Source organism: Pseudomonas sp. FSL R10-2189 (genome assembly GCF_009600325.1).
GTDB classification, from domain to species: Bacteria; Pseudomonadota; Gammaproteobacteria; order Pseudomonadales; family Pseudomonadaceae; genus Aquipseudomonas; species Aquipseudomonas helleri.
In genome coordinates this window covers 111,928-160,448 of sequence record NZ_WIVZ01000008.1, presented here as the reverse complement: position 1 = coordinate 160,448, position 48,521 = coordinate 111,928, and the positions used below count along the sequence as shown (strand labels likewise).

Genomic DNA, 48,521 nt, shown 5'->3' with positions numbered 1-48,521 from the left:
TAACCAATTACATAGCCAGGTGCTTGCTGAAGTCAGGAGGGTTTAGAAATCAGCTACACCCTTAAATGCGAAGAGCCAGTAATTGTAGCCAGAGAATACAGCCTTAATTGCACTGACAAGTTCACTGAGTTCTTCTTGTTTACACACATATCCCGCTGCCCCCGATTGCATGCAGCGCATGGCAAACAACGCCGGTGACTGGGCCGTCAAGACCAGGGTTTTGAGGGTTGAGTTCATGGCGTTAAAGCGCGCCAGTACTTCCAGTCCGTCGAGTTTGGGGATGCTGATATCGAGAATGATCAGGTCAGGGACACATTCGCGAATCATTTGCATAGCATCTACGCCATTGTCGGTTTCACCGACTATTTCATAACCTTCATGTTCTAACAACATACGAATGGCCAAGCGGATTACTGGATGATCGTCGACAATAAAAATCGTGTTCATATTGAATTCCCATAAAGAGCTGCATAGAAAGCGCGCACCTTAGCTCAGATATATGGATTGAGACACGAAGCGATCAGCCTACAAACGTAGTATGGGAATATTCCTACATTAAATAAGGCGTGAACTCACGAATTGTTCGGGGAGTGGCGGCGGTTTAATATCGTGCTGAATCGTTTGATGGCTGTTTTGCCGTTAGTGTGTTTATAGAGTCTTATTAAAATTAGGATTATTCCTACATATACTTCTGTTTTTGTGTGGTGATTTTTTTTGCCCGGATTTAAATGCTCGATAACGTCATTTTTTCTGGGTTTTTAACTATGCAGTGTTTAAAAAATAAAAACGGTTACAACTTGTGTGTTCATCACCTTGTGGTCGTTCCTTCAGCAACGACCACAAGGTGCTGCCTCACTCAGGCAGGGCTGGAGCGGCCGGTCATCTCCTTGGCCATTTCGGTGGCATAGCTATCGGTCATGCCAGCAATAAAGTCGATGATGCGCATAAACGAGCGATGCAAGGGCCAGTTCGGGTCTGGGGCGTTGTGGCCGAGCAAATCGAGGATGCGACGGTTTTTGAACGATAAGGTTTTGTGTCCGTGTTGTTCCAGTGCCGCCCCACAAAAAGCGTTTAACAAGATTTCCAGCGTGGTGTAAGCGCCGATTTCATGCAGGGTTTTACGTTTGTCCTGGAAGATCTTTTTACGCGCCATGTTCTTGGCATCCAGCACGCAGCGCTTGGCCGTGCCATGCATGTGTTCCACCAGATCGCCGGGCAGCGTGCCCGCCAGCAAGGCGTCCTGCTGTTCGACAAAGGCGCGGGCGGCAGCATTGGTCAGGTGCTCAATGGCCTTGCCGCGCAAAATCGCCAGCTTGCGGCGTTCTGAGTCTTGCGGGCCAAGCTGGCGATAGGTCTCGGGCAAATCATCGCCCACCAGATTCAGCAGCAGGGACTCGACCTCGGCGTAATGCAGCAGGTCCATTTCCAGGCCGTCTTCAAGGTCAATCAAGGCATAGCAGATGTCGTCCGCGGCCTCCATCAGGTACACCAGCGGATGGCGTGCCCAGCGTTGCTCTTCGATTTGCGGCAGCCCTAATTTGTGGGCAATCCCTTCGAGCAAATGCAGCTCGCTTTGATAACAACCGAACTTGTGCTTCTTGTACCCCAGAGAGTCGGCATGCCGGGCGGTCCACGGGTATTTGAGGAACGTACCGAGGGTGGCATGGGTTAGCCGCGTGCCACCGTCGAACTGATGGTATTCAAGCTGTGTCAGCACCCTGAACCCTTGGGCGTTGCCTTCAAAGTTCAAGAAGTCATTGCGCTCGGCCTCACTCATGTCGTCCAGCCAGCCCTTGGCAGCAGCCTGCTGGAACCAATGGCGGATGGCATCTTCGCCGGAGTGGCCGAAGGGCGGGTTGCCGATGTCATGGGCCAGGCAGGCCGATTGCACCACCATGCCCAGGTCGGCGGGGTCGCACCATTCGGGCAGGGCGCTGCGAATGGTTTCGCCCACGCGCATTCCCAGCGAGCGGCCAACGCAACTGACCTCCAGCGAATGGGTAAGGCGGGTATGAATATGGTCGTTGCTGCTGACCGGGTGCACTTGGGTTTTGCGCCCAAGCCTTCGAAAGGCGCCGGAAAAAATAATCCGGTCGTGATCCTTGTGAAAGGGACTGCGCCCGAGCTCTTCGGCGCTGTAATGAGGTTTTCCGAGACGTTCGCGGTTAAGCAGGGTTTGCCAATCCAAGGCGCAGCGCTCCATCAAATGACTGATGCCGCAGCTTCTCGCTTCAGGCGGGTTGGTGCAAGGCTTGGCGCTTAAGTTAAGCAGCGAGCATGCTTGCGATCTTTTGATCATGAAAACCAAAAGACCGCGAGCTGTGCGTCAGGGCTTGCGCGAAGAACCCTGAATCACCAGTTTGATCAACGGCAACAGCCCGGTGGTCAGCCCGATTAAACGGGACACGCCACCGGAGCCTTTGCTTTTAGTGCCTTTGCCGGTCAAAAAGCCCAGCAGGGTCACCACCGCCACACCCCACAGCGGGGCGTGCTTGATCCCCAGGTGTTCTTTCCAGTTGCTGGTGACACCGCGCATTTTGTTTAACGGCTCCAGCAATTGTTGCGACTCATGACGAATCTCCTGGCGGTGCATTTCCATGCGCAGGCGAATCAGCATTTTGCGCATGTCACGACGCGAAGCGTTTTGCGGCATTTCAGGCAGGCTCATGGCAACAAACGCTCCCGGTCTTTGGCCAGCTCTTCGAGCGTGGCGTTGAAAGGAGAGGACTCATCAAACACGGCCGCTTTAAGGCGCAAACCACAGAACGCCGCCGCCAGGGTGTAAAAGACGCAGAGCCCGATAATGCCGGGCAGCCGATAACTGTCCCAGAGCACGATCAATACCAGCGCCGACAGGCCGAGCAGCAATAGCAACCCGAACACCAGTGCCAGCCCGGCGAACAGCAACAGGCTGACAGTCCGTGCTTTCTGTTCTTGCAGCTCAATGCCCAGCAACTCGACGTGGCTGTGCAGCAGACCCAGAAACGCGGCACCCAGGCGCCGCGGTGAGGAACGAGGGGAGCCGGATTCTTCGTCTGTCATATCAGCGCCGGGTGGCCAGCAGGCCAATCAAAAAGCCGACCCCGGCAGCAATGCCGACCGATTGCCACGGGTTGCTCTGTACATAGTCTTCGGCAGCGGTCACAGCGGCTTCACCGCGCTCCTGCAAGGACTCTTTGGTGTCTTCCAGTGAGGCACGCGCCTTGATCAGGCTCAGCTTGATCTTGTCGCGCAGTTCATCGGCCTGGTCACCGGCCAGCGCAGCACTGTGTTCCAGCAAGCGTTCTGCGTCGTTGACCAAGGTCTCGAGATCGGCTTTAAGGATTTCTTGAGCATTCTTTGCTGTTATGCGGGCCATGATTAACTCCGTGTGTGGCTTCTTGATGGTTCGAGTGTAGGCATTCGCTGAAGGTTCACTACTTTTCTTCACAACAGATCAATGCGCTGACCTGCTGTTGCCCTGGAGCACCCAGACTAGACGGCTTAACCCTGAGCGGAAGCAAACCTTACCTTAAATCATTCGTCGTCGCGGGGAAAACCCGGTGTGTCTAGTGGCTCGCTGCTCTCAAAACAACCTTCCAGCAAGTGATAGCGGTTATGCCGCACTTCATCAACGCGGTGGCGGACAGTTCTTTCGGGCAGCCCCAGCAATATCAGGGCGTGTGAGGCCAGCATCAAGCTGGATTCAAGCAATTCGGGCACCACTTCGGTGGCGCCGGCGGCCTTGAGCTCGGTAAGCCGGCTGTCGTCGCGGGTTCTGACCAGAATCGGCACTGCGATGGTGATGAGGCGGGCTTCTTTCAGTACGCTCATGGCTATTTCGGTGTTGTCCACGGCAATCACCAGCAAACGGGCACGATCAACGCCCACCGCCCGCAACAAATCGCCACGGCGGGCATCACCGTAATGCACAGTGCTTTCGGTTTTGTTGGCTTTCTGGATCTGATCCGGGTCGTAGTCCAGAGCGATAAAGTCCTGATTTTCACGGTGCAGGAAGCGCCCGATGGACTGACCGACCCGGCCAAAGCCGCAGATCACCACATGCCCCTGCAACTCGGCACTTTGCTCGGTGATTTTTTCCAGCTCGGCTTCTTCGTTCGAGGTGTGGTGCAAGCTGGCGGCGATGCGAGGGGCGGCGCGTAGCAACAGCGGGGTGAGCAACATGGAGCAGAACGTAGCGGCCAACAAGTAAGGGGCGTATTGCGACGGGATCAGCGCGTTGAGCTGCATTTGTGCCATCAGCGCGAAACAGAACTCACCGCCTTGGGCCAATGCCAGGCCGCTGCGCCAAGCGGTCTCGCCATCGCTGCCGCGCAGCTTGACCAGTATCGCCACAACTGTGCCTTTGATGAGCATCAGCGCCAGGGTGAGGCCAACAATCAAGAAGCCGTGGTGCAGGAACAATTGCAGGTCGATGAGCATGCCGATGCTGACGAAAAAAAGACCCAGCAGGATGTCGCGAAAAGGCCGTATGTCGGCCTCGATCTGGTGTCGGTAATGGCTTTCACCCAGCAACATGCCCGCCAGGAACGCGCCGAGCGCCGGGGACAACCCCAGCAAGTGGGTCAACCAGGCCGTGACTAGAACGATCACCAGGGCCAGCAGCACAAACAGTTCGGCAGAACGTGAGGCCGCCACCTCGTGAAACAGGCGCGGCAGTACGAAGCGGCTGGTGATCAGCAAGCCGACAAACAGAATGATGGTCTTGCCCAAGGTGATCGGCAGCGCCCAATACCAGGCCTGTTCGCTGCTGCCGGCAAACACCGGTACCAGCGTCAGCAGCAATACGGCCACCACATCCTGGAACAGCAACACGCCAATCGCGTTCTGGCCGTGGGGGCTGAAAATTTCCCCCAGGCTGGTCAGCTCTTTGCTGACTATGGCCGTGGAAGACAGGGCCAGGCCTGCGCCCAGCAAAAAGGCGCTGCTGGCTGACATGCCAAAGGCAAGCAGCAGGCCGCCCAGGACCACGGCGGTGCAGATCACTTGCAGGCTGCCGAGGCCAAAGACCACGCGGCGCAGCTTGAGCATTTTGGGCAGCGAGAACTCCAGCCCCAGCGAGAACAGCAAAAACACCACCCCCAACTCGGCGAGGTCTGGCAGGTCCGGGCTGTTATTGACCCAGTTCAGCGCCGTTGGGCCGATGAACAGGCCGACGCACAAATAACCCAGCACCGGCGGCAGTTTCAGGCGTCGAAACAGGGCAATGACCACCAGTGACGAGGCGAGGATGATTAACAAATTGGCAAACACTAAGCGCTTCCTTCACTCATTTTTCTAGCTGAGCACTCTGTATGGGCCACAAGAGCACGCCAGTACGTAGCGTAGTCGCAAGCAGCGGTGTAAAGCGATTGCTCTGATCAGCTTTGCTGCATAAGCGCTGTCGACAGGCGGGTCGACGTGCCCGGGCAAGGCTCCTAAACTGAATGCCCATCCCACACAGGTTAATGATCATGCTTCCCGAATGTCAGTTGTTCGGCACCTTGGGTTGCCATCTGTGCGAATTGGCTGAAGACGTCGTGATGCCGTTGGTGCTGGATAACGGCTTGCTGGTTGAGCTGATTGATATCGCCGACAGTGAAGAATCGGTTGAGGCCTACGGCTTGCGCATCCCCGTATTGCGTCGGGTCGACACTGGCGCTGAACTGGACTGGCCGTTTGACACTGAGCAGGTCGCCCACTTTCTGCTGTAGCTTGTGGCGCACTGTGCGCGATAATCGCGGGCTGCTTTTCTTGCCCAGAGTTTTTTATGTCGACCCAGCTTTTCAACGCCGCCGAGCATCAAGCCAGCACCTTGTACTTGCCACCGGGTCATTGGCGGACGGTACTCGACTGTTTGTGCGAGCACTTTCGGGCTATCAGCCGTGAGCAATGGCTGGATCGAATTGCCCGTGGCCGAGTACTGGACGCCCACGGCGTGCCGATCAGTCCGCAGTTGGCGTACAAAGAAGGCCTGCGCATTCATTACTTTCGCGAAGTGCCCAACGAAACGCCGATTCCGGTGCAAGAAACCATTTTGTATGCCGACGAGCATTTGGTGGTGGCCGACAAACCGCACTTTCTGCCCGTGACCCCGGCGGGCGAGTACGTCGAGCAAACCCTGCTGCGCCGTTTGATCCGCACGCTAGATAACCCCAATCTGGTGCCATTGCACCGGATCGACCGGCACACGGCGGGGTTGGTGCTGTTCTCTGCGAACCCGAGCAGCCGCTCGGCGTATCAGTCGTTATTCCCTACGCGCAACATTGAAAAACGCTACGAAGCCATTGCCCGGGCCTTGCCAGATCTGGCATTGCCGCGCGTGCACAAAAGCCGTCTGGTGGAGGGCGAACCGTTTTTCCGCATGCAAGAAGGGCCGGGCGCCAGTAATACCGAAACCCGTGTCGAAGTGTGCGAGAAAAACGGCGATCTGTGGCGTTACGCGCTGTACCCGGTCACGGGCAAAAAACACCAGTTGCGCGTGCACATGGCAGCGCTGGGAGCGGGGATCTGCAACGATCCGTTTTATCCCGAGGTCATCAAGGACGCCGTGGATGACTACGCCAAGCCCCTGAAGCTGCTGGCGCAGGGCCTGCGTTTTGCCGACCCGCTGACCGGCGAGGAGCGTTTTTTCGAGAGCCGGATCCACCTTGACTGGTAATTGAGCGTCGCGAAAATCCTGACGAAACCGGGCAGTCAGATTGGGTCTCAAGGGTCTTGATGAGAGCCGAAAAACAAGCCAAAGTCGCTGAAAATGCCAGGATTGTCGGACAAAATCAAACATGAAAAACTCTTCATAAACTGCCTCCTCGAAGATTGGTAGCTTCCTCAGCGCTGCCCACTCATTCGAGTCCTAATAATGAATAAAAAAATGCTCAAAAGCGCTTTGGCGCTATCTGTTGCTGTTGCCTCGACTCAACTGCTCGCCGGTGGTTTCTCCCTTAACGAACAAAGTGTCAGCGGGATGGGAACCGGTTTTGCCGGGCGCTCCTCTTCTGCCGACGATGCCAGCACCGTGTATGGCAACCCTGCCGGTATGTCCCGCCTCAAGCAAAACGAAGTCAGTGTTGGCGCCACTTACCTGGATGCCAAATCCACCATCAAGGACGCCAGCTCTACGCAGTTTGGCGCTGATAACCCGGGCACCAACAAAGGCGACATGGTACCCGGCATTGGCGTGCCGTTCGGCTACCTGGTCACCCCGATTGACGAGCATTGGGCCTTTGGTCTGGGCGTTTATGCTCCGTTCGGCCTGGTGACTGACTATGAGAGCAGCTTCCAGGGCAACGGTTTTGGCAGCAAAAGCAAAGTGCAAGTCATCACCACTCAGCCGACCGTCAGCTATGCCTTTAACGATAAAGTCTCGGTGGGTTTCGGGCCGACGTTTAACCGTCTCACCGGCGAGCTGGATTCCAAAGTGCCGGCGTTTGGACTGGGCAATGAAACCGTCAAGATCAAGGGCGACGACAACGCCATCGGCTTTAACGCCGGGCTGTTGGTGCAAGCGCTGGACAGTACCCGCTTCGGTGTGACGTATCACTCGCAAGTGGTTTACCACCTGAGTGGCCACACCAATGCCTCGGGCTTGCTCTCAGACCTGGTGGACGGTGGGCCGCAGCGTTACGGCGCCAAGCTGAATATCACCACGCCGTCGTCGGTAGACTTCTCGGTCACTCATCAACTCAACGATGACTGGACCCTCTATGCGGGCAGTACCTACACCCGCTGGAGCCAGTTGAAGAAAATTACGGTCAATAACTCCGGCGTGTCCGACGGTAGCAGCGAACTGGCTTCAATTACCGAGGTGCAGAACTGGCATGACACGTGGTCGCATGCCATCGGCGCGGCGTATCGGGTCAATAAGCAGTTGGTGTTGCGCACCGGTCTAACGCTGGACCAGACCCCCACCAACAATACCGACCGCTCGGTACGGATTCCTACGGGAGACCGGACAGTATTCAGCGTCGGTGCCGGTTGGACACCCGTGGATAACCTGACTTTCGACGTTGCCTATTCCTACCTCAAGGAACAGCCGATCAAGGTTCATGACAGCCAGCCCGCGCTGGGCCTGACCTACGACGCCAAGTATGAAAACAGCGCCAATGGCTTTGGTGGCTCGGTGACCTATCGCTTCTGATCGCGCAGTCTCAGCAACAGCCAGATTTTTTGCAGACGCGTTAAACAACAAAACCCGCACTTGGCGGGTTTTGTTGTTTAACGCATAAACCCGAAGGCTTACAGTTCTTTAACGGTACGAACCTGGTCTTTATTGATGCGGGTTTCTTTACCGTCCAATTGTTTGAACTGGTAAAAGCCCGACGACGAGTCGTACTTAGGGGCGTCGACTGTCTGGATTTCACGGCCATCATTGAGTGTGATCACGCTTGGCGAGGAGCAACCAGCAAGGGCGGCCAGGCCTGCAGTGAGCATAAGAGCGGCCAGAGTCCGATGAGTCATGTTTATCTCCAACAAATAGGGGTGCTGTTATTAATCACTGTCCTTGAGACGTATACATCGCTCTCAAGTTCCGTGGTTAGCCACAAGAACAGCGCGTTAGCTTATATCAGTAAGTCAGCAGTGTTGAAGTTGCTTAACCGTGAATCATTTTCGGGGCATTGTACGGGCTGTGCATTGAGCTGGAGCATGATTTTTCGCGGGCTGCGTTCGCCCGTGTGCCAGGCTGCTTCGAATGCCGGTGCCAATGCCGTCGGGATCACACAAAACAACGGCTCCCAGTGTTCGCCCTGACACACCATGTGCGGTGTGTCCGGCGCGAGGGCGGCGGCAGCGAGCAGCGTGCCGAGCAGCTCGCCATTGACCCTGGGCACATCGCACGGCAGCACCAGCAGGTGTGAATGCCGGGCCGCCGCCAGGCCCGCCCGAATGCCCGCCAGCGGCCCGTCAAAGTCATCATTGCCATCGCTCACCAACTGGTCGGCATAGGCGGCGTAGCGGTCGTGGTTGCGATTGCAGGAAATGATCAAGTCATCGGTCAGCGCGCGCGCCGCCTGCTGCACATAAGCAATCAGCGGCTGCCCGCGCCACGGCACCAGGCCTTTGTCCTGGCCACCCATACGCTGGCCCCGGCCCCCGGCCAGAAGCAAAATCGAACTCTGAAACGGCTGCATGAATGGGCTACGCTCCGTCTGGCGAATAAGGGCGTGATATAACACCCACCTGTTTTTCCTACAACCGGACCCCGTTTATGAAAGCCAAAGTTGATGCGCCTTTCGTTCCTTTGAACATTGCGGTGTTAACCGTCAGCGATACCCGGACCCTCGAAACCGACACGTCCGGGCAAGTCTTTGTCGATCGTTTGAGCGAGGCAGGGCACCATTTGGCGGCGCGGGTATTGCTCAAGGACGACCTGTATAAAATTCGCGCCCAGGTGGCGACCTGGATTGCCGATGATGAAGTGCAAGTGGTGTTGATCACCGGCGGCACCGGCTTTACTGCGCGTGATAGCACGCCAGAGGCGGTGAGTTGCCTGCTGGACAAGCAGGTCGATGGTTTTGGCGAATTGTTCCGCCAGATCTCCGTGGCCGATATCGGTACTTCGACCGTGCAATCACGCGCCTTGGCCGGTTTGGCCAATGGCACGCTGGTGTGCTGCCTGCCGGGTTCGACCAACGCAGTGCGTACCGGTTGGGACGGCATTTTGGCCGAGCAACTGGATGCCCGTCACCGCCCTTGCAACTTTGTCGCGCACTTGAAGCAGGCACCGGCCTGTGAAACCCGTGGGTAAGCCGGGGCGCACGGGCGAATTGATGCCCGTTGAAGTCGCACTGGCGCAATTGCTGGCGCTGGCCGAGGCAGCACCAATCCGTGACAGCGAGTCAGTGCTGTTGGCCGACAGTGACGGGCGAGTGCTGGCCGATGACCTGGTGGCAAGCCTTGATTTGCCGCCGTGGCCCAACAGCGCCATGGACGGTTACGCACTCAACCTGGCTGACTGGACGGGCGAACCGCTGCCTGTCAGCCAGCGGATTTTTGCCGGGCAAGCGCCTGAGCCTTTGACGCCGGGCACGTGCGCACGGATCTTCACCGGCGCGCCGGTTCCGCAGGGCGCCGATTGCGTCGAAATGCAGGAAAACGCTCAGGTCCAGGCCGATGAGCGGGTGTTGTTCACTGAGACGCTGACCGTGGGGCAGAACATTCGTCCTCAAGGGCAGGAAACCACCGTGGGCGAAACCGTGCTGACGGCAGGTACCCGGCTGGGACCGATCGAGCAGGGGTTAGCCGCGTCTCTGGGCTGCGCCACGCTCAAGGTAATTCGCCGGGTCAAAGTGGCCGTGTTGTCGACCGGTGACGAGCTGATTGAGCCGGGTCAGCCGTTGGGGCCGGGGCAGATCTACAACAGCAACCGCGTGGTGCTGTGCAGTTGGTTGAAGCGCATGGGGTGTGAGGTGGTCGACGCCGGAATTTTGCCCGACGACCTGCCTGCCACCCGGCAGCGTTTGGCGGCGCTGGGTGCGGTTGACCTGATCTTGTCCACGGGCGGTGTCTCGGTGGGGGAGGCGGACTTCCTCGGGATAGCCCTGCGTGAAGAGGGCGAACTGGCCCTGTGGAAACTGGCGATTAAACCCGGAAAACCCCTGACCTTTGGGCATTTTCGCGGTGTGCCGGTGATTGGCTTGCCGGGTAATCCGGCCTCGACCCTGGTGACCTTTGCATTGCTGGCCCGGCCTTACCTGTTGCGCCGTCAGGGCGTACAAGACGTTGCGCCGTTGAAGTTTCAAGTGCCAGCCGGGTTCGTCTGGGCCAAGCCGGGCAATCGTCGCGAATACCTGCGTGGCCGGCTGGATCAAGGCCGGGCAATCATTTACAAAAACCAGAGCTCAGGCGTTTTACGCAGCGCTGCTTGGGCCGATGGGCTGGTGGAAGTGCTTGAAGGCAGCACGCTGGCCGAAGGCGACGGGGTCGGCTTTATCCCGCTAAGCGAAGTGCTGGGCTAACCCCCTAACGCGCAGGAACTGCCGCAGCCTGCGGCAGCTCCTATCAAACATAAAATAAGTGATTGATTCTAAAGGCCCTGTAGGAGCGAGCTTGCTCGCGATCTTTTGATCTTGGTCTAAGAGCCCCTCACCCTAGCCACTCCCGAAGGAGAGGGAACCGATTGGGGGTTGCTGAAGATACTCGGAGGCCTGTTTGCTGCGCGACAGCGCGGCGTCGAAGACGTGGTGGCCCCTTTTATCAAACATAAAATAACTGATTGATCCTAAAGGCTCTGTAGGAGCGAGCTTGCCTCGCGATCTGTTGATCTTGATCTGGCTTTTGATCTAAGAGGCCCCGTTAAACCACGCTGGCCGAACGCAGGTGTTGCGCAGTGGGTAACCCGGCAGGACGCCGGGTTAGCCGCGACACGGCCAGGGATGGCCGATCGCAGCCTTCGTACCTCGTCAGCGACTACAGTGTCCTGTTTTACGCGCCTCCGCGCGGCGTCAAAGATCGGGCGGCAGCTCCGCGTTTATGGCGTTTCTGTGCGCCCATACACGTCATTGAAGCGCACGATGTCGTCTTCCCCTACATAGTCCCCGCATTGCACTTCGATCATCACCAACTCAACGTCGGTTGGGTTCACCAGGCGGTGCGCGCGGCCTGCTTTGATATAGGTCGATTCATTGCTGCCCAGCACAAACTGCTGGTCGCCATTGGTCACCTGTGCGATGCCGCTGACGACGATCCAGTGTTCGCTGCGGTGGCGGTGCATCTGCAATGACAAGGCGCCGTGCGGCTTGACCACGATGCGTTTGAGTTTGAACCCCGGGCCTTCTTCCAGCACGGTGTAGCTGCCCCAGGGCCGTGTCACGCTGCGGTGCAGGCGATACGTATCGTGGCCTTGTTGCTTGAGCGCCTGAGCGATGTATTTAACATCCTGGCTGCGGGTCGCATCGGCGATCAGCAGTGCATCGGCGGTGTCGATGATGATCAAATCCTTGAGGCCCACCCCGCCGACCAGCCGCGTAGGCGAGTCGATGTAACAACCCTGCACATCGTGCAGCACGGTGTGCCCGGTGCACTGGTTGCCATTGGCATCGGCGGGGCTCAATTCACGCACTGCCTGCCAACTGCCAATGTCACTCCAGCCGAGTTGGCAGGGCACGACGGCGACTTTTTTCGAGAGTTCCATCAACGCATAGTCAATGGAAATATCGGCCGCCTGAGCGAAGGTCTGGCTGTCGAGTTCGCGATGGCGTTGCTGCGGGCCTTCAAAAACCGGGCTGTGCTCAAGGCACTGGCTCACGGCCTGGAGGATCTGCGGCGCATGTTGCGCAAGCTCTTGCAGCAGGCTGTCGACGCGCATGCAGAACATTCCGCTGTTCCACAGGTGCAGGCCGTCCTCCAGGTACTGCTGGGCGGTGGCCGCATCCGGTTTTTCAATGAAGCGCGCCACGGCACACCCGTCGCCTTTTTCGATGTAGCCAAACCCCGTCTCGGCCCTGGTCGGCTGAATACCGAACGTCACCAGCCAGCCCTGATCGGCCAACTGCCGGGCGCTGTCGACGGCCTGCTGGAAGGCCGCGATGTCGCTGATCAGATGATCGGCCGGCAGCACCAGCAGGTGCGCATCTGCGCCGTAACGTTGGGCCACGTGCAGCGCGGCAGCGGCGATGGCGGGGGCGGTGTTGCGGCCGAAGGGCTCAAGGATGAAGTCCAGCGCGACGTCGTCCGCCGGGTGCTGGCGATAGTCGTCAAGCGTACGGAAATACACGTCGCGGTTGGTCACGGTCAGCAACTGGCTCACACCCGGCAAGCCGGTGGCGCGTTGAAAGGTCTTTTGCAGCAGGCTCTGGCCATCGGGCAGGCGCATGAAGGGCTTAGGCATGGCTTCACGCGACACCGGCCACAGTCGGGTGCCCGCGCCACCGGCGATGATGCAGGGAATGAGTGGGCTCATTCAGAACGCCTCCAGGGGCAATGGGCTGCGGTTGGGGGGGGAAGTCTGACGGGTTCTGGCGGTTTGATCGACCCGTTGACGGCCCTGAAAGGTTTTTTTGCAAATAAACCGCCTGAGTTGGGCCTTTCTTGATCGGTTGTTGTCCAACCCTACGGACTGACCAGGAGATGCGGCATGAGTGCAGGAAAGGCATTTTTGATTTTGCACGGCAAGCAAGCCATGAACGAAGACGTTCGGGCCGCTGTCGAGCAGCAACGTGCAGGCGGGCGCGAGCTGACGGTGCGCCTCACGTGGGAAGCCGGGGACGCGCAGCGTCTGGTGGGCGAAGCGCTTGAGGCCGGTTACGAGCAGTTGATTGCAGGTGGGGGTGACGGCACGTTGCGTGATGTGGCCGAAGCAATGGCACAGGCACAGACCACCGCCAGCCTGGTGCTGTTGCCGTTGGGCACGGCCAATGACTTTGCCCGTGCGGCGGGGGTGCCGCTGGAACCCGGCCCGGCCTTGGGGCTGCTGGACGTACCGGCCCGGCAGATCGATTTGGGTGAAGTTGGCGGGCAGTACTTTTTGAACATGGCCACAGGCGGCTTTGGCAGCCAGGTCACCGCCAATACCTCAGAAGACTTGAAAAAAGTCATCGGCGGCGCGGCCTACCTGTTTACCGGGCTCTCGCGTTTTACTGAGTTGCAAGCGGCCTATGCCGAGTTGCAAGGCCCCGATTTTCAGTGGCAAGGCCAGTTACTGGCGCTGGGCATTGGCAATGGCCGCCAGGCGGGCGGTGGGCACGAGTTGTGCCCGCAGGCATTGGCCGATGATGGCTTGCTGGACGTGAGTATCCTGCCCGCGCCACAAGAGGTGGTGGGTACGGTGAAAAACCTCATGGCGGGCGGCTGGGGGCTGGACAACCTGTTTGTCCGGGCGCGCCTGCCATGGGTAGAGATCAAGGCCGCGCAAGGGCTGGCGCTTAACCTCGATGGCGAGCCGCTAACGGGCGATAGCTTGCGCTTCAGCGCACACAAAGGTGCGCTGCGCGTGCATCTGCCGCAAAACTCGCCGCTGCTGAGTCCTTGATCGAGAAAGATGTCATGTGGCCACTATTTTTACGGCGTGAGAGCAGGGAAGGGTCAAGAATCGACGTGTCGTGTCGATAGCCTAGGACCTTTCGCACACACGCCCAGGAAATATCTATGGCCGGCATTCTCGACACGGTAGACCAGCGCACACAGTTGGTCGGTGAAAACCGACTGGAACTTCTGATGTTTCGCCTTGCAGGGCGGCAGTTGTTCGCAATCAACGTGTTCAAGGTGCAAGAAGTGCTGCAACTGCCCAAGTTGACCCTGATGCCCCATCGCCATCGGCATGTGTGCGGGGTCATCAACTTGCGCGGCAAGACCCTGCCCGTCATCGATCTTTCCCAAGCCATCGGCATGCGCCCGGTGGTGCCGGGGCCCGACAGCACGATCATCGTCACCGAGTACAACCGCTCGATTCAGGCCTTTCTGGTGGGCAGTGTGGACCGGATCGTCAACATGAACTGGGAAGCCATCCTGCCGCCGCCCGCCAGCGCCGGGCGCCACCATTATTTGACCGCCATCAGCAAGGTTGACGAGCAACTGGTGGAAATCATCGACGTGGAAAAGGTCTTGGCCGAGATCGTGCCGTACAACGCCAAAGTCTCCCCCGACAAGCTGGCCGACCCATTGCTGGAGCGCGCGCGGGGCCGTGAAGTGCTGTTGGTCGATGATTCCAGTGTGGCCTTGGCGCAGTTGCGGGAAACGTTGTCGCAGTTGGGGATCAAAATGCATGTCGCCAGCGACGGCCTCAAAGCCTTCAACATGCTCAAGGCCTGGGCCGATTCCGGGCAGGTCATGACCGACAAGCTGCTGATGGTGTTCACCGACGCGGAAATGCCTGAAATGGATGGTTACCGTTTAACCACAGAAATTCGTAACGATCCTCGTCTGCGCAGCTTGTATGTGGTACTTCACACTTCCTTGTCCGGCAGCTTCAACGAGTCGATGGTGAAGAAGGTGGGGTGTGACAACTTTCTCTCCAAATTCCAGCCGGATAAATTGGTGGAGGTCGTTCGTCAGCGCTTGATGCTGGACGAAGTGCCTGCCTGATCCTGCCCCAGTGGGGGGATCTTTGCAGGCCCTAAGGCTTCTATACTGTGGCTTTTTTACCTTGCAGGGATCTGACCCATGCTTCGTCTGAGTGCGCTGTATCGCTTCCCACTGAAATCCGGCAAAGGCGAAAGCCTGCCGCTAGCCCGATTGGACAAGCTGGGGCTGGTCGGTGATCGACGCTGGATGCTCGTGGACGAAGCGAGCGGGCGATTCCTGACGCAGCGCACAGAGCCAAAAATGAGCCAGCTGTCGGCTCTGTGGAATGGAGCGGGCGGCCTGACCTTGAGTGCCCATGGGTTTACGCCTCTGGAGGTGGCGTTACCGAACCCGGACGACAATCTGCGCGGTGTGACCATCTGGCGCGACACCTTGCGCGTGCCGGATGCCGGAGATGAAGCGGCGCAGTGGTTAAGCGGCTTTATCGACAAGCCGGTGCGGCTGGTGCATGTGCCGCTGCAACGCGCGCGCATGACAGAATCGGGCTACGGGCAGGATGATGACAAAGTGGCGTTCGCCGATGGTTTCCCCTTGCTGCTGATTGGTCAGGCCTCGCTGGATGACCTTTCGCAGAAAGTAGGGCGGTCGCTGGAGATGCTGCGCTTTCGCCCCAACCTGGTGATTGAGGGCAGCGAAGCGTTTGCCGAAGACGGCTGGAAGCGCATCCGCATTGGCGATGTTGAGTTTCGTGTGGTCAAGTCGTGCTCGCGTTGCATCCTCACCACGATCGACCCGCAGACCGGCGAGCGGGACGCTAATCGTGAACCCTTCACGACCTTGAACAACTATCGCAAACAGGAAGGTGGCGCGATGTTTGGGCAAAACCTGGTGAACGACGGCGAAGGCGTGCTGGAAGTCGGCATGCCAGTCACCATTCTGGAATAACTGCAGTAGCGAGCTTGCCTCGCGATCTTTTGACCTTAAAAAGATCGCGAGACGAGCTCGCTCCTACAGGGTTTCGTCAATTATTGATCATCAAAATACCGCTCATGCCAGTCCACCAGCGGCTGTGGCACGTTGAGCTTCTGCCCGTAGATCACCGAATAAGACAACACGTTCTGCACGTATTGGCGGGTTTCGTCGAACGGGATGCTTTCAATCCACACGTCAAAGCCCAAATGGTTCGCGCCCTTCAACCACTGACGCACCCGGCCCGGGCCTGCGTTGTAGGCCGCTGAGGCGAGCACGCGGTTGCCATTGAACTGGCCGTGTACCTGGCTCAAGTAAGCGGCGCCCAACTGGATGTTTTTGTCCGGGTCCAGCACTTGCTGTGGCGAGGCCAGCGGGATGCTGAATTTGCGGGCAGTCTCTTTGGCGGTGGCGGGCATCAATTGCATCAAGCCGCTGGCGCCCACGCCGGAGCGGGCGTCATCCATAAAGGCGCTTTCCTGACGGGTAATGGCGAATACCCAGCTTGAATGCAGGCCGCGGACTTTAGCTTCGCGTACCAGGGTGTCGCGGTGCGCCATCGGGAAGCGAATGTCCAGATCGTCCCAATACTGCGCCTGACTGATGGTACGAATGGCCGGGAAATACCACTTGAGGTCGTAAGCCAGCTTGGCCTGGGCGACCATTTCGTCACGGTTGAAGTGACGGCTGACGTAGTACCACTCACGCCGACCATCCACCACCTGGCCCCGGGCATGGAACTCCAGGGCGCGCTGAATACCCGGTGTATTGCGTACCTTGTTGACCAGTTGCGGGCTGAGCACCAGCGGCTTGTTGTTGAGCTTGTAAGGCGTTTGCGCCCGATCGGCGGCCAGGAAACCGTAGAAGTCACGTTCCTTGGCGACATTCTTGAGCAGCACCAGCGCTTGCGGGTTTTTCGGCTCGGCCAGCTCCAGGCTGCGGGCCTGCCAGTAGCGCCAGCGGTTAGTGGTTGCGAGGTCTTGCGGCAGTTTTTTGGTCAGCTGATACGCGTCTTCCCAGCGCGCCAGGCGCAACAGCAGGCGCAGGCGCCATTCGGTGACGGTGTTGTCACGCAGCTCCGGGTCGTACTGGGTCATGATGGCCAGGCCACGGCTGTCGTAACGACGGGCGAACGTCAGGCCGATTTCCCGGGCGATTGACACTTTTTCGTCACGGGAAAAGTGCATGTTGTTGGCATAGGTGTCGAGCAGCGACGCGGCTTTTTCCGGGTCCTGGCGGGCGAGACGGCGCAGACCCAGGCCGACCGCATCCGACATGGCTTCACTGGCCGGCAAGAACACCGAAGGCTGGCTGAGCATGTCGGGCTTTTGCGCCACGGCGATCATCAGCTTGGCTTGCGGGCCCAGCGTGGTCAGCCCGCTGGCCAATGAGGTGGCCAGCGCATAGTTGCGTGCTTCGGCGGCCAGTTTGACCCGCTGCCAGCGCTTTTGCTCGGTCAACTGGCCTTCGGCGGCCCATTGCCCGAACAGGGCGTCACAGGCGGTAGGTTGGGCTTTGCCCACCAGCCACAGTTTTTCGGCGCTGGCATAGCCTTCAGCCTTGAGGTTGTGGCTGATCTGGTATTGGCCATTGAGGCAATCCAGCTCGGTGAAATTGAGCTTGGGGTCGTAATACTTGACGAAGGTTGCCCAGTCGCCACGCTCGGCCAGCCAGCGCAACCAGCGCAACCTCATCCAGTTGGACTGTGGCAGGTCGCCGTGCTCGGCTAAAAACTGTTCGATTTCGGCGTTACTGGCAGATTTGAGGCGTGCGGTCAGCTCGTCGTAGGCCAGGTAAGGGGTCAGCGGGTACGTGCGCAGGGCGGCGGCATTTTGAAAGTAAGGGCCGGAGTCACCCTTGGCCAAGGCGCGCTTGGCGTCATCGTACAGTTGACGTTGTTGGGTCAGGTCTGCAGCCAGCGTTGATTGCACGGCGCAGGTAGAGAGCAGCAGGCAGGATAAAAAGTTGAAAAGGCGACTGCGCATGAGGCTTCCGTACAGATTGAAAACACGACACGTGCAGCGCTCGGCTGCACAGACTGTGTCGTAGCTTAGCCTTTTGCCGGCAACCCGTGAAAGCCTTGGCGGCTAACCGGTGCATCTTGTTCAGAAATGAACGGTAGACGCGCCCGTACACGAAATACCCGGCCGCCTGCGGGCTCAAATCAGGTAGAATGCGCGCCCAGTTTTTGGAGAAGCTCATGACCCTGCTCAAATTCAGCGATGTGTCCCTTGCTTTCGGCTCTACGCCGTTGTTGGACAAGGTGTCCTGGCAGATCGCCCGTGGAGAGCGGGTGTGCATCATCGGCCGCAACGGCACCGGCAAGTCCAGCATGATGAAGCTGGTTAAAGGTGATCAAAAGCCTGACGACGGCTCTGTCTGGCGCGCACCCGGGCTCAAGATTGGCGAATTGCCGCAAGAGTTGCCGGTAGCCGACGGACGGACAGTGTTCGACGTGGTGGCTCAAGGTCTGGACGGTGTCGGCGAATTGCTGGCCCAGTACCACCACCTTAGCCAGAACATCGTCACCGATGCCGACCTGGACAAACTGATGCACGTCCAGCAAGACCTTGAAGCCCGTGATGGCTGGCGCTTGCAGCAATTGGTCGACAGCACCCTGAGCCGCCTGCAGTTGCCGGCTGACAAAACCCTCGCCGAGTTGTCGGGTGGCTGGCGTCGTCGCGTCCTGCTGGCGCAAGCACTGGTTTCCGAACCTGACTTGCTGTTGCTCGACGAACCGACCAACCACTTGGACATCGGCGCAATTGCCTGGCTGGAAGAGGCCTTGAAGGACTTCCAGGGCGCTGTGCTGTTCATCACCCACGACCGTTCCTTCTTGCAGAACCTGGCAACCCGGATTCTGGAGCTGGACCGGGGTGGCCTGATCGACTGGAACGGCGACTACGCCAGCTTCCTGGTGCACAAAGAAGCCACCCTGGCCGCAGAAGAAACCGCCAACGCGCTGTTCGACAAGCGTCTGGCTCAGGAAGAAGTGTGGATTCGTCAGGGCATCAAAGCCCGTCGTACCCGTAACGAAGGCCGTGTTCGTGCCTTGAAAGCCTTGCGTGTAGAGCGCAGCGAGCGTCGTGAGCGCACCGGCAAGGCCAACATCCAGCTCGATACCGCTGAAAAGTCCGGCAAACAAGTGATGGTGCTGGAAAACGTCAGCTTCGCTCACCCGGGCGGCCCGTTCCTGGTCAAAGACTTCTCGATGGTCCTGCAGCGCGGCGACCGCATTGGTCTGCTGGGCGCTAACGGTACCGGCAAGACCACGCTGCTCAAGCTGATGCTGGGCGGCCTGCAACCCACCGACGGCAAAGTGGAAGAGGGCACGCGCATCGACGTGGCGTACTTCGACCAATTGCGCCACCAGTTGGACCTGGAAAAGACCGTGATCGACAACGTGGCTGAAGGCCGCGACTTTATCGACATCGACGGTCAAAGCCGCCACGTCCTCAGCTATCTGGGTGACTTCCTGTTCAGCCCGCAGCGTGCCCGCACGCCGGTCAAGGCGCTGTCAGGTGGTGAGCGTGCGCGTCTGTTGCTGGCCAAGCTGTTCAGCAAGCCGGCCAACTTGCTGGTACTCGACGAACCGACCAACGACCTGGACGTAGAAACCCTCGAGTTGCTTGAAGAAGTGTTGTTGACCTTCCAGGGCACTGTGCTGATGGTCAGCCACGACCGGGCATTCCTCGACAACGTGGTCACCAGCACGCTGGTCTTCGAAGGTGAAGGCAAAGTACGTGAATACGTGGGCGGTTATCAGGACTGGCTGCGTCAGGGCGGTTCGCCGCGTCTGCTGGGCGTCACCGAAAGCAAGTCGGGCAAGGCTGACTTGAATTCGGCGGTGGTCACGGCGGCACCGGCTCCGGCCGCTGCACAGCCTGCACCTGCGGCGAAAAAGAAGCTCAGCTACAAGCTTCAGCGCGAGCTGGAAGCGTTGCCGGGCGACATCGATGCCAAAGAGCAGGCCATCGCGGCTGTCGAGGCTGAAATGGCCGAAGCCGGTTTCTACCAGCGTCCTGCCGCTGAAACCGCTGCTGTGATTGCCAAGCTGGAGAAGCTGCAAGCCGAGCTTGATCAATTGGTCGAGCGTTGGGCCGAGCTGGATGCCTGAGTGACGATGCGTTGAAACAAAAAGCCCGGCCCTTTAATCAGGGCCGGGCTTTTTGTTATGCGCAGTGGCGAGCCTTACTTGGTTTTTTCATGTTTCTCATGTTTCTCATGAGTTTCTGATTTTTCATGTTTCTTAAGGCTCACGGCCAGTACATCGCACGGTGCGCCGTGCAGCACGTCGTTGGCGGTAGAACCCAGCAACAGCGCCAGACCGTGGCGGCCATGGCTGCCGACGACGATCAGTTCGCAGCCGTGCTCTTTGGCAAAGCCGTGGATTTCCTGGCGTGGTTGGCCGTATTTGAGGTGGCAGTTGTCTTTGGACAGTTGCGGGTAGATGTCGATCAGGCGCTCAAGACGCGCTTTGGCCTGGTCGAACTGCTGTTGCTGAAGCTGTGACAGGTCCATGGGGACGTCACCACCAAAGGCCATCGCCATGGGCTCGACGATATGGATGAGCGACAGTTTTGCATTGTTCGCTTCAGCGCTGGCGCTGGCGCGATAGATTACGGGGTCGCATTCTTCGGTCAGGTCGACGGCAACTAAAATATGTTTGTAGGGCATCGGCGAGGTCATGTGAAGCGTTCCTGTAAGGGAGATTAATGATGAGTATGGCCCGTTTATTGAGGCGTGTTATGGATCGGGATCAACTCGTTTATAAAGTGATGAGAGTAGAAATATGACGGTATGGATCGTGGTGTCAATCCTGGTGCTGGTTCTGAGCCCTTTGGCCTGGCTGCGACCTTCGCGGCGCCAGAGTGGTCGCATGGCATTGCGCATGGAAGCCCGGCGCATGGGGTTGGCAATGCAACTGGCGAGCCAGGAATGGCCGCACTGGCTTGAACCTGAGCCGCCGGGCTCGTGTGCGCAGTTTCATCGTCCGCGTCGGGGTACTAAGCCTGAAGTCTGGTGCTATTGGCAATCAGCGCCGGGAATATGGGTCAATCAGTGGCGTGAAGTCTGCACGGATGAGCGCTTGCTGACCCAGTTCAACAAATTACCGGCCAACGTGTACAAAGTTGAAGCCGGGCCACAGATGATTGCCTTGTACTGGGGCGAAAAAGGCGAGCCAGACGTCCTGCAAGCCATTGATCAAGTGCTTAAAGCCTTGGCGTAAACCGCTATTTTGTAGTCGCTGACGAGGCACGAGGCTGCGATGGGTTGCGAAGCGACCTCCTCAGCGACGGTCCTGCGGCCCGTATCGCAGCCTCGTGCCTCGTCAGCGACTACGGTGTGCTGTCCTGCCGTAAATCCCTGTCTATCCTTGTCTGCTCTTGCGCGGGTTTTAAATCTGACCGGTGAGTCGTTTTGTCATCCTTGTTTTGGACAATTGACAATCGTTGGCTTTTCCGTGAATGTGTCGACACCCAAATCAAACGGGCGTATGAATCGGGTGTTTGTCTTGTCAGACGATGCTCGCAGAATCCCGACTATCGCGTTGGCGGGTGTGCCTGGCGGATTGGCATCAGCATTGACACAACGGTCAATGACAGCCAGACGCTAGCGTCCGACGTGTACTGTTCAGCTTCCATATCGTGGAGATCAGTTGATGATTTACGAAGGTAAAGCCATCACGGTTACGGCTCTTGAAAGTGGCATCGTCGAACTCAAGTTCGATCTCAAGGGTGAGTCCGTCAACAAGTTCAACCGTCTAACCCTGAACGAATTGCGTCAGGCAGTGGATGCGATCAAGGCAGATGCTTCGGTCAAGGGTGTCATCGTTTCCAGTGGCAAAGACGTCTTCATCGTCGGCGCTGACATCACCGAATTCGTCGAAAACTTCAAGTTGCCGGATGCCGAGCTGATCGCGGGCAACCTCGAAGCCAACAAAATCTTCAGTGATTTCGAAGACCTCAATGTCCCGACGGTTGCCGTGATCAATGGCATAGCGTTGGGTGGCGGTCTGGAAATGTGCCTGGCTGCGGACTTCCGCGTCATGGCCGACAGCGCCAAGATCGGCCTGCCAGAAGTCAAGCTGGGCATCTACCCGGGCTTCGGCGGCACCGTCCGTCTGCCACGTCTGATCGGCGTTGATAACGCGGTTGAGTGGATCGCCTCGGGCAAAGAAAACCGTGCCGAAGACGCGCTGAAAGTCAGCGCGGTTGATGTCGTGGTGCCGGTTGCCAAGCTGGCAGACGCTGCACTGGACGTGATCAAACGCGCCATCAGCGGCGAGCTGGACTACAAGGCCAAGCGCCAGCCAAAGCTTGAAAAACTCAAGCTGAACGCGATTGAACAAATGATGGCTTTCGAAACCGCCAAAGGTTTCGTTGCAGGCCAGGCTGGCCCGAACTACCCGGCGCCGGTTGAAGCGATCAAGACCATTCAGAAAGCCGCGAACTTCGGTCGCGACAAAGCGCTGGAAGTGGAAGCGGCAGGCTTTGCCAAACTGGCCAAAACCTCGGCTTCGAATGCCTTGATCGGCTTGTTCCTGAACGATCAGGAACTGAAGAAAAAAACCAGGATCTACGACAAGATCGCCAAAGACGTGAAGCAGGCCGCCGTTCTTGGTGCCGGCATCATGGGTGGCGGTATTGCCTATCAGTCGGCTTCCAAAGGTACGCCGATCCTGATGAAGGACATCAACGAGCACGGCATCGAGCAAGGTCTGGCAGAAGCCGCCAAGCTGCTGGTGGGCCGCGTTGATAAAGGTCGCATGACCCCGGCCAAAATGGCTGAAATCCTTAACGGTATTCGTCCTACCTTGTCTTACGGTGATTTCGGCAACGTCGACCTGGTTGTCGAAGCCGTTGTTGAAAACCCGAAGGTCAAGCAAGCGGTATTGGCTGAAGTGGAAAACCACGTGCGTGAAGACGCCATTCTTGCGTCCAACACCTCGACCATTTCCATCAGTCTGCTGGCCAAGGCGCTCAAGCGTCCTGAAAACTTTGTCGGCATGCACTTCTTTAACCCGGTGCACATGATGCCACTGGTTGAAGTAATCCGTGGCGAGAAGTCCAGTGATCTGGCGGTTGCCACCACGGTTGCTTACGCCAAGAAAATGGGCAAGAACCCGATCGTGGTCAACGACTGCCCGGGCTTCCTGGTCAACCGCGTCCTGTTCCCGTACTTCGGCGGTTTCGCCAAGCTGGTCAGCGCCGGTGTCGACTTTGTGCGTATCGACAAAGTGATGGAAAAATTCGGCTGGCCGATGGGCCCTGCCTACCTGATGGACGTGGTCGGTATCGACACCGGTCACCACGGCCGTGACGTAATGGCTGAAGGCTTCCCGGATCGCATGAAAGACGACCGTCGCTCGGCAGTCGATGCGCTGTACGAAGCCAACCGTCTGGGTCAGAAAAACGGCAAAGGTTTCTACGCCTATGAGGCGGACAAGAAAGGCAAGCAGAAGAAAGTCGTGGATTCCAGCGTGCTTGAAGTGCTCAAGCCGGTTGTCTACGAGCAGCGCGACGTCACCGACGAAGACATCATCAACTGGATGATGATCCCGCTGTGCCTGGAAACCGTACGTTGCCTGGAAGACGGCATCGTTGAAACGGCAGCCGAGGCCGACATGGGTCTGGTCTATGGCATTGGCTTCCCGCTGTTCCGTGGCGGCGCGCTGCGCTACATCGACTCGATCGGTGTGGCAGAGTTCGTAGCCCTGGCTGATCAGTACGCTGAACTGGGCGCGCTGTACCACCCGACTGCGAAGCTGCGTGAAATGGCCAAAAACGGTCAGAGCTTCTTCGGTTAAGCGCCCCATTAGAGTGAGAGTGAAATTATGAGCTTGAATCCTAGAGACGTGGTGATTGTCGACTTCGGTCGCACCCCGATGGGCCGCTCCAAGGGTGGCATGCACCGCAACACCCGCGCCGAAGACATGTCGGCGCACCTGATCAGCAAAGTGCTGGAGCGCAACAGCAAGGTTGACCCGGCTGAAGTCGAAGACGTGATCTGGGGCTGTGTTAACCAGACCCTGGAGCAAGGCTGGAACATCGCGCGCATGGCGTCGCTGATGACCCAGATCCCGCACACGTCGGCGGCACAAACCGTGAGCCGTCTGTGCGGCTCGTCCATGAGCGCACTGCACACCGCCGCGCAAGCCATCATGACCGGCAACGGTGATGTGTTTGTCGTGGGCGGCGTCGAGCACATGGGCCACGTGAGCATGATGCACGGCGTTGACCCTAACCCGCACATGTCGCTGTACGCAGCAAAAGCGTCGGGCATGATGGGCCTGACCGCTGAAATGCTTGGCAAGATGCACGGCATCACCCGTGAGCAGCAGGATGCCTTTGGCGTGCGTTCGCATCAGTTGGCCCACAAGGCAACGATTGAAGGCAAGTTCAAGGACGAAATCATCCCGATGCAGGGGTATGACGAAAACGGCTTCCTGAAAGTTTTCGACTACGATGAAACTATCCGTCCGGAAACCACCCTGGAAAGCCTGGCCGCCTTGAAGCCAGCCTTCAACCCTAAAGGCGGGACCGTGACTGCGGGCACTTCGTCGCAGATCACCGACGGTGCTTCGTGCATGATCGTCATGTCCGCCCAGCGCGCCAAAGATCTGGGTCTGGAGCCGCTGGCCGTGATCCGCTCGATGGCACTGGCAGGTGTGGACCCGGCAATCATGGGCTATGGTCCAGTACCGGCAACACAAAAAGCATTGAAGCGCGCAGGCTTGAATATGGCCGATATCGACTTCATTGAGCTTAACGAAGCTTTCGCTGCACAGGCCCTGCCAGTGCTGAAAGATTTGAAAGTGCTCGACAAGATGAATGAGAAGGTTAACCTGCACGGCGGTGCAATCGCTCTGGGCCATCCATTTGGATGCTCGGGTGCTCGCATCTCCGGCACTTTGCTCAATGTGATGAAGCAAAATGGCGGCACTTTCGGGTTGTCCACCATGTGCATTGGTCTTGGCCAGGGCATTGCCACTGTCTTCGAACGCGTCTAAAGCGTTGCGTTGATGGAAGCCGGGGCCATGTGCCCCGGTTTTTGTTTTCAGGCTTTTTTTATTTTTTCTTGCAGGGGGCCGCAACATGCCGCTACAACCTGGGCTCTATCAGCATTACAAAGGGCCGCAATATCGGGTATTCAATGTGGCTCGCCACTCTGAAACCGAAGAGGAAGTGGTGTTTTACCAAGCCCTGTATGGCGATTTCGGCTTTTGGGTGCGCCCGCTGAGCATGTTCCTTGAGACGGTCATCGTTGACGGTGAGCAGGTCCCGCGTTTTGCCTTGATTGAGGCTGAACCGAGCATTTTTTCCCGGCCATGAGGCCAGGTCGCGCAGAACCCTGTGCTTGACCTCACCTTGTAGCCACTATATATAGCGGTGCCGCGTCAGGCGCTCACCGCCTTTCACTTCTAGAATTCAGGAATTTTCTGATCCATGGGCAAATCGCTGGTCATTGTGGAATCCCCGGCTAAGGCCAAGACCATCAACAAGTACTTGGGCAACGAGTACGTGGTGAAGTCGAGTATCGGCCATATCCGAGACCTGCCCACCAGCGGTTCGGCTAGCGCCAGTAAAGAACCTGCTGCCAAGCGTGGCAAGGCAGCGGCGGGCGAAGCGCCGGCCCTGTCGCCTAAAGAGAAAGCTCAAAAGCAGCTGATCTCGCGCATGGGGGTCGATCCCGAGCATGGCTGGAAAGCCAAGTACGAGATTTTGCCCGGCAAGGAAAAGGTCATCGAAGAGCTGCGCCGGCTCGCCAAAGATGCTGACACCATCTATCTCGCAACCGACTTGGATCGCGAGGGGGAAGCCATTGCCTGGCACCTGCGCGAAGCCATCGGGGGTGACGACAGCCGCTACAAGCGTGTGGTGTTCAACGAGATCACCAAGAAGGCGATTCAAGAAGCCTTCTCCAAGCCGGGCGAGCTGGATATCAACCGTGTGAATGCACAGCAGGCGCGTCGCTTCCTCGACCGCGTGGTGGGCTACATGGTCTCGCCGTTGCTGTGGGCCAAAATTGCCCGTGGCCTGTCGGCTGGCCGTGTGCAGTCGGTTGCGGTGAAGCTGGTGGTTGAGCGTGAGCGTGAGATTCGTGCGTTCAACCCCGAAGAGTACTGGGAAGTTCACGCTGACCTGGGTACTGCCAAGGGTGCGAAAGTGCGCTTTGACGTGGCCCGCGAAAACGGCGAAGCCTTCAAGCCACTGAACGAAGCCCAGGCCATGGCCGCGCTGGAGAAGCTCAAGGCTTCCAGCTACACCATCGCCAAGCGCGAAGACAAACCGACCAGCAGCAAGCCGTCGGCACCGTTCATCACTTCCACCCTGCAACAGGCGGCGAGTAACCGCTTGGGCTTCGGGGTGAAGAAAACCATGATGATGGCTCAGCGCTTGTATGAAGCGGGCTACATCACGTACATGCGTACCGACTCCACCAACCTCTCGGCCGATGCGGTCGCGATGGCGCGCACTTACATCGAAAGCGAGTTCGGCGAGTCATATCTGCCGCCGACCCCTAACGTGTACAGCAGCAAGGAAGGCGCACAAGAGGCTCACGAAGCGATTCGTCCTTCAGACGTGAACATGCACCCGAGCAAGCTGTCGGGCATGGAGCGCGACGCTGAGCGCCTCTACGAGCTCATCTGGCGCCAGTTCGTGGCGTGCCAGATGCTGCCAGCCAAATACCTGTCGACCACCGTCAGCGTGGCCGCAGGCGACTTCGAGCTGCGTGCCAAGGGCCGTATCCTCAAGTTCGACGGTTACACCCGCGTAATGCCGCAAATCACCAAGCCTGGCGATGACGATGTACTGCCGGACATGGCCCAGGGCGACGTGCTCAAGCTGATCCAGCTGGACCCGAGCCAGCACTTCACCAAGCCGCCTGCGCGTTATTCGGAAGCGAGCCTGGTGAAAGAGATGGAAAAACGCGGTATTGGTCGTCCGTCGACCTACGCAGCGATTATCGGAACCATCCAGGACCGCGGTTACGTGGCGCTGCACAACCGTCGTTTCTACTCCGAGAAAATGGGCGACATCGTTACCGAGCGCCTGTCTGAGAGCTTCTCTGACCTCATGGACTACGGCTTCACCGCCGGCATGGAAGAGAACCTCGATGACGTCGCACAAGGCGAGCGCGACTGGAAAAACGTGCTGGACGAGTTCTACGGCGACTTCAAGAAAAAGCTTGAAGTAGCAGCAGCACCGGATGGCGGCATGCGTGCCAACGAACCGGTCATGACCGATATTCCGTGCAAGGAATGCGGACGTCCGATGCAAATCCGTACGGCCTCCACCGGTGTGTTCCTGGGTTGCTCGGGTTACAGCCTGCCGCCTAAAGAGCGTTGCAAGGCCACCGTCAACCTGGTGCCGGGCGATGAAATCGCTGCGGACGACGAGGGCGAGTCCGAGTCGCTGGTGCTGTTGGGCAAACACCGCTGCCCGATCTGCAGCACGGCAATGGATGCTTACCTGCTGGATGAAAAACACAAGCTGCACATCTGCGGTAACAACCCGGATTGCGTGGGTTACGAGATCGAAGAAGGCAACTACCGCATCAAGGGCTACGAAGGGCCGAGCCTGGAGTGCGACAAGTGCGGCAGTGAGATGCAGCTCAAGACCGGGCGTTTCGGCAAGTTTTTTGGTTGCACCAATTCGGAGTGCAAGAACACCCGCAAACTGCTGAAAAGCGGTGAGGCGGCGCCCCCGAAAATGGACCCGGTGAAAATGCCGGAGCTCAAGTGCGAGAAGGTCGACGACACCTACATCCTGCGTGATGGTGCTTCGGGGTTGTTCCTGGCAGCGAGCCAGTTCCCGAAAAACCGTGAGACCCGCGCACCGTTGGTGATCGAAATCATTCCGCACAAGGACGAGATTGATCCTAAGTATCACTTCTTGTGTGAAGCGCCGAAGAAAGACCCGGAAGGTCGCCCGGCCGTGATTCGTTACAGCCGCAAGACCAAAGAGCAATACGTACAGACCGAAGTGGACGGCAAGCCGACCGGCTGGCGTGCGTTCTACGACGGTGGTAGCTGGAAAGTAGAAGACAAGCGCAAAGAAAAAGACGCTTGAAACTGAACTGACCGCACCACAAAAAACCGCGCAAGGGCTGCATGCCTTGCGCGGTTTTTTTGATTTTGGGTGGGGTAGCTTCGCTACCCATCGCAGCCTTCGTGCCTCGGCAGCGACTACTGGCGGTGCAGGCTGTGTAGGAGCGAGCTTGTCTCGCGATCTTTTGATCTTGGGCAAAAATCCTCTCGTCATGGCCTTGCGCCCTTATCCCCTATACCTGAGACTGCTGTCAGCCCTTACCCCATTCGCTGTGGAGCGCCTTAACATGGCTCACGAACTCTATACCCGTACCAATCAGAAAATATATTTCGCCGGTTTGGCCCTTGAGGCCATGAACAAGGCCGGGGAGGGGCGGGCCATGAATGCTCAGGCGCTGGTTCAGGCTGAACGCGAATCGGCCATTTTTCATTTGTATGGCGCTTTACTCGGCTTATGCCATGAAATCGCCGGCTTTTATCGCTTGCCTCAAGCAAACGCTCCGCGGGTCGAGTTGCTGCTGACTCAAGAAGTTTTAGACGCCATAGCCATTCCAGAGCTGGCAGAAATGGTCGAACTGGCCAGAGCGCCGCATACCTGGCTGGCGCAACTGGTTGCCACTCACGCAGCGTTGTACCAGCCGTTGCAGGCGCCGAAGAAGGTTAAGGCAGACGTTTTTCAGCCCCTGATTGAGGCGGTCAATCTGGAGGATGAAGCGCCCGAAGAATTAAGCCGGGAGACGCTGGAGGAGTGGCGCCAAAACCTCAAAAGTTTGGCCATCAGGTTTCGTGACGGACTAAATGAGTGTTGAAGGTCGCGGATAAAACTGTACAGTCATTCATCAGTCGGTAATGAAACAGGCTCATATCCTGGAAAAATTACAATGGATGACTGATATAATCCCGCGCTTTCGTGGAGAACAAACCTTTATGCCAACGTCCTTTCTAGAAATTGTCGAATTACCAGACGGCCGTATCGAGTTGCGCCGGGCTGAAGACGAGGGGTCTTTGGTGACGCTTAACTTTTCTGAAGATGCCAAGGCCTTTCTACAAGGTCAGCACGTTGAGGTGGCCAAAGCCATGCTCAGCGTCGGTGTTCAGATGGCAGGCCGATTGGCCGAAGGCGAGCTTGAAAAAGATGAAGGCCCGCGCATCCTGCACTAAGTGTTCAGGCTGGCAGGCATTACTGGCAGGCTTGTGCAGGGCGCACAAGCACTGTGGCAGTTAGTGACAACCGCTTAACCCAAACGAATATTCAGGCTTTGCCCGTGGCCGGTACGTGCTGCGCTGACCAATTGTTGGCGAGCGCCGGCAGTCAGCGGGTTGATCCAGCTGACCACAGTATGGCTACGGCCCAGGCGCAGTGCTTCGCAAGTCAGTTGCAAAGCACTTTTGTTGCCGTTGGGTTGCAGAAGCAGAATGCGCTCGCGGTTCAGCCCGGCCTCGCGCAGCCAGCTTTGAGTCAGGCTGGCAGGCGGGGCAATCAGGGTCAGCCAACGGTCGTCTTGTTGCTCGCTGAGTTCGCGAAGCATGGGCGCCAGCAGGTTCAGGCAGTTTCCGGCAGCACCGCGCAGCGACAATTCACTGAAAACTTCAGGTTCGGCGCTCCAGGGTGCATCGAGCACTTCTTTGATCGCAGGGGCCATGGGTTGTGCCATGAACACTTCGAACAAGGGGAGTTGTGCTGGCAGCGGTGTGTGTGGGAACTGCATGACGTCTCCTATTAGCGGCGTATGACGCCGACGCTCAGGCCTTCGATAACCAGTTCCTGCTCTTTGAGATTGACCTCAATGGGCTGGAAATCCGGGTTTTCAGCGATTAGCCAGACCTTGTTGCCTTCGCGCTTGAAGCGCTTGACGGTCACTTCGTCGTCGATACGGGCCACCACAATCTGGCCGTTGCGGGCTTCGCGGCAGGTATGCACAGCCAGGAGGTCGCCATCAAAGATGCCGACGTCCTTCATGCTCATGCCATGGACCCGCAGCAGGTAGTCGGCACGCGGATGGAAGAACGTCGGGTTGATGTTGCAGGACTCTTCAACGTGCTCTTGCGCCAGGATCGGCGCACCGGCAGCAACCCGGCCGATGATGGGTAAGGTGGATTCGTCGGCCTTGGCTTCAAAGCCAGGGATACGAATACCGCGCGAGGCGCCCGGGGTCATTTCGATGGCACCCTTGCGAGCAAGGGCCTTGAGGTGTTCTTCAGCGGCGTTCGGAGACTTGAAGCCCAGTTCCTGTGCGATCTCGGCACGGGTGGGCGGGTATCCGTTGTCATCCAGGCATCGCTTGATGAAGGCCAGGATCTCAGCTTGGCGTGGCGTCAGTTTTAACATGGTGATCGCTCTGTCTTTTTATACAGTGACTGGGATTATATACAGTGAAGGCTTATTGGCAATCCTCCATTTTCTGCCGTCCGCTGGACGGTCATCAATGCTTTGCAGGGGTCGCCTAATAGAAGGCAAAGCCTTGCTGGCGGCGGCTGTGGTTAAATGCAAGACCGCCCGGTCGCAAACCGAACACGCCGCCTTGACTTTTTACAAGTCGAAACGTATGTTTCAAACAGATGTTTTAATGTTTTGTCAGGCGGAGTAGCCATGGCCCAGTCGGAAACCGTTGAACGTATCCTTGATGCTGCTGAGCAGCTGTTCGCGGAAAAAGGTTTTGCTGAAACTTCATTGCGGCTGATTACCAGCAAAGCCTCGGTCAACCTGGCGGCGGTCAATTACCATTTTGGTTCCAAGAAAGCCTTGATCCAGGCTGTTTTCTCGCGCTTTCTAGGGCCGTTCTGCGCCAATCTGGACCGCGAGCTTGAGCGCCGTCAGGCCAAGCCTGAGCAGCGCCCCAGCCTTGAAGAACTGCTGGAGATGTTGGTCGAGCAGGCCCTGGTAATCCAGCCACGCAGTGGTAATGACCTGTCTATATTCATGCGCCTGCTGGGTTTGGCTTTCAGCCAGAGCCAAGGGCACTTGCGGCGTTATCTCGAAGACATGTACGGCAAGGTGTTTCGCCGCTATATGTTGCTGGTTAACGAAGCCGCTCCGCAGATCCCGCCAATTGAGCTGTTCTGGCGCGTGCACTTTATGCTCGGTGCGGCGGCGTTCAGCATGTCCGGGATCAAGGCCTTGCGGGCCATCGCCGAAACCGATTTTGGGGTGAACACCTCGATCGAGCAGGTGATGCGCCTGATGGTGCCTTTCCTTGCGGCTGGCATGCGTGCCGACAGCGGTGTGACTGACCCGGCCATGGCCAGCGCGCAGCTTCGCCCACGGACCAAAACCCCGCCGGTTGCCGCCAAGGTTTGACCGCGTGCGGGTGGGCGCGGCAGCTTTGTTCCGCTAAGCTAGCCGCCATGCCCAACCCAGACTTATTCCCGTCTTGCTCTTCGTCGCTGCCGCTCTGGCACGCGGCGTGCTGTGCTGTGCCTGGCGCGAAGAGCCGGTTGATAAGCGCTTTATTTCTTTAAGGATTTCCCATGAGTTCTGCCTTGCAAGGTTCCTTGATGGTGGACGTCGCCGGTACCTGGTTGACGGCTGAAGACCGGCAATTGCTGCGCCAGCCTGAAGTGGGCGGCCTGATCATCTTTGCCCGCAACATTGAGCACCCGCGTCAGGTGCGCGAGTTGAGTGCATCGATTCGCGCCATTCGCCCGGATTTGCTGCTGGCCGTCGACCAGGAAGGCGGCCGCGTACAGCGTCTGCGCCAAGGTTTTGTCCGCCTTCCGGCGATGCGCGCAATCGCTGATACCCCCAACGCCGAGTACCTGGCCGAGCAGTGTGGCTGGATTATGGCCACTGAAGTGTTGGCGGTCGGGCTGGACCTGAGTTTTGCTCCAGTGCTGGACCTCGATTACCAGCGCAGTGCGGTGGTGGGGACTCGCTCGTTTGAAGGTGACCCTGAGCGCGCCACCCAATTGGCAGGCGCCTTTATTCGCGGGATGAATGCGGCGGGCATGGCAGCGACCGGTAAGCATTTTCCGGGGCATGGGTGGGCAGAGGCTGATTCTCATGTCGCCATCCCGACTGATGAACGTAGCCTGGAGCAGATTCGTAGCCATGATCTGGTGCCCTTTGCCCGTCTGAGCAAGCACTTGGCGGGTGTGATGCCTGCGCACGTGATCTACCCGCAAGTCGACAGCCAGCCTGCCGGGTTCTCCCGTCGCTGGTTGCAGGACATTTTGCGTGGTGAACTGCAATTTGACGGGGTGATTTTCAGTGACGACCTGTCGATGGCCGGTGCCCATGTGGTCGGCGATGCGGCGAGCCGCATTGAGGCCGCCTTGTCTGCCGGGTGCGACATGGGCCTGGTGTGTAACGACCGTGCGGCTGCCGAGTTGGCCCTCAGTGCTGCTCAGCGCCTGAAAGTCACGCCTTCTGCGAGTATTGCGCGGATGCGTGCGCAAGCCTGGGCCAGCACCGACTACCGCCAGGACCCGCGCTGGTTGGTGGCCACGGGCGCCCTTAAAGATGCTCAATTGATTGATTAATGCACGTGTTCAAGAGGCAGATTCAATGACGGTTTACGCAATTATTGGTGGCACGGGGCTGACCCAACTCGACGGCTTGACCATCAGCCGTTCGCTGGCGTTGGACACGCCTTACGGCCCGACTTCAGCTGATATCCAGATCGGGGAGTTTGGCGGCCGTGAAGTGCTGTTTCTGGCCCGCCATGGCCATCCGCATCGGGTGCCGCCGCATCAGGTGAACTACCGCGCCAACCTGTGGGCCTTGAAGCAGGCGGGTGCCGAGGCGATTTTGGCGGTGAATGCCGTGGGCGGGATTCACATGGCGATGGGCACCGGGCATTTCTGCGTGCCGCATCAGTTGATCGACTACACCAGCGGCCGCGAACACACCTATTTCGCCGGTGATCTGGAGCACGTAACCCACATCGACTTCAGCTTTCCCTACACCGAAGCCTTGCGTGAAAAACTGATCAGCGCCCTGGCGGCCGAAGGCTGTTCCTACAGCACCCATGGTGTGTATGCCGCAACCCAAGGCCCGCGTCTGGAGACCGTGGCTGAAATCGCCCGACTTGAGCGTGATGGCTGCGACATTGTGGGCATGACCGGCATGCCTGAGGCGGCGTTGGCCCGTGAGCTGGACCTGGATTACGCGTGTCTGGCGCTGGTGGTAAACCCGGCAGCGGGCAAGACCACGGCGGTGATTACCATGGCTGAAATCGAGCAGGCGCTGCACGACGGCATGGGCAAAGTTAAAGCGACCCTGGCGCGGGTGTTGACCGACCACCATTGATAGTTAATCAGGCAGTGCAGTGAATGCTCTCTATAGAAAACCTGTTGCACAGTGGCGACTGGGCTATTGGCTTTAGCAAAGGCGCTCTTGAACGTGGACGCAAGTACTTTCGAGAAGATCGTGTCGAGTTGCTCAGTAGTGATGACGTCTGCATACATGGCACGTGCGTGGGTGGAGAAGGTTATGCCTACGAACAACTGATCGGTATCGAGTCTGATCTTGCAGGTGAACAGTTTCTGAACTGTTCATGTACTTGTCCGGTCGCCTTTGATTGCAAGCACTGCGCTGCTGTTTTGTATTATGTGCACAACACACAGTCTCAAGAACGGCTGCAAAGGCTTGGTGAGAACATGGGCACTGGCCTGGAACGTTGGCTTGATGCCCTTTCAGACAGCAAGCGTGCCGCGGGTCCTGCTAAAAAAGACAACGACACATGCCTTTTATATCGGCTTGTGTCAAACCGCCAAAAGGGGAGTTGGCAGGTAGAGTTCTTCACGGGCCGACGTCTGCAAGACGGCAGTCTTCGAGATTTGCAGCGCTGCACGTTTACCCACGAGACCGTGCACAATTCGCCCAATTACGTGCTTGAGTCGGACCTTAAGTTTATTCGTCTGTTTTTAGCCAGCCATAGCAACGCGAGCTATGTGTCAGGCGTAGAGCTCAAGGGGCGTATCGGCAGTGAACTGCTTGAGTTACTCCTTGAAACGTCACGCCTGTTTCTCGATGTTGACTCGCAGCAATCATTGGTTGCTTCGCCACCGTGCCCTGCAATCTTCAATTGGGTTGAGCAAGCTAACGGCCATTACCGCGGTCAATGGTTTGCCTCCGGCCAGCCGCTGGATGCTGTTTTAGCGCTGGAACCGCTGCACTACATTGACGTCGAGCGGATGCACGTTGGGCCGCTGCAATATGAGTTGAGCGACAAACTGGCTTGTCACTTGCTTGTGGCTCCGGACATCCCGGCGCAGCATGCCCTGGAGTTCAGCCATCGCATGCGTGCCGTAGTCGATACGGTAGCTGCACCGGTCACACTGACTGAGCGGGTTGTAGACGATATTACTCCCATAGCGCATTTGACCTTGGGAAGCGTTGAGCAGACCTCGTGGCGCGCCCCCCGCCCTTTTGAACACCGTGCCGTGTTGGGTTTCAGCTACGCGGGTCACTCTGTAGCAGATAAAAAGTCCAGCGAAGTACGCGTGTTGTCGGGCAGTGAAACCCTGCGTATCCAGCGCCAGCCAGCAGCTGAAAAAGCGCTTCGCAAGGCACTGCTCAAGGTCGGCTTCAAAAGAGTGATAGGTCAAAGTGCCCCATTGCCTCGCGTGACCGGTGAGCTATTTGAACAAGTGAGCGATGCGGGCTGGATCAATTTTGTCCAATCTGATCTGGAGCGCTTGCGTGGCTTGGGCTGGCAGATCGTAATCAATCAAGGCTTTCACTTTGTACTCCACGAAGTCGGGCAATGGTACGCCGAAATCGAGGAAGGGCCAGAGCATGCCTGGTTTGATCTGGAGTTGGGCATTGAGGTCAATGGCCAACGTTATAGCCTGTTACCGATTTTGCTTAACGTGTTGAGACGCAACCCTGAACTGTTAGACCCGCAATCCATGGCTCTGCGCAAGGATGACGAGCCGATGTTGGTCAATCTTCATTATTCGACTTATCAATATGGGCTGCAAAAGCCAGCTTTGAACGTCGTCTTGCCCTATGGGCGTATCAAGCCGCTGATGACAACCCTCAGCGAGTTGTATTTAAACGAGCATCGTGGCAATTCATTACGCCTGAGTGCTCTGGATGCCGCACGCCTCAGTGCGTTGGACGATATGCCGCTGGTATGGCAAGGGGGCGAGCGTCAGCGTGACTTTGCCAAGCGCCTTAAGCAGTCAGACTATGTCGCAGTGCCTGCGCCAGAGGGGTTAAACGCCACGCTGCGTTCTTACCAACTGGAAGGCGTCAACTGGATGCTGGCGCTGCGTGAGCTTGAGGTAGGCGGCATCCTGGGTGACGACATGGGCTTGGGCAAGACATTGCAAGCCCTGACCCATTTACTGCAACTCAAGCAGAACGGTCAGCTTGACTCGCCTGCTCTGGCGATCATGCCCACCAGTCTGATACCCAACTGGCTCGACGAAGCCGCGCGTTTTACCCCGCAACTCAAAGTGCTGGCCTTGCATGGAAACAATCGCCAAAAAGACTTCGATCAGTTGGCAAACTATGATTTGGTCTTGAGCACCTACGCCTTATTGCCACGTGACCTAGAAACACTTGAGCCTCTCGTCTGGAGTGTTGTGATTCTGGATGAGGCACAGAACATTAAAAATCCGACCAGCAAGGCTGCCCAAGCCGCGCGGCAGTTGCAGGCAAAACAACGTATGTGTCTGTCTGGTACGCCTTTGGAAAACCACTTGGGAGAGCTGTGGTCCTTGTTTCACTTCTTGTTGCCGGGTTGGTTGGGTGATAACAAAGCGTTCAATCGTGATTACCGTACGCCCATCGAAAAGCATGGCAACAGTGAGCGCATGCACAGCCTGACGGCGCGTATCAAACCGTTTTTGTTACGCCGAACCAAAGAGCAGGTTGCCGCTGAATTACCCGCGAAAACTGAAATCGTGCATTGGGTTGACTTGAGCGATACCCAGCGTGATGTCTATGAAACCGTTCGCGTTGCAATGGACAAAAAGGTGCGTGATGAAATCAAGCGCAGCGGGATAGGCGGCAGTCAGATCATCATCCTCGAAGCGTTGCTCAAACTGCGTCAGGTGTGCTGCGATTTGCGCTTGGTCAAGAGCGCATCAGCCGTGACTACCAAGCGGACGTTGACTGGAAAGCTGGGCAGCTTGATGGAAATCATTGAAGAGTTGCTGGGTGAAGGCCGAAAGATTTTGCTGTTCTCACAATTCACTTCAATGCTGGCATTGATAGAGCAAGAGCTGGCGCAGCGCAACGTTGCCTATTCGCTGCTGACCGGTGATACCAAGGATCGGCGCACGCCGGTTAAAAACTTCCAGGACGGCAAAGTTCCACTCTTTTTAATCAGCTTGAAGGCCGGAGGTACGGGCCTTAATTTGACAGCCGCTGACACGGTGATTCATTACGACCCATGGTGGAATCCGGCGGCTGAAAACCAGGCCACTGATCGTGCACACCGAATTGGTCAGGATAAGCCTGTATTCGTTTACAAGATGATTGCGCGCGGCACCGTAGAAGAAAAAATCCAGGCGTTGCAACAGAAGAAAGCGCATTTGGCTGCAGGTGTTTTAGAAGGCAGCTTGAACAGTGGCTGGAAGCTTGAGCAGAGTGACATTGACGCGTTGTTCGCCCCGTTGAAGGGGTAGCGTACGCGGGTTATGTAGGCGCTTGTCTCGCGATCTTTAAAAGGGAAAAAAGATCGCGAGGCAAGCTCGCTCCTACAGATAGGTGTTTTAGCGTTTTTCGTTTTTAGGCGGCAATGGCGCAAACAAGGCGTCGATGTCGTCGTCTTGCAGTTTCCAGTCTCCGGCGATGCGTCCATCGAGTACGCCTGCCGCCAAATCTGATTTTTCCTGCTGCAGGTGCTGGATTTTCTCTTCCACGGTGCCGCGGGCAATCATCTTGTACACAAACACCGGTTTTTCCTGGCCAATGCGATAGGCGCGGTCGGTGGCCTGGTTTTCGGCGGCCGGGTTCCACCACGGGTCGTAGTGGATCACGGTGTCGGCTTCAGTCAGGTTCAAGCCTACGCCGCCCGCCTTGAGGCTGATCAGGAAGATCTGCAACTTGCCGCTCTGGAAGTCCTTGACCGGTGCACGTCGGTCGCGGGTTTGGCCGGTGAGCAGGGCGTAGCGGATGTTGCGTTTCTTCAGTTCGGCTTCGATCAGTTCCAGCATCGAGGTGAACTGCGAAAACAACAGGATGCGCCGACCCTCGGCAAACAGTTCTTCAAGCATGGTCATCAAGCTGTCCAGCTTGCCCGAGGTGCTGCCTTTTTTCGGCGGGGTGTTGCTGACCAGGCGCAGGTCGCAGCACACCTGGCGCAGCTTGAGCAGCGCTTCGAGAATGATGATCTGGCTACGGCCTACGCCTTTGCGGGTGATTTCGTCGCGGACCTTTTTATCCATCGCCAGGCGCATGGTTTCGTACACATCACGCTGGGCTTCGTTGAGGTCGACCCAATGGATGATCTCGGTTTTCGGCGGCAGCTCGGTGGCGACTTGCTCTTTGGTGCGGCGCAATAAAAACGGCTTGATCCGTGCATTCAGGTGCTGCAACCGCTCATCGCTGCCCTGGCGCTCAATCGGCACCCGGTAGTTGTGGTTGAAGGTTTTAATGTCGCCCAACCATCCGGGGAGCAAGAAGTGAAACAGTGACCAGAGTTCGCCCAGGTGGTTTTCCAGCGGTGTGCCGCTCAGGCACAGGCGCTGGCGGGCCACCAGCTCGCAGGCAGCCAGTGACGCCTTGCTGCCGGGGTTCTTGATGTACTGCGCTTCATCGAGGATCAATACGTGCAGCGCCAATTTGGCCAGTTGCTCACTGTCTTTGGGCAGCAGCGCGTAGGTGGTGAGGATCAGGTCGTAGTCGTTGAGGTGGTCGAAGTGTTTTTTGCGTGTTGCGCCCACCAGCGCCAGCACCTTGAGTTGCGGGGTGAAGTGCGCGGCTTCGTCCAGCCAGTTGGGGATCAGGCTGGTGGGCATTACGACCATGGCCGGGCGGTCAAGGCGTCCGGCATTTTTCTCGCAGAGAATATGCGCCAGTGTTTGCAGGGTTTTACCCAGGCCCATGTCGTCCGCAAGAATGCCGCCGACTTCAAGCTGGCGCAGTGACTGCATCCAGCTCAACCCTTCCAGTTGATACGGGCGCAGGTTGGCATTGAGCCCTTCGGGGGCGTCGACGCTGAAGTCTTTGATGTCGCGCAGGCGTTGGGCAAATCCACGGATGTGTTCGCCGCCTTCCCAGCGCAAGGGCATGGCGTCCAGCGCATTGAGTCGCGGGGCGTCAGCACTTTTGATACGCAGTGCGGTGGCGCCCGGCTCACCCAGATAGAACTCGTCCAGGGTCGCCAGCACCGGTTTCAGGCGGCCATAGGGCAGCGCCACTTGCAGCGGGCCGTGGCCGCTGTTGGGCGTGGCCGGGATATTCACCAGAATCAGTTCATCGTCGCGGCGGCGGGCGAGTTTTTCGGGGCTGAGGATGTCGGTGTGCGAGCGCATCAGGTTCAGCAGGATCGGCAATAAGCTCAGGCGCTGGCCGTTGACGATGATCCCCAGCTCCAAGTCGAACCAGTCGTGCTCGGGGGCTTCGTCGACGTTGGCGTACCAATCTTCGATCGGCGACAGGTCAAAGCCGAAATCTTCGTCAATCTGTAGCTCCCAGCCTTGCTCGCGCAGGCCGGGCATCTGGTTCAGGGTGAAGTTGAGCCAGGCGCTGTCGTTGACCATCTCAAACAATTCGCCGGCGCTCTCCGGCAGGGCTTTGCTCTGGCGGGTAGCGATTTTGAAGCCCAGCTCGCGCAACTGCTCGCGAAAGGCGTTTTCGGCCTCGGGCTGGCGTTTGATGCGCAGGGTTTGGTGTTCCTGGCGAATCAGGATGTCAGCGGCTTTGTGCCCGCTGGCGTAATGATCCAGGTAATTGAATGACAGCGCGGCGCGGTGCTGGGTGTAGCGCTGCATTTTCCCGTTGCGCGGTTCGAAGGCGCTGAATTCGGCGCTGGCCAGCCACAGCCGTGGCGTTGGCTGCACGTCTTCACTCAGCACTTCCGGGAGGTTGTTGGGGCGGCGCGAGTCGAGTACGGCCTGGAGTTTTTCCAGAAGCTCGGCGTCCTGGGCAGCAGCGGGGTAGTTCAAGGTGTCTTCAATCTTCAGTAAAACGGCAGCGGTGTGCTTGCAGTTAGTGCGTACAGGGCAAGTACAGTTCGCGCTCACCAACAGCAGAGTGCCTTTGGCGGATTCGCGTAACTGAATGGTCTGGCGATAGGTGTTGTCCCCGGAACCCTGACAACTGGCCGTGATCAGGCTGTCGCCGATCTGCGCGATTCTGACACGGTTTTCCCGGGCGTAGCGGCGGCCACGCTCCAGGCTTTGTTCTTTGAAACGACTGACCCAAGTCGGTGCGAGTGGCTTGGTCAGTCGTGGGTTCAGGTTCGGGGGCATGGGCGTTTCATTGCGCAGGTCCCATTACGATGACTTCGGCGTGAGGCGCTCCAGGAGGGCCTCGATGACATTGAAGCGCTCGTCCGGACGTTCCATCGGCACCATAAATTTAAACAGCGTGGCGCCTTCGAATTTATAGCGGTTGGGCTGGCTTTGGATCAGTTTGATCAAGGTCAGCGGATCAACCGGTGTGTCGGAGGCAAACTCGACACGCCCGCCTTGTGGCCCGGCGTCGATCTTCTTGATGCCCAGTTGTTCGGCCTGCAATTTGAGCAATGTAATGCGCACCAGGTTCTTCGTCGGCTCCGGGAGCAGGCCAAAGCGGTCGATCATCTCGACCTGCAAGTCCTTGAGGCCGTCTTCGTCGGTGGCCGAGGCAATGCGCTTGTAGAGGATCAGGCGCGCATGCACATCCGGCAGGTACGACTCCGGGATCAATGCCGGGACGCGCAGGTTGATTTCCGGCCCGCCGCCCAGCGGCTGCTCAAGGTTGGGCTGCTCGCCCTTGCGAATCGACTTGACCGCGCGCTCGAGCATTTCCATGTACAGGGTAAAACCGACCGCCTGGATCTGGCCGCTTTGGCCGTCGCCGAGCAGCTCGCCCGCACCACGGATTTCCAGGTCGTTGGTGGCCAGCACAAAACCGGCACCCAGGTCCTGGGTGTTGGCGATGGCTTCGAGGCGCTTTTGCGCGTCGCCGGTGATTTGCTGGCGCGGTGGCGTCAACAGGTAGGCGTAGGCCTGGTGGTGACTGCGTCCGACACGGCCGCGCAATTGGTGCAACTGCGCCAGGCCGAATTTGTCTGCGCGCTCGATGATGATGGTGTTGGCGCTCGGCACGTCGATACCGGTTTCGATAATGGTCGACGCGATCAGCACGTTAAAGCGCTTGTGGTAGAAGTCGCTCATCACCTGTTCGAGCTCGCTTTCGCGCATCTGCCCGTGGCCGATGCCGATCCGCGCTTCTGGTACCAGAGCTGCCAGTTCGGCCGCACATTTTTCGATGCTTTTGACGTCGTTGTGCAGGTAGTACACCTGGCCACCACGGAGCAATTCACGCAGCAGGGCCTCTTTGACCGTGCTGTTGTTTTGTTCCATGACGAAGGTGCGCACCGACAGCCGGCGCGCCGGTGGCGTGGCGATGATCGACAGGTCACGCATGCCCGACACCGCCATGTTCAGCGTGCGCGGGATCGGCGTTGCGGTGAGGGTCAGAATGTCGACTTCGCTGCGCAGGGCCTTGAGCTGTTCTTTTTGACGTACACCGAAGCGGTGTTCTTCGTCGATGATCACCAGCCCCAGGTTTTTGATTTTGACGTCGTCCTGCAGCAACTTGTGCGTGCCGATCACGATGTCGATCTTGCCTTCGGCCAGGTCGGCCACAGCCTGGTTGATCTCTTTGGCGGACTTGAAGCGGCTCATTACCTCAACGCGCACCGGCCAGTCGGCAAAACGGTCGCGGAAGCTGTTGTAGTGCTGTTGGGCTAGCAGGGTGGTTGGCACCAGAATCGCCACCTGACGGCCGCCGTGCACGGCAATAAAGGCCGCACGCATGGCCACCTCGGTTTTACCGAAGCCCACATCGCCACACACCAGACGGTCCATCGGCTTGGGCGACAACATGTCGGCGCGCACGGCTTCGATGGTGGTTTGCTGGTCAGGGGTTTCTTCAAACGGGAAGCCGGCACTGAAGGTGGCGTAATCGGCCTTCGGGTCGGCAAACGCATGGCCTTCGCGGGCGGCGCGGCGGGCGTAGATGTCGAGCAGCTCGGCGGCCACGTCACGTACTTGTTCGGCGGCCTTGCGTTTGGCTTTTTGCCAAGTCTCGGAGCCCAGTCGGTGCAATGGCGCCAGTTCGTCATCGCTGCCGGTATAGCGGGCAATCAGGTGTAAGTTGGCCACCGGCACATACAGCTTGGCGCCCTCGGCGTATTCGAGGGTGAGGAATTCGGCCACCTGATTGTCGACTTCCAGCGTCGCCAATCCCTGATAACGGCCCACGCCGTGGTCAATGTGCACCACCGGCGCGCCTTCGCGCAGTTCGGTGAGGTTTTTGATCACTGCGTCGTTGTTGGCGTCGGCGCGTTTTTCACGGCGTCGACGTTGCATGACGCGTTGCCCGAACAGCGGGCTTTCGGCGATCAGCGCCAGCGCCGGGTCATCCAGCAGCAAGCCTTCATCCAGCGGGGCGATGGTGATCGCCAGGCGATGTTTGCTGGCGACGAAGTCCGGCCAGTTGTCGACGTTTTTCGGCCGCAGCTTCAGGCGTTCGAGCAATTCGAGCAGCACTTCGCGGCGCCCGGCCGATTCGGCGGTGAACAGCACGCGGCCATCAAATTGCTCGAGAAAGCCGGACAACGCCGCCAGCGGCTGGTTGGCCTTGGCTTCAATGGCGAGGTTCGGCAGCGGTTGCGCCGGGAAGCGTTCGCGACCGCTGCCTGCGTCGATGTCGTCCTGGCTGGCGACCACGCGTGGCCAGCTTTTAAGCCGGGCAAAGCAGTCTTCAACTGGCAGGAACAATTCGGCCGGGGGCAACAACGGGCGCGACGGATCAATGCGACGTTCTTCGTAGCGGTTGCGCACATCCGACCAGAAGTTCTCTGCCGCCTGCTCGATACCTGGCAGCGAGAACACTTGCGTGTCCCCCGGCAGGTAGTCGAACAGCGTCGAGGTTTCGTCGAAAAACAGCGGCAGGTAATACTCGATCCCCGCCGGGGTGATCCCGCTGGTCAGGTCCTGAAAGATCGGGCAGCGACGGAAGTCGACATCGAAGCGCTCGCGAAAGCGCGCCTTGAAGCGGGTCACGGCGTCTTTTTGCAGTGGGAACTCGCGGGCCGGCAGCAAGCGCACCGACTCCACTTTGTCGATAGAGCGCTGGGTCTCCGGGTCGAAGGTGCGCAGGGTCTCGATTTCATCGTCGAACAGGTCGATCCGGTAAGGCAGTTTGCTGCCCATCGGGAACAGGTCGATCAACGCACCGCGCACGGCGAACTCGCCATGCTCATACACCGTGTCAACGCAGCGATAACCGCTGGCCTCAAGGCGCGTGCGCATTTGTTCGACATCAAGCTTTTGCCCCACGTCCAGCACCAGGCTGCTGCCCAGCAGGAACTTGGTCGGCGCCAGGCGATGTAGGGCGGTAGTGATCGGCACTACCAAAACACCGTGGTCCAGCTCTGGCAGCCTGTAGAGGCTGGCAATGCGCTGGGAAATGATGTCCTGATGCGGCGAGAACAAGTCGTAGGGCAGGGTTTCCCAGTCGGGGAAATGCAGCACCGGCAGTTCGGGGGCGAAAAAGCGTAGTTCCTGCTCAAGGCGTTCAGCGCTTTGGCTGTCGGCAGTCAGGAGCAGGGTGAAGCGCTTGGCGGCGCTGGCGGCCTCGGCAATGGCGAGGCTCAGGGCAGCACCGGGCAGATTGCTCCAGTGCTGTTTACCTGCCGTAGCAGGGAGTTTGGGTAGACGCAGGACGGGCACGGAAGGTTGAGCTCCAAGCGTTGCGGCAAAGAGGCTAAGTGTAACGGCCAAGGGGATGGCTGTCAGTTGCCGTCTTTAATGGAGTCTTGAATTCACCGCTTCAAGGCGTAAAACACTGGGCCAGAGGGCGTTGCAGGGCGGCTTAAAGCCGCAAAAAAGCCCATTGTTAGAAAATTATTTACCTTTATTTATTGGTGCTTAAACGTTTCAGTTGAGGTGTGTGACAGGCGTGCATTGCCCATGTCTGGACACAACTGCATAATGTAGCCCCTTTTTTCAGCCCCTACATGTGGAAGGTTCCCGTGACTCAGAAGCCCGACCAGTGTCTTGGTGAATGGATCGACCGTGAAGCACTCGCAGAAGCGATGATTCCGCTCATCGGTCAGCTTTACCGCAATAACAATGTGGTGAGTTCTATCTATGGCCGCAGCCTGATCAACCGTTCAGTCATTGCGATTCTCAAAGCGCACCGCTTTGCCCGTCATCGCCAGTCCGATGACAGCGAATTGTCCGTGCACGAAACTTTCCCGCTGCTCAAAGCGATGAGCGAGCTCAAGCTCGGCGCCGCGTCGGTAGACCTGGGCAAGCTGGCAGTCAAGTTCAAGGCTGAAGGCAATGGCCGTACGGCCGAGCAGTTTGTTCGCGAAGAACTGGCCGATGTGGTTGGTCAGCAAAACGCTTCTGCACGTAAAGGCACTGACGTTGTGCTGTACGGCTTCGGTCGTATCGGCCGTCTGCTGGCACGTATCCTGATCGAAAAAACCGGTGGCGGCGACGGCCTGCGTCTGCGTGCCATCGTTGTGCGCAAAGGCGCCGAAAACGATCTGGTCAAGCGCGCCAGCCTGCTGCGTCGTGACTCGGTACATGGTCCGTTCGACGGCACCATCGTGGTCGATGAAGAAAACAACACCATCACCGCCAACGGTAACCTGATCCAGGTGATCTACGCGAAGAACCCGACTGAGGTGGACTACACCCAGTACGGCATTCAGAACGCCCTGCTGGTGGATAACACCGGTGTATGGCGTGACGCCGACGGCCTGGGTCAGCACTTGCAGTGCCCGGGTATCGACCGCGTTGTTCTGACTGCGCCGGGTAAAGGCAAGCTGAAGAACATCGTTCACGGCATCAACCACGGCGAAATCACCGCAGACGACAAGATCGTTTCGGCGGCATCCTGCACCACCAACGCCATCGTGCCGGTGCTCAAGGCTGTCAACGACAAGTTCGGTATCGTCAACGGTCACGTTGAGACTGTTCACTCGTACACCAACGACCAGAACCTGATCGACAACTTCCACAAAGGCGATCGCCGTGGCCGTAGCGCTGCGCTGAACATGGTCATCACCGAGACCGGTGCTGCGACAGCTGCTGCCAAGGCATTGCCTGAGCTGGCTGGCAAGCTGACCGGTAACGCGATCCGTGTTCCAACGCCAAACGTGTCGATGGCCATTCTCAACCTGAACCTTGAGAAGCCGGCAACCCGCGAAGAAATGAACGACTACCTGCGTCACATGGCGCTGCACTCCGATCTGCACAAGCAAATCGACTTCGTGAGCTCCCAGGAAGTGGTATCGACTGACTTCGTAGGTTCGCGTCACGCCGGTGTGGTGGATGCTGAAGCGACTATCTGCAATGACAACCGCGTTGTGCTGTACGTGTGGTACGACAACGAATTCGGTTACAGCTGCCAGGTAGTGCGTGTGATGGAAGACATGGCCGGGGTTAACCCGCCAGCGTTCCCGCGCTAAGCACTCGCTGCAACTAAAAACGCCCCGACTGGTTCGGGGCGTTTTTGTGTGCGGCATTTAAAAACTCTGTAGGAGCGAGCTTGCCTCGCGATCTTTTAAACGATCAAAAGATCGCGAGACATGTGCAGGTCCGCTTAAGCCGCTTGCGCCACGCGCAACTGGTGCTTGTTACCGCGAAACAGCGCCACGGTGGCAATCAGGCCCAGCACGGCTGCACCGGTGAGCCACAGGCCAGGCGCTGCTTTGTTGTCCAGGGCGTGGATCAGGTAGGTGCACGCGGCCGGGGTAAAGCCGCCGAAGGTTGCAGTGGCCAGGCTGTAAGCCAGTGAGAAGCCTGTGGTGCGCACTTCTGCGGGCATGATTTCGGTCAGGGCAACCACCATCGCGCCGTTGTACGAGCCGTACAGGAACGACAACCACAACTCCACGATCAGCAAGTGGCTGAAGCTCGGGTTGGCCACCAGCCAGGACAAGGCCGGGTAGGCGGTGAGGATGGCAAGAATGGTTGCGCCCAGCAGCAGCGGCCGGCGACCGATTTTGTCAGACAGTGCGCCCATGATCGGCAGCCAGATAAAGTTCGACAGGCCAATACAGACGGTCACCAGCAACGCTTCAAGATCTGACAGGTGCAGTTCGGTCTTGCCAAAGGTCGGGGTGTAGGCGGTGATCAGGTAGAAAGACACGGTGGTCATGACCACCAGCGCCATACCGCCCAGTACCAGGCCAAAGTTCTGGCCGATGGAGGTGATGATTTCGCGCAGGGTAGGGCGATGTTTGCGGGCTTCGAACTCCGGTGTTTCTTCCATGGACTTACGGATGACAAAGATCACCGGCACGATCATGCAGCCGACCAAAAACGGAATCCGCCAGCCCCAGTCACCCATGTCTTCCGGGCTCAGCCAGTGGTTCAGGCCAACGCCCATCAAGCCTGCGAAAACCACCGCAGCCTGTTGGCTCGCGGACTGCCAGCTCACGAAGAAGCCCTTGCGGCCCGGTGTGGCGATTTCCGCCAGGTACACCGATACGCCGCCCAACTCCACGCCCGCCGAGAAGCCTTGCAACAGACGGCCGAGCAACACTAGCAGCGGTGCCGCGACGCCCAGGGTGGCATAACCCGGTACGCAGGCAATCAATACGGTACCCATGGCCATCAGGGCCAGGGTAATGATCAAACCTTTACGACGGCCGTGGCGGTCGATGTAGGCGCCCAGAAAAATAGCGCCCAATGGACGCATCAGGAAACCGGCGCCAAAGGTCGCCAGGGCAAGCATTAAAGATGCGAAAGCGCTGTCGCTGGGGAAGAAGGTTTTGGCAATGGCCGTGGCGTAAAAGCCAAAGACCATGAAGTCGAACATTTCGAGAAAGTTGCCGCTGACAACGCGAAAAATCGCTTTGCCTTTGCCTGTACTGGAGGCCATCAGAAATCACCCGCTGTTATCTGTTTTATGCGTAATCCATGTTTGTTGCTTGTCCACACTGCAAGATCAAGGCGCACGCCGTTGTACAAAACAGTTTTGTAACGATATGTGTATCAGGCCGTCCAGGCAACTTTTGTTGCTGTTGCGCGTCGGATTCAAGGGCTAAGGGCCCGCAAAGGCTGGCGATTTTTTTTGATGGATGCTGGCGGGTGAGCGAGATGCTCCGGCGGATTTTGGTCTTTTGATGATTTTTGGCGCGCAAGATGAACGCAACATTACGTGTATCACCGCTCTCGTGTTTTACAGCGAGGGCTGCTTTTGGCGAGGCTGACATGAGGGTGAAATGCAAGCGGTGATGTAGTGCAGACAAAATTAGCCTACGACAAGACCAAGGGTTAATGTTCGCCGCGGTCAGGCTTCTATAGACTGTGCCCCACGTTTTGATCCTTCATGGCGCTGGCCGCGACATGATTTAGCCGTAGGTGCCCAAAGCGGTGCCACGGCCTGTTCTGAGGAGTACGCATGGCTGTCTACAACTACGATGTAGTGGTACTGGGCTCTGGCCCTGCAGGAGAAGGCGCGGCAATGAACGCCGCTAAAGCAGGGCGCAAGGTTGCGATGGTCGACAGCCGGCGTCAGGTCGGCGGCAACTGCACGCACTTGGGCACGATCCCGTCCAAAGCCTTGCGTCACTCGGTTCGCCAGATCATGCAGTTCAACACCAACCCGATGTTCCGGGCCATTGGTGAGCCGCGTTGGTTCTCGTTCCCGGACGTGCTTAAAAGCGCTGAAAAAGTCATTTCCAAGCAAGTGGCCTCGCGCACCGGTTACTACGCGCGCAACCGCGTTGACCTGTTCTTCGGTATCGGCAGCTTCAACGACGAACAGTCCATTCAGGTGGTGTGCCCCAACGGCGTGGTTGAAACCCTGATCGCCAAGCAAATCATCATCGCCACCGGCTCGCGCCCTTATCGCCCGGCCGATATCGATTTCACCCATTCGCGTATCTACGATAGCGACACCATCCTCAGTCTGGGCCACACCCCGCGCAAGTTGATCATTTACGGCGCTGGCGTGATCGGTTGCGAATACGCATCGATCTTCAGCGGTCTGGGTGTATTGGTTGAGCTGGTCGACAACCGCGGGCAATTGCTCAGCTTCCTCGACGCCGAAATCTCCCAGGCCTTGAGCTACCACTTCAGCAACAACAACGTGACTGTTCGCCACAATGAAGAGTACGAGCGGGTTGAAGGCGTTGAAAACGGTGTGATCCTGCACCTCAAGTCCGGCAAAAAGATCAAGGCAGACGCCTTGCTCTGGTGCAACGGCCGTACCGGCAACACCGACCAACTGGGCCTGGAAAACGTCGGCCTCAAGGCCAATGGCCGTGGCCAAGTGCATGTGGATGAAAACTACCGCACCGACGTGCCGAACATCTATGCCGCAGGCGATGTGATCGGCTGGCCAAGCCTGGCCAGTGCGGCTCACGACCAGGGTCGTTCTGCCGCCGGCAGCATTGTCGACAATGGCAGCTGGCGCTTCGTCAATGACGTACCGACCGGTATTTACACCATTCCGGAGATCAGCTCGATCGGCAAGAACGAGCAGGAGCTGACCCAGGCCAAAGTACCGTACGAAGTGGGCAAAGCGTTCTTCAAGAGCATGGCGCGTGCACAGATTGCCGGCGAGCCTCAGGGCATGCTGAAAATCCTGTTCCATCGCGAAACCCTTGAAGTACTGGGCGTTCATTGCTTCGGTTATCAGGCTTCAGAGATCGTGCACATCGGTCAGGCGATCATGAACCAGCCGGGCGAACTGAACACCCTGAAGTACTTCGTGAACACCACGTTCAACTACCCGACCATGGCCGAAGCCTATCGGGTAGCCGCTTACGATGGCCTCAACCGGCTTTTTTAAGTGGCTCCGGCCGGTGGCCTGAGCCGGCCGGGGAGACCGATTTCAGCCATTCCCAAGGGTGGCAGTGGCCAAACCGGGAAAGTCTGTAATCAGGCTGTCGACGCCGAAATCAGCGAGTCTGCGCATCAGTGCAGGCTCGTTGACTGTCCATACCGACACATGCAAGCCCTGGCGTTGAGCCTTGGCCAGACGTTCAGGCGTGCAGAGTGTCCAGTTCAACGCCAGCATCTCGCAACCGTAATTCTGGGCGACCTTCAGCGGGTCGAGCCAGGCGTACTCGGCTACCAGGCCGCGTGACAGGTCCGGGGTCAGTTCCAGCGCGGCCTTGAGCACTTCCCGCGAGCTGGAGGTGACGGTGACTTTGTCCATCAGGCCATGGCGTTCAGCCATTTCGCGGATTGCCAGTACGGTGGTGGCAGCGCGGGTGCGCGAGGCGCTTTTGACTTCCAGTTGCCAGTGCTCAAAGTTGCACTTTTCAAACAGTTCTTCCAAACGCGGGATCGGGCACGGATGCACCCAGCCCGGGCCGCCTTTACGCGCGTCATAGGTCACCAGGTCGGCAGCGGTTTGTTCAATCACCTTGCCGCGTCGATCGGTGGTGCGTTTGAGGGTCGGGTCGTGGATCACCAT

38 protein-coding genes and 1 pseudogene (1 of these 39 running past the window's edge) are annotated in these 48,521 nt (G+C 58.1%); 22 read left to right on the top strand and 17 right to left on the bottom strand.

Features of this window, described 5'->3' with window-relative positions:
- Positions 1-75: 75 nt before the first annotated feature.
- The 6 genes and pseudogenes from GHO32_RS09245 to GHO32_RS09220 all read right to left on the bottom strand — a co-directional run.
- A pseudogene (locus tag GHO32_RS09245) lies at positions 76-447 on the bottom strand (response regulator transcription factor); the annotation flags it as partial.
- Between the two features lie 409 nt (positions 448-856).
- Positions 857-2,188: a deoxyguanosinetriphosphate triphosphohydrolase gene (locus GHO32_RS09240; RefSeq protein ID WP_153334217.1), complete on the bottom strand. Its 1,332-nt coding sequence runs from the start codon at positions 2,186-2,188 to the stop codon at positions 857-859.
- A 138-nt stretch (positions 2,189-2,326) separates the two neighbouring features.
- A complete protein-coding gene (locus GHO32_RS09235) occupies positions 2,327-2,668 on the bottom strand; it encodes a hypothetical protein (RefSeq protein ID WP_153330800.1) in 342 nt (113 codons plus the stop codon).
- Positions 2,665-3,042 (bottom strand): phage holin family protein, encoded by a 378-nt coding sequence (locus GHO32_RS09230; RefSeq protein WP_153334219.1) that lies wholly within the window; start codon positions 3,040-3,042, stop codon positions 2,665-2,667. The genes GHO32_RS09235 and GHO32_RS09230 overlap by 4 nt, the downstream gene beginning before the upstream one ends.
- A gap of 1 nt (position 3,043) precedes the next feature.
- Complete coding sequence (locus GHO32_RS09225; RefSeq protein ID WP_153334221.1) at positions 3,044-3,358, bottom strand: YqjD family protein; 315 nt, start codon at positions 3,356-3,358, stop codon at positions 3,044-3,046.
- 158 nt (positions 3,359-3,516) lie between these two features.
- Positions 3,517-5,253, bottom strand: a complete 1,737-nt coding sequence (locus GHO32_RS09220; RefSeq protein WP_368668369.1) for a cation:proton antiporter — start codon at positions 5,251-5,253, stop codon at positions 3,517-3,519.
- A gap of 200 nt (positions 5,254-5,453) precedes the next feature.
- On the opposite strand from GHO32_RS09220, the gene GHO32_RS09215 reads away from it, so the two are divergent.
- From GHO32_RS09215 to GHO32_RS09205, 3 genes are all read left to right on the top strand, one after another.
- Positions 5,454-5,693, top strand: coding sequence for a glutaredoxin family protein (locus GHO32_RS09215; RefSeq protein ID WP_153334223.1), 240 nt, complete (start codon positions 5,454-5,456; stop codon positions 5,691-5,693).
- A gap of 56 nt (positions 5,694-5,749) precedes the next feature.
- Positions 5,750-6,640: a pseudouridine synthase gene (locus tag GHO32_RS09210; protein ID WP_153334225.1), complete on the top strand. Its 891-nt coding sequence runs from the start codon at positions 5,750-5,752 to the stop codon at positions 6,638-6,640.
- Positions 6,641-6,838: 198 nt separating this feature from the next.
- Entirely contained in the window at positions 6,839-8,116 is a 1,278-nt protein-coding gene (locus GHO32_RS09205; RefSeq protein ID WP_153330801.1) for an OmpP1/FadL family transporter, read from the top strand.
- Positions 8,117-8,214: 98 nt separating this feature from the next.
- Here GHO32_RS09205 and GHO32_RS09200 read toward each other — a convergent pair whose 3' ends face one another.
- Positions 8,215-8,436: a YgdI/YgdR family lipoprotein gene (locus tag GHO32_RS09200; RefSeq protein WP_048368724.1), complete on the bottom strand. Its 222-nt coding sequence runs from the start codon at positions 8,434-8,436 to the stop codon at positions 8,215-8,217.
- A 101-nt stretch (positions 8,437-8,537) separates the two neighbouring features.
- Positions 8,538-9,107 carry a molybdenum cofactor guanylyltransferase MobA gene (gene mobA / locus GHO32_RS09195; protein ID WP_153334227.1) on the bottom strand — a complete coding sequence of 190 codons (570 nt, stop codon included), beginning with the start codon at positions 9,105-9,107 and terminating at the stop codon, positions 8,538-8,540.
- A 77-nt stretch (positions 9,108-9,184) separates the two neighbouring features.
- Here mobA and moaB point away from each other — a divergent pair, with 77 nt between their 5' ends.
- Entirely contained in the window at positions 9,185-9,724 is a 540-nt protein-coding gene (gene moaB, locus GHO32_RS09190; RefSeq protein ID WP_048368722.1) for a molybdenum cofactor biosynthesis protein B, read from the top strand.
- Positions 9,708-10,934, top strand: a complete 1,227-nt coding sequence (gene glp, locus GHO32_RS09185) for a gephyrin-like molybdotransferase Glp (RefSeq protein WP_368668370.1) — start codon at positions 9,708-9,710, stop codon at positions 10,932-10,934. Before moaB ends, glp begins: the two co-directional genes overlap by 17 nt.
- Positions 10,935-11,446: 512 nt before the next feature.
- Here glp and GHO32_RS09180 read toward each other — a convergent pair.
- The gene (locus GHO32_RS09180) at positions 11,447-12,877 is read right to left on the bottom strand and encodes a mannose-1-phosphate guanylyltransferase/mannose-6-phosphate isomerase (protein ID WP_153334229.1); all 1,431 of its coding nucleotides are present in this window, start codon (positions 12,875-12,877) and stop codon (positions 11,447-11,449) included.
- Between the two features lie 174 nt (positions 12,878-13,051).
- Here GHO32_RS09180 and yegS point away from each other — a divergent pair, with 174 nt between their 5' ends.
- The 3 genes from yegS (at position 13,052) to GHO32_RS09165 (ending at position 15,882) form a co-directional block, all read left to right on the top strand.
- On the top strand, positions 13,052-13,945 hold the full coding sequence (yegS, locus tag GHO32_RS09175; protein WP_153334231.1) for a lipid kinase YegS: 894 nt from the start codon (positions 13,052-13,054) through the stop codon (positions 13,943-13,945).
- Between the two features lie 116 nt (positions 13,946-14,061).
- Complete coding sequence (locus tag GHO32_RS09170; protein ID WP_153334233.1) at positions 14,062-14,997, top strand: chemotaxis protein CheV; 936 nt, start codon at positions 14,062-14,064, stop codon at positions 14,995-14,997.
- Between the two features lie 78 nt (positions 14,998-15,075).
- Positions 15,076-15,882, top strand: a complete 807-nt coding sequence (locus GHO32_RS09165) for an MOSC domain-containing protein (protein WP_153334235.1) — start codon at positions 15,076-15,078, stop codon at positions 15,880-15,882.
- Positions 15,883-15,962: 80 nt separating this feature from the next.
- On the opposite strand, the gene GHO32_RS09160 is transcribed toward GHO32_RS09165, so the two are convergent.
- On the bottom strand, positions 15,963-17,891 hold the full coding sequence (locus GHO32_RS09160; RefSeq protein WP_123750240.1) for a transglycosylase SLT domain-containing protein: 1,929 nt from the start codon (positions 17,889-17,891) through the stop codon (positions 15,963-15,965).
- A 215-nt stretch (positions 17,892-18,106) separates the two neighbouring features.
- Here GHO32_RS09160 and GHO32_RS09155 point away from each other — a divergent pair, with 215 nt between their 5' ends.
- The gene (locus GHO32_RS09155) at positions 18,107-20,023 is read left to right on the top strand and encodes an ATP-binding cassette domain-containing protein (protein ID WP_048368810.1); all 1,917 of its coding nucleotides are present in this window, start codon (positions 18,107-18,109) and stop codon (positions 20,021-20,023) included.
- A gap of 74 nt (positions 20,024-20,097) precedes the next feature.
- On the opposite strand, the gene GHO32_RS09150 is transcribed toward GHO32_RS09155, so the two are convergent.
- Complete coding sequence (locus tag GHO32_RS09150; protein ID WP_153334272.1) at positions 20,098-20,583, bottom strand: universal stress protein; 486 nt, start codon at positions 20,581-20,583, stop codon at positions 20,098-20,100.
- A 115-nt stretch (positions 20,584-20,698) separates the two neighbouring features.
- Between GHO32_RS09150 and GHO32_RS09145 the strand changes: the two genes are divergently transcribed.
- From GHO32_RS09145 to GHO32_RS09115, 7 genes are all read left to right on the top strand, one after another.
- Positions 20,699-21,136: a hypothetical protein gene (locus GHO32_RS09145; RefSeq protein ID WP_123750242.1), complete on the top strand. Its 438-nt coding sequence runs from the start codon at positions 20,699-20,701 to the stop codon at positions 21,134-21,136.
- Positions 21,137-21,568: 432 nt separating this feature from the next.
- Positions 21,569-23,716, top strand: a complete 2,148-nt coding sequence (gene fadB, locus GHO32_RS09140; RefSeq protein WP_153334236.1) for a fatty acid oxidation complex subunit alpha FadB — start codon at positions 21,569-21,571, stop codon at positions 23,714-23,716.
- 27 nt (positions 23,717-23,743) lie between these two features.
- Positions 23,744-24,919, top strand: a complete 1,176-nt coding sequence (fadA, locus tag GHO32_RS09135) for an acetyl-CoA C-acyltransferase FadA (RefSeq protein ID WP_048368713.1) — start codon at positions 23,744-23,746, stop codon at positions 24,917-24,919.
- An 85-nt stretch (positions 24,920-25,004) separates the two neighbouring features.
- Positions 25,005-25,241, top strand: a complete 237-nt coding sequence (locus GHO32_RS09130; protein ID WP_048368808.1) for a DUF1653 domain-containing protein — start codon at positions 25,005-25,007, stop codon at positions 25,239-25,241.
- A gap of 114 nt (positions 25,242-25,355) precedes the next feature.
- Positions 25,356-27,983 (top strand): type I DNA topoisomerase, encoded by a 2,628-nt coding sequence (gene topA, locus GHO32_RS09125; RefSeq protein ID WP_153334238.1) that lies wholly within the window; start codon positions 25,356-25,358, stop codon positions 27,981-27,983.
- Positions 27,984-28,248: 265 nt separating this feature from the next.
- The gene (locus GHO32_RS09120) at positions 28,249-28,770 is read left to right on the top strand and encodes a DUF6586 family protein (RefSeq protein WP_048368711.1); all 522 of its coding nucleotides are present in this window, start codon (positions 28,249-28,251) and stop codon (positions 28,768-28,770) included.
- Positions 28,771-28,888: 118 nt separating this feature from the next.
- The gene (locus GHO32_RS09115; RefSeq protein ID WP_019408701.1) at positions 28,889-29,122 is read left to right on the top strand and encodes a hypothetical protein; all 234 of its coding nucleotides are present in this window, start codon (positions 28,889-28,891) and stop codon (positions 29,120-29,122) included.
- Positions 29,123-29,196: 74 nt separating this feature from the next.
- Here GHO32_RS09115 and sulA read toward each other — a convergent pair whose 3' ends face one another.
- Together sulA and lexA are read right to left on the bottom strand one after the other, a co-directional pair.
- Positions 29,197-29,670, bottom strand: a complete 474-nt coding sequence (gene sulA / locus GHO32_RS09110) for an SOS-induced cell division inhibitor SulA (RefSeq protein WP_048389319.1) — start codon at positions 29,668-29,670, stop codon at positions 29,197-29,199.
- A gap of 11 nt (positions 29,671-29,681) precedes the next feature.
- Complete coding sequence (gene lexA, locus GHO32_RS09105; RefSeq protein ID WP_153334241.1) at positions 29,682-30,290, bottom strand: transcriptional repressor LexA; 609 nt, start codon at positions 30,288-30,290, stop codon at positions 29,682-29,684.
- Positions 30,291-30,551: 261 nt separating this feature from the next.
- Here lexA and GHO32_RS09100 point away from each other — a divergent pair, with 261 nt between their 5' ends.
- The 4 genes from GHO32_RS09100 (at position 30,552) to GHO32_RS09085 (ending at position 36,541) form a co-directional block, all read left to right on the top strand.
- On the top strand, positions 30,552-31,259 hold the full coding sequence (locus GHO32_RS09100; RefSeq protein ID WP_048368707.1) for a TetR/AcrR family transcriptional regulator: 708 nt from the start codon (positions 30,552-30,554) through the stop codon (positions 31,257-31,259).
- A 170-nt stretch (positions 31,260-31,429) separates the two neighbouring features.
- Positions 31,430-32,440, top strand: coding sequence for a beta-N-acetylhexosaminidase (nagZ, locus tag GHO32_RS09095; RefSeq protein ID WP_153334243.1), 1,011 nt, complete (start codon positions 31,430-31,432; stop codon positions 32,438-32,440).
- Between the two features lie 25 nt (positions 32,441-32,465).
- Positions 32,466-33,209: an S-methyl-5'-thioinosine phosphorylase gene (locus GHO32_RS09090; RefSeq protein ID WP_048368705.1), complete on the top strand. Its 744-nt coding sequence runs from the start codon at positions 32,466-32,468 to the stop codon at positions 33,207-33,209.
- A gap of 23 nt (positions 33,210-33,232) precedes the next feature.
- Complete coding sequence (locus GHO32_RS09085) at positions 33,233-36,541, top strand: DEAD/DEAH box helicase (RefSeq protein ID WP_153338124.1); 3,309 nt, start codon at positions 33,233-33,235, stop codon at positions 36,539-36,541.
- An 87-nt stretch (positions 36,542-36,628) separates the two neighbouring features.
- Here GHO32_RS09085 and GHO32_RS09080 read toward each other — a convergent pair whose 3' ends face one another.
- The gene (locus tag GHO32_RS09080; protein WP_153334245.1) at positions 36,629-39,331 is read right to left on the bottom strand and encodes a DEAD/DEAH box helicase; all 2,703 of its coding nucleotides are present in this window, start codon (positions 39,329-39,331) and stop codon (positions 36,629-36,631) included.
- Between the two features lie 24 nt (positions 39,332-39,355).
- Complete coding sequence (gene mfd / locus GHO32_RS09075; protein WP_048389314.1) at positions 39,356-42,805, bottom strand: transcription-repair coupling factor; 3,450 nt, start codon at positions 42,803-42,805, stop codon at positions 39,356-39,358.
- Between the two features lie 287 nt (positions 42,806-43,092).
- On the opposite strand from mfd, the gene GHO32_RS09070 reads away from it, so the two are divergent.
- Positions 43,093-44,556 (top strand): glyceraldehyde-3-phosphate dehydrogenase, encoded by a 1,464-nt coding sequence (locus GHO32_RS09070; RefSeq protein WP_153334247.1) that lies wholly within the window; start codon positions 43,093-43,095, stop codon positions 44,554-44,556.
- A 134-nt stretch (positions 44,557-44,690) separates the two neighbouring features.
- Here the strand turns inward: GHO32_RS09070 and GHO32_RS09065 are convergent, their stop codons facing one another.
- Positions 44,691-45,974 carry an MFS transporter gene (locus GHO32_RS09065; protein ID WP_153334249.1) on the bottom strand — a complete coding sequence of 428 codons (1,284 nt, stop codon included), beginning with the start codon at positions 45,972-45,974 and terminating at the stop codon, positions 44,691-44,693.
- A gap of 522 nt (positions 45,975-46,496) precedes the next feature.
- Between GHO32_RS09065 and sthA the strand changes: the two genes are divergently transcribed.
- Positions 46,497-47,891 (top strand): Si-specific NAD(P)(+) transhydrogenase, encoded by a 1,395-nt coding sequence (gene sthA, locus GHO32_RS09060; protein WP_048389312.1) that lies wholly within the window; start codon positions 46,497-46,499, stop codon positions 47,889-47,891.
- A 42-nt stretch (positions 47,892-47,933) separates the two neighbouring features.
- On the opposite strand, the gene GHO32_RS09055 is transcribed toward sthA, so the two are convergent.
- Positions 47,934-48,521, bottom strand: the 3' portion of a protein-coding gene (locus GHO32_RS09055; protein ID WP_048368699.1) for a glycerophosphodiester phosphodiesterase. 135 nt of this gene lie beyond the right edge of the window; only the last 588 of its 723 coding nucleotides appear in the window; its start codon lies off the right edge, out of view — the gene reads right to left on this strand; its stop codon occupies positions 47,934-47,936.

Coding starts and splice junctions, on each gene's coding strand:
- GHO32_RS09235 (WP_153330800.1), bottom strand. CDS start 2,668: ATGAGCCTGCCTGAAATGCCGCAAAACGCTTCGCGTCGTGACATGCGC.
- GHO32_RS09230 (WP_153334219.1), bottom strand. CDS start 3,042: ATGACAGACGAAGAATCCGGCTCCCCTCGTTCCTCACCGCGGCGCCTG.
- GHO32_RS09225 (WP_153334221.1), bottom strand. CDS start 3,358: ATGGCCCGCATAACAGCAAAGAATGCTCAAGAAATCCTTAAAGCCGAT.
- GHO32_RS09215 (WP_153334223.1), top strand. CDS start 5,454: ATGCTTCCCGAATGTCAGTTGTTCGGCACCTTGGGTTGCCATCTGTGC.
- GHO32_RS09210 (WP_153334225.1), top strand. CDS start 5,750: ATGTCGACCCAGCTTTTCAACGCCGCCGAGCATCAAGCCAGCACCTTG.
- GHO32_RS09205 (WP_153330801.1), top strand. CDS start 6,839: ATGAATAAAAAAATGCTCAAAAGCGCTTTGGCGCTATCTGTTGCTGTT.
- GHO32_RS09200 (WP_048368724.1), bottom strand. CDS start 8,436: ATGACTCATCGGACTCTGGCCGCTCTTATGCTCACTGCAGGCCTGGCC.
- mobA (WP_153334227.1), bottom strand. CDS start 9,107: ATGCAGCCGTTTCAGAGTTCGATTTTGCTTCTGGCCGGGGGCCGGGGC.
- moaB (WP_048368722.1), top strand. CDS start 9,185: ATGAAAGCCAAAGTTGATGCGCCTTTCGTTCCTTTGAACATTGCGGTG.
- GHO32_RS09180 (WP_153334229.1), bottom strand. CDS start 12,877: ATGAGCCCACTCATTCCCTGCATCATCGCCGGTGGCGCGGGCACCCGA.
- yegS (WP_153334231.1), top strand. CDS start 13,052: ATGAGTGCAGGAAAGGCATTTTTGATTTTGCACGGCAAGCAAGCCATG.
- GHO32_RS09170 (WP_153334233.1), top strand. CDS start 14,062: ATGGCCGGCATTCTCGACACGGTAGACCAGCGCACACAGTTGGTCGGT.
- GHO32_RS09165 (WP_153334235.1), top strand. CDS start 15,076: ATGCTTCGTCTGAGTGCGCTGTATCGCTTCCCACTGAAATCCGGCAAA.
- GHO32_RS09160 (WP_123750240.1), bottom strand. CDS start 17,891: ATGCGCAGTCGCCTTTTCAACTTTTTATCCTGCCTGCTGCTCTCTACC.
- GHO32_RS09155 (WP_048368810.1), top strand. CDS start 18,107: ATGACCCTGCTCAAATTCAGCGATGTGTCCCTTGCTTTCGGCTCTACG.
- GHO32_RS09150 (WP_153334272.1), bottom strand. CDS start 20,583: ATGCCCTACAAACATATTTTAGTTGCCGTCGACCTGACCGAAGAATGC.
- GHO32_RS09145 (WP_123750242.1), top strand. CDS start 20,699: ATGACGGTATGGATCGTGGTGTCAATCCTGGTGCTGGTTCTGAGCCCT.
- fadB (WP_153334236.1), top strand. CDS start 21,569: ATGATTTACGAAGGTAAAGCCATCACGGTTACGGCTCTTGAAAGTGGC.
- fadA (WP_048368713.1), top strand. CDS start 23,744: ATGAGCTTGAATCCTAGAGACGTGGTGATTGTCGACTTCGGTCGCACC.
- GHO32_RS09130 (WP_048368808.1), top strand. CDS start 25,005: ATGCCGCTACAACCTGGGCTCTATCAGCATTACAAAGGGCCGCAATAT.
- topA (WP_153334238.1), top strand. CDS start 25,356: ATGGGCAAATCGCTGGTCATTGTGGAATCCCCGGCTAAGGCCAAGACC.
- GHO32_RS09120 (WP_048368711.1), top strand. CDS start 28,249: ATGGCTCACGAACTCTATACCCGTACCAATCAGAAAATATATTTCGCC.
- GHO32_RS09115 (WP_019408701.1), top strand. CDS start 28,889: ATGCCAACGTCCTTTCTAGAAATTGTCGAATTACCAGACGGCCGTATC.
- sulA (WP_048389319.1), bottom strand. CDS start 29,670: ATGCAGTTCCCACACACACCGCTGCCAGCACAACTCCCCTTGTTCGAA.
- lexA (WP_153334241.1), bottom strand. CDS start 30,290: ATGTTAAAACTGACGCCACGCCAAGCTGAGATCCTGGCCTTCATCAAG.
- GHO32_RS09100 (WP_048368707.1), top strand. CDS start 30,552: ATGGCCCAGTCGGAAACCGTTGAACGTATCCTTGATGCTGCTGAGCAG.
- nagZ (WP_153334243.1), top strand. CDS start 31,430: ATGAGTTCTGCCTTGCAAGGTTCCTTGATGGTGGACGTCGCCGGTACC.
- GHO32_RS09090 (WP_048368705.1), top strand. CDS start 32,466: ATGACGGTTTACGCAATTATTGGTGGCACGGGGCTGACCCAACTCGAC.
- GHO32_RS09085 (WP_153338124.1), top strand. CDS start 33,233: ATGCTCTCTATAGAAAACCTGTTGCACAGTGGCGACTGGGCTATTGGC.
- GHO32_RS09080 (WP_153334245.1), bottom strand. CDS start 39,331: ATGCCCCCGAACCTGAACCCACGACTGACCAAGCCACTCGCACCGACT.
- GHO32_RS09070 (WP_153334247.1), top strand. CDS start 43,093: ATGTGGAAGGTTCCCGTGACTCAGAAGCCCGACCAGTGTCTTGGTGAA.
- GHO32_RS09065 (WP_153334249.1), bottom strand. CDS start 45,974: ATGGCCTCCAGTACAGGCAAAGGCAAAGCGATTTTTCGCGTTGTCAGC.
- sthA (WP_048389312.1), top strand. CDS start 46,497: ATGGCTGTCTACAACTACGATGTAGTGGTACTGGGCTCTGGCCCTGCA.